The 57,671-nt window shown below is 52.4% G+C and carries 55 protein-coding genes, 2 tRNA genes and 1 pseudogene (2 of these 58 cut by a window edge); 28 read left to right on the forward strand and 30 right to left on the reverse strand.

All coding sequences use genetic code 11. The features are described 5' to 3' along the window. The 3 genes and pseudogenes from tnpA to K0H81_RS14255 form a co-directional block, all read right to left on the reverse strand. Positions 1 to 202, reverse strand: a pseudogene (tnpA, locus tag K0H81_RS14245) (IS200/IS605 family transposase) (it extends 234 nt beyond the left edge of the window). A 158-nt stretch (positions 203 to 360) separates the two neighbouring features. Next, a complete protein-coding gene (locus tag K0H81_RS14250) occupies positions 361 to 3,483 on the reverse strand; it encodes an efflux RND transporter permease subunit (RefSeq protein ID WP_220058751.1) in 3,123 nt (1,040 codons plus the stop codon). A 12-nt stretch (positions 3,484 to 3,495) separates the two neighbouring features. Next, positions 3,496 to 4,653, reverse strand: a complete 1,158-nt coding sequence (locus K0H81_RS14255; RefSeq protein ID WP_220058752.1) for an efflux RND transporter periplasmic adaptor subunit — start codon at positions 4,651 to 4,653, stop codon at positions 3,496 to 3,498. A gap of 466 nt (positions 4,654 to 5,119) precedes the next feature. Here K0H81_RS14255 and K0H81_RS14260 point away from each other — a divergent pair, with 466 nt between their 5' ends. The 4 genes from K0H81_RS14260 to K0H81_RS14275 all read left to right on the forward strand — a co-directional run bounded on the left by K0H81_RS14260 (position 5,120) and on the right by K0H81_RS14275 (position 8,793). Then, positions 5,120 to 5,494 (forward strand): cytoplasmic protein, encoded by a 375-nt coding sequence (locus K0H81_RS14260; protein WP_144203260.1) that lies wholly within the window; start codon positions 5,120 to 5,122, stop codon positions 5,492 to 5,494. 312 nt (positions 5,495 to 5,806) lie between these two features. Further along, complete coding sequence (locus K0H81_RS14265; RefSeq protein WP_220058753.1) at positions 5,807 to 7,108, forward strand: NAD(P)/FAD-dependent oxidoreductase; 1,302 nt, start codon at positions 5,807 to 5,809, stop codon at positions 7,106 to 7,108. Positions 7,109 to 7,254: 146 nt separating this feature from the next. Further along, complete coding sequence (locus tag K0H81_RS14270) at positions 7,255 to 7,461, forward strand: hypothetical protein (protein WP_144203256.1); 207 nt, start codon at positions 7,255 to 7,257, stop codon at positions 7,459 to 7,461. Positions 7,462 to 7,590: 129 nt separating this feature from the next. Continuing rightward, the gene (locus K0H81_RS14275) at positions 7,591 to 8,793 is read left to right on the forward strand and encodes an IS4 family transposase (RefSeq protein ID WP_220058389.1); all 1,203 of its coding nucleotides are present in this window, start codon (positions 7,591 to 7,593) and stop codon (positions 8,791 to 8,793) included. A 99-nt stretch (positions 8,794 to 8,892) separates the two neighbouring features. Here the strand turns inward: K0H81_RS14275 and K0H81_RS14280 are convergent, their stop codons facing one another. Continuing rightward, positions 8,893 to 9,261: an acyl-CoA thioesterase gene (locus K0H81_RS14280; RefSeq protein ID WP_011864961.1), complete on the reverse strand. Its 369-nt coding sequence runs from the start codon at positions 9,259 to 9,261 to the stop codon at positions 8,893 to 8,895. Between the two features lie 283 nt (positions 9,262 to 9,544). On the opposite strand from K0H81_RS14280, the gene K0H81_RS14285 reads away from it, so the two are divergent. The 3 genes from K0H81_RS14285 to K0H81_RS14295 all read left to right on the forward strand — a co-directional run bounded on the left by K0H81_RS14285 (position 9,545) and on the right by K0H81_RS14295 (position 13,613). Continuing rightward, positions 9,545 to 11,041: an alkaline phosphatase family protein gene (locus K0H81_RS14285; RefSeq protein WP_220058754.1), complete on the forward strand. Its 1,497-nt coding sequence runs from the start codon at positions 9,545 to 9,547 to the stop codon at positions 11,039 to 11,041. 14 nt (positions 11,042 to 11,055) lie between these two features. Further along, complete coding sequence (locus K0H81_RS14290) at positions 11,056 to 12,693, forward strand: alkaline phosphatase family protein (RefSeq protein ID WP_220058755.1); 1,638 nt, start codon at positions 11,056 to 11,058, stop codon at positions 12,691 to 12,693. Between the two features lie 86 nt (positions 12,694 to 12,779). After that, entirely contained in the window at positions 12,780 to 13,613 is an 834-nt protein-coding gene (locus tag K0H81_RS14295; protein ID WP_220058756.1) for a hypothetical protein, read from the forward strand. 137 nt (positions 13,614 to 13,750) lie between these two features. On the opposite strand, the gene ltaE is transcribed toward K0H81_RS14295, so the two are convergent. Further along, positions 13,751 to 14,758, reverse strand: a complete 1,008-nt coding sequence (ltaE, locus tag K0H81_RS14300) for a low-specificity L-threonine aldolase (RefSeq protein ID WP_220058757.1) — start codon at positions 14,756 to 14,758, stop codon at positions 13,751 to 13,753. 316 nt (positions 14,759 to 15,074) lie between these two features. Here ltaE and K0H81_RS14305 point away from each other — a divergent pair, with 316 nt between their 5' ends. After that, entirely contained in the window at positions 15,075 to 15,728 is a 654-nt protein-coding gene (locus K0H81_RS14305) for a trimeric intracellular cation channel family protein (protein ID WP_220058758.1), read from the forward strand. Positions 15,729 to 15,757: 29 nt separating this feature from the next. After that, positions 15,758 to 15,898 (forward strand): hypothetical protein, encoded by a 141-nt coding sequence (locus K0H81_RS14310; RefSeq protein ID WP_434086868.1) that lies wholly within the window; start codon positions 15,758 to 15,760, stop codon positions 15,896 to 15,898. A gap of 82 nt (positions 15,899 to 15,980) precedes the next feature. Here K0H81_RS14310 and K0H81_RS14315 read toward each other — a convergent pair whose 3' ends face one another. The 3 genes from K0H81_RS14315 to K0H81_RS14325 all read right to left on the reverse strand — a co-directional run bounded on the left by K0H81_RS14315 (position 15,981) and on the right by K0H81_RS14325 (position 18,182). Further along, positions 15,981 to 16,805, reverse strand: coding sequence for a mechanosensitive ion channel family protein (locus K0H81_RS14315; RefSeq protein ID WP_220058759.1), 825 nt, complete (start codon positions 16,803 to 16,805; stop codon positions 15,981 to 15,983). Positions 16,806 to 16,834: 29 nt separating this feature from the next. Continuing rightward, the gene (locus tag K0H81_RS14320; protein ID WP_220058760.1) at positions 16,835 to 17,545 is read right to left on the reverse strand and encodes an OmpA family protein; all 711 of its coding nucleotides are present in this window, start codon (positions 17,543 to 17,545) and stop codon (positions 16,835 to 16,837) included. A 214-nt stretch (positions 17,546 to 17,759) separates the two neighbouring features. Beyond that, entirely contained in the window at positions 17,760 to 18,182 is a 423-nt protein-coding gene (locus tag K0H81_RS14325; protein WP_144203242.1) for a PACE efflux transporter, read from the reverse strand. Between the two features lie 85 nt (positions 18,183 to 18,267). Here K0H81_RS14325 and K0H81_RS14330 point away from each other — a divergent pair, with 85 nt between their 5' ends. After that, positions 18,268 to 19,143: a LysR family transcriptional regulator gene (locus tag K0H81_RS14330; RefSeq protein WP_220058761.1), complete on the forward strand. Its 876-nt coding sequence runs from the start codon at positions 18,268 to 18,270 to the stop codon at positions 19,141 to 19,143. A gap of 166 nt (positions 19,144 to 19,309) precedes the next feature. Here the strand turns inward: K0H81_RS14330 and K0H81_RS14335 are convergent, their stop codons facing one another. Beyond that, complete coding sequence (locus K0H81_RS14335) at positions 19,310 to 19,759, reverse strand: DUF924 family protein (protein ID WP_144203238.1); 450 nt, start codon at positions 19,757 to 19,759, stop codon at positions 19,310 to 19,312. 300 nt (positions 19,760 to 20,059) lie between these two features. Then, complete coding sequence (locus K0H81_RS14340; RefSeq protein WP_220058762.1) at positions 20,060 to 20,623, reverse strand: DUF4136 domain-containing protein; 564 nt, start codon at positions 20,621 to 20,623, stop codon at positions 20,060 to 20,062. A 173-nt stretch (positions 20,624 to 20,796) separates the two neighbouring features. On the opposite strand from K0H81_RS14340, the gene K0H81_RS14345 reads away from it, so the two are divergent. The 6 genes from K0H81_RS14345 (at position 20,797) to K0H81_RS14370 (ending at position 26,930) form a co-directional block, all read left to right on the forward strand. Beyond that, positions 20,797 to 21,111, forward strand: a complete 315-nt coding sequence (locus tag K0H81_RS14345) for a hypothetical protein (protein ID WP_144203234.1) — start codon at positions 20,797 to 20,799, stop codon at positions 21,109 to 21,111. 291 nt (positions 21,112 to 21,402) lie between these two features. Then, a complete protein-coding gene (locus K0H81_RS14350) occupies positions 21,403 to 22,605 on the forward strand; it encodes an IS4 family transposase (RefSeq protein ID WP_220058389.1) in 1,203 nt (400 codons plus the stop codon). A gap of 323 nt (positions 22,606 to 22,928) precedes the next feature. After that, entirely contained in the window at positions 22,929 to 23,258 is a 330-nt protein-coding gene (gene yciH, locus K0H81_RS14355) for a stress response translation initiation inhibitor YciH (protein ID WP_011864948.1), read from the forward strand. A gap of 16 nt (positions 23,259 to 23,274) precedes the next feature. Continuing rightward, positions 23,275 to 23,832: a YqgE/AlgH family protein gene (locus tag K0H81_RS14360; protein ID WP_220058763.1), complete on the forward strand. Its 558-nt coding sequence runs from the start codon at positions 23,275 to 23,277 to the stop codon at positions 23,830 to 23,832. A 21-nt stretch (positions 23,833 to 23,853) separates the two neighbouring features. Then, the gene (ruvX, locus tag K0H81_RS14365; RefSeq protein WP_220058764.1) at positions 23,854 to 24,273 is read left to right on the forward strand and encodes a Holliday junction resolvase RuvX; all 420 of its coding nucleotides are present in this window, start codon (positions 23,854 to 23,856) and stop codon (positions 24,271 to 24,273) included. 1,454 nt (positions 24,274 to 25,727) lie between these two features. Beyond that, positions 25,728 to 26,930 (forward strand): IS4 family transposase, encoded by a 1,203-nt coding sequence (locus K0H81_RS14370; RefSeq protein WP_220058389.1) that lies wholly within the window; start codon positions 25,728 to 25,730, stop codon positions 26,928 to 26,930. Between the two features lie 195 nt (positions 26,931 to 27,125). Here the strand turns inward: K0H81_RS14370 and K0H81_RS14375 are convergent, their stop codons facing one another. From K0H81_RS14375 to K0H81_RS14405, 7 genes are all read right to left on the reverse strand, one after another. After that, a complete protein-coding gene (locus K0H81_RS14375; RefSeq protein ID WP_220058765.1) occupies positions 27,126 to 27,566 on the reverse strand; it encodes an Imm44 family immunity protein in 441 nt (146 codons plus the stop codon). A 102-nt stretch (positions 27,567 to 27,668) separates the two neighbouring features. Further along, positions 27,669 to 28,142, reverse strand: coding sequence for a hypothetical protein (locus tag K0H81_RS14380; RefSeq protein ID WP_220058766.1), 474 nt, complete (start codon positions 28,140 to 28,142; stop codon positions 27,669 to 27,671). Between the two features lie 403 nt (positions 28,143 to 28,545). Then, on the reverse strand, positions 28,546 to 29,748 hold the full coding sequence (locus tag K0H81_RS14385; RefSeq protein ID WP_220058389.1) for an IS4 family transposase: 1,203 nt from the start codon (positions 29,746 to 29,748) through the stop codon (positions 28,546 to 28,548). A gap of 43 nt (positions 29,749 to 29,791) precedes the next feature. Further along, positions 29,792 to 30,199, reverse strand: a complete 408-nt coding sequence (locus tag K0H81_RS14390) for a hypothetical protein (RefSeq protein WP_220058767.1) — start codon at positions 30,197 to 30,199, stop codon at positions 29,792 to 29,794. A 655-nt stretch (positions 30,200 to 30,854) separates the two neighbouring features. Next, entirely contained in the window at positions 30,855 to 31,868 is a 1,014-nt protein-coding gene (hemH, locus tag K0H81_RS14395) for a ferrochelatase (RefSeq protein WP_220058768.1), read from the reverse strand. Positions 31,869 to 32,048: 180 nt separating this feature from the next. Further along, a complete protein-coding gene (locus K0H81_RS14400; RefSeq protein WP_011864943.1) occupies positions 32,049 to 33,161 on the reverse strand; it encodes a PilT/PilU family type 4a pilus ATPase in 1,113 nt (370 codons plus the stop codon). A gap of 12 nt (positions 33,162 to 33,173) precedes the next feature. Continuing rightward, complete coding sequence (locus K0H81_RS14405; RefSeq protein ID WP_011864942.1) at positions 33,174 to 34,211, reverse strand: type IV pilus twitching motility protein PilT; 1,038 nt, start codon at positions 34,209 to 34,211, stop codon at positions 33,174 to 33,176. A 35-nt stretch (positions 34,212 to 34,246) separates the two neighbouring features. Between K0H81_RS14405 and K0H81_RS14410 the strand changes: the two genes are divergently transcribed. The 8 genes from K0H81_RS14410 (at position 34,247) to K0H81_RS14445 (ending at position 41,128) form a co-directional block, all read left to right on the forward strand. Then, positions 34,247 to 34,948 carry a YggS family pyridoxal phosphate-dependent enzyme gene (locus K0H81_RS14410; RefSeq protein ID WP_220058769.1) on the forward strand — a complete coding sequence of 234 codons (702 nt, stop codon included), beginning with the start codon at positions 34,247 to 34,249 and terminating at the stop codon, positions 34,946 to 34,948. Between the two features lie 84 nt (positions 34,949 to 35,032). Next, positions 35,033 to 35,851, forward strand: a complete 819-nt coding sequence (gene proC, locus K0H81_RS14415) for a pyrroline-5-carboxylate reductase (RefSeq protein WP_220058770.1) — start codon at positions 35,033 to 35,035, stop codon at positions 35,849 to 35,851. 59 nt (positions 35,852 to 35,910) lie between these two features. After that, the gene (locus K0H81_RS14420; protein ID WP_144201230.1) at positions 35,911 to 36,459 is read left to right on the forward strand and encodes a YggT family protein; all 549 of its coding nucleotides are present in this window, start codon (positions 35,911 to 35,913) and stop codon (positions 36,457 to 36,459) included. Next, the gene (gene yggU / locus K0H81_RS14425) at positions 36,460 to 36,750 is read left to right on the forward strand and encodes a DUF167 family protein YggU (protein ID WP_220044600.1); all 291 of its coding nucleotides are present in this window, start codon (positions 36,460 to 36,462) and stop codon (positions 36,748 to 36,750) included. It abuts the gene before it with no gap. A gap of 86 nt (positions 36,751 to 36,836) precedes the next feature. After that, on the forward strand, positions 36,837 to 37,271 hold the full coding sequence (locus tag K0H81_RS14430) for a DUF4426 domain-containing protein (protein WP_011864937.1): 435 nt from the start codon (positions 36,837 to 36,839) through the stop codon (positions 37,269 to 37,271). A gap of 141 nt (positions 37,272 to 37,412) precedes the next feature. Continuing rightward, positions 37,413 to 38,012 carry an RdgB/HAM1 family non-canonical purine NTP pyrophosphatase gene (gene rdgB / locus K0H81_RS14435; RefSeq protein WP_220058771.1) on the forward strand — a complete coding sequence of 200 codons (600 nt, stop codon included), beginning with the start codon at positions 37,413 to 37,415 and terminating at the stop codon, positions 38,010 to 38,012. After that, the gene (hemW, locus tag K0H81_RS14440; protein ID WP_220058772.1) at positions 38,012 to 39,151 is read left to right on the forward strand and encodes a radical SAM family heme chaperone HemW; all 1,140 of its coding nucleotides are present in this window, start codon (positions 38,012 to 38,014) and stop codon (positions 39,149 to 39,151) included. Before rdgB ends, hemW begins: the two co-directional genes overlap by 1 nt. A 135-nt stretch (positions 39,152 to 39,286) precedes the next feature. Continuing rightward, the gene (locus K0H81_RS14445) at positions 39,287 to 41,128 is read left to right on the forward strand and encodes a DUF885 domain-containing protein (RefSeq protein WP_220058773.1); all 1,842 of its coding nucleotides are present in this window, start codon (positions 39,287 to 39,289) and stop codon (positions 41,126 to 41,128) included. Between the two features lie 146 nt (positions 41,129 to 41,274). Here K0H81_RS14445 and K0H81_RS14450 read toward each other — a convergent pair whose 3' ends face one another. The 6 genes from K0H81_RS14450 to trmB all read right to left on the reverse strand — a co-directional run bounded on the left by K0H81_RS14450 (position 41,275) and on the right by trmB (position 47,121). Beyond that, entirely contained in the window at positions 41,275 to 41,979 is a 705-nt protein-coding gene (locus K0H81_RS14450) for a hypothetical protein (RefSeq protein ID WP_220058774.1), read from the reverse strand. Positions 41,980 to 42,677: 698 nt separating this feature from the next. Then, positions 42,678 to 43,619, reverse strand: coding sequence for a LysR family transcriptional regulator (locus tag K0H81_RS14455; RefSeq protein WP_011864932.1), 942 nt, complete (start codon positions 43,617 to 43,619; stop codon positions 42,678 to 42,680). Positions 43,620 to 43,964: 345 nt separating this feature from the next. Next, positions 43,965 to 44,795, reverse strand: a complete 831-nt coding sequence (locus K0H81_RS14460; RefSeq protein WP_220058775.1) for a YggN family protein — start codon at positions 44,793 to 44,795, stop codon at positions 43,965 to 43,967. Between the two features lie 310 nt (positions 44,796 to 45,105). Continuing rightward, positions 45,106 to 46,020, reverse strand: coding sequence for a glutaminase B (glsB, locus tag K0H81_RS14465; protein WP_011864930.1), 915 nt, complete (start codon positions 46,018 to 46,020; stop codon positions 45,106 to 45,108). After that, positions 46,020 to 46,343 (reverse strand): YggL family protein, encoded by a 324-nt coding sequence (locus tag K0H81_RS14470; protein WP_011864929.1) that lies wholly within the window; start codon positions 46,341 to 46,343, stop codon positions 46,020 to 46,022. The genes glsB and K0H81_RS14470 overlap by 1 nt, the downstream gene beginning before the upstream one ends. Positions 46,344 to 46,404: 61 nt before the next feature. Next, positions 46,405 to 47,121, reverse strand: a complete 717-nt coding sequence (gene trmB / locus K0H81_RS14475) for a tRNA (guanosine(46)-N7)-methyltransferase TrmB (protein ID WP_220058776.1) — start codon at positions 47,119 to 47,121, stop codon at positions 46,405 to 46,407. 283 nt (positions 47,122 to 47,404) lie between these two features. Between trmB and mutY the strand changes: the two genes are divergently transcribed. Next, positions 47,405 to 48,463, forward strand: coding sequence for an A/G-specific adenine glycosylase (gene mutY / locus K0H81_RS14480; RefSeq protein ID WP_220058777.1), 1,059 nt, complete (start codon positions 47,405 to 47,407; stop codon positions 48,461 to 48,463). A gap of 2 nt (positions 48,464 to 48,465) precedes the next feature. Next, positions 48,466 to 48,744: an oxidative damage protection protein gene (locus tag K0H81_RS14485; RefSeq protein ID WP_011864926.1), complete on the forward strand. Its 279-nt coding sequence runs from the start codon at positions 48,466 to 48,468 to the stop codon at positions 48,742 to 48,744. Between the two features lie 75 nt (positions 48,745 to 48,819). On the opposite strand, the gene K0H81_RS14490 is transcribed toward K0H81_RS14485, so the two are convergent. Both K0H81_RS14490 and K0H81_RS14495 read right to left on the reverse strand, forming a co-directional pair. Next, positions 48,820 to 49,410 (reverse strand): YceI family protein, encoded by a 591-nt coding sequence (locus tag K0H81_RS14490; RefSeq protein ID WP_220058778.1) that lies wholly within the window; start codon positions 49,408 to 49,410, stop codon positions 48,820 to 48,822. Next, on the reverse strand, positions 49,407 to 49,961 hold the full coding sequence (locus K0H81_RS14495; protein WP_220058779.1) for a cytochrome b: 555 nt from the start codon (positions 49,959 to 49,961) through the stop codon (positions 49,407 to 49,409). Before K0H81_RS14495 ends, K0H81_RS14490 begins: the two co-directional genes overlap by 4 nt. Before the next feature lie 386 nt (positions 49,962 to 50,347). Between K0H81_RS14495 and K0H81_RS14500 the strand changes: the two genes are divergently transcribed. Next, positions 50,348 to 50,423: transfer RNA gene (locus K0H81_RS14500), tRNA-Phe, on the forward strand. A 7-nt stretch (positions 50,424 to 50,430) separates the two neighbouring features. Then, positions 50,431 to 50,506: transfer RNA gene (locus K0H81_RS14505), tRNA-Thr, on the forward strand. Positions 50,507 to 50,697: 191 nt separating this feature from the next. Here K0H81_RS14505 and nagP read toward each other — a convergent pair. The 5 genes from nagP to K0H81_RS14530 form a co-directional block, all read right to left on the reverse strand. After that, a complete protein-coding gene (gene nagP, locus K0H81_RS14510) occupies positions 50,698 to 52,002 on the reverse strand; it encodes an N-acetylglucosamine MFS transporter NagP (RefSeq protein WP_434086869.1) in 1,305 nt (434 codons plus the stop codon). Between the two features lie 212 nt (positions 52,003 to 52,214). Further along, positions 52,215 to 53,378, reverse strand: coding sequence for a transmembrane glucosamine N-acetyltransferase NagX (gene nagX / locus K0H81_RS14515; RefSeq protein WP_220058781.1), 1,164 nt, complete (start codon positions 53,376 to 53,378; stop codon positions 52,215 to 52,217). A 169-nt stretch (positions 53,379 to 53,547) separates the two neighbouring features. Then, positions 53,548 to 54,678 carry an N-acetylglucosamine-6-phosphate deacetylase gene (gene nagA / locus K0H81_RS14520; RefSeq protein ID WP_220058782.1) on the reverse strand — a complete coding sequence of 377 codons (1,131 nt, stop codon included), beginning with the start codon at positions 54,676 to 54,678 and terminating at the stop codon, positions 53,548 to 53,550. Positions 54,679 to 54,786: 108 nt separating this feature from the next. Then, positions 54,787 to 55,686: an N-acetylglucosamine kinase gene (gene nagK, locus K0H81_RS14525; RefSeq protein WP_220058783.1), complete on the reverse strand. Its 900-nt coding sequence runs from the start codon at positions 55,684 to 55,686 to the stop codon at positions 54,787 to 54,789. A 335-nt stretch (positions 55,687 to 56,021) separates the two neighbouring features. After that, on the reverse strand, positions 56,022 to 57,671 hold the 3' portion of the coding sequence (locus K0H81_RS14530; protein WP_220058784.1) for a beta-N-acetylhexosaminidase. 1,017 nt of this gene lie beyond the right edge of the window; only the last 1,650 of its 2,667 coding nucleotides appear in the window; its start codon lies off the right edge, out of view — the gene reads right to left on this strand; it ends in the stop codon at positions 56,022 to 56,024.

Raw genomic sequence — 57,671 nt, forward strand, 5'->3', positions numbered from 1 at the left:
TTTAATTACTAGATGTACATGATCTATTTGAACATTGAGCTCAACAACAGTGCAGCCTAGCTGTTCACTGTAAACTTGAATACAGCGGTATACATCCTTACCCAATTTGTTTTTTAGAAGCCTAAATCTATATTTAGGCGTCCACACTATGTGATATTGACCATCGCCAATACACATGCGATGCTTTCTCATATCTACTCATGTTTTTTGTCCTCTGTTACTTCGCTAAAAGTCAGAGTCCAATTAACATGAGTAGATATTCAGGCAAAGCCTAAATTATGATAACCACCTACTGAAGTAGGTGGTTTAGGGCTGAAAATGAAAAAGGCGGCCTAAGCCGCCTTTTTAATGGTATGAGTGCTACACGCCCTGTGTTTTCTCTCCCTTCATGCGCTCACGCAACTTCTGCATGATGACGTAAAACACAGGCACTAACAGTGTGCCTACCAGGGTCGCCGCCATCATACCGCCAAAGACCGAATAACCCAGGGCACGACGACTACCGGCGCCGGCACCTGTGGCAATCACCAAGGGCAATACCCCCAGCAGGAAAGAGAAGGCGGTCATGAGTACGGCGCGAAAACGCAACCTAGCAGCGGTTTCTGCCGCATCTAGAATACTCTTGCCCTCTTCCCTGAGCTGTTTGGCAAACTCGACGATCAGGATGGCGTTCTTACAGGCCAAACCTATCAAGAGCACCAGGCCTATCTGGGCGTAGAGGTTGAGCTCGCTTCCCACCAACAAGATGTTGAGGAAGGCCCCCAAGATGGCGATCGGCACCGCCAGCATGACGGCAAAGGGAATGCTCCAACTCTCGTATTGGGCCACCAGGAACAGATAGGTAAACACCAGTGCCAGGGCGAAGATCAGCGGTGCCAGGTTACCCGCCTTGATCTCTTGGTAGGTCTGTCCCGTCCACTCAAACTTGTAGCCCGCCGGCAAGGTTTCAGCTGCCGCCCTTTCCATGGCGGCGATGGCATCGCCCGAGCTAAAACCTGGGGCCGGGAAGCCGTTGATGGTAGTCGAGCTGAACATGTTATAGGCGTTCATCACGTCCGGCCCCAAGATAGGTGTCACCTTCACCAATGTGCTCAGGGGCACCATCTCGCCACTTGCCGAGCGGACATAGAAGCTGGCGATGTCTTTGTCGGAATTTCTAAACTCGCCTTCGGCCTGGAGTATCACCCGGAACACCTTACCAAAGCGGTTGAAATCATTGACATACATTGAGCCGAGCATAGTCTGCATGGTGGAGAAGATCTCATTTAAGGAGATCCCCAGCGCCTTGGCCTTGTCTCTGTCCACATCCACATACATCTGCGGCACGTCGGCGCGGAAATTACTAAAAGCCATGGCGATTTCACTCTGCTCATTGGCCTTCATGATAAGCGCCCGCATCACAGAGGCTAATTCCTGGGGCGAACGCCCTTGGGTGTCCTGCAACACAAACTCGAAACCGCCGACACTCCCCACACCCGGGATAGGTGGCAGCGAGAAGGCCATCGCCTTCACCGACGGATTGGCGGCGTACTTGGCCTGTAACCTGGCGACGATCGCCTCCTCCACCATGTCGGGCGAGTCTCGCTCCTCCCAGCTCGACAGGGTCACGATCATCAGGCCGCCGTTAGAGGAAACAGAACCGGTCAGGATGCTAAAGCCACTGGCATGGATAACGTTCTCCACCCCAGGCTCAGCCAGCGTCAGCGTCACCAGCTCACGCATCACCTCTTCGGTGCGATTGAGTGAGGCACCATCGGGCAACTGAATATCCACCATGAAGGCCTTCTTATCTTCCATGGGCACGAAACCCGATGGCAATACCTTGGCGATACCGCCGGTGACGCCGATCAGACAGGCGTAGGCAACCCCCACCAGCACCAGCTTACGTACCAGTGAGGAGACCAGCTTCATATAGCCGCCGGTAAATCGCTCAAAATAGGTGTTAAACAGGTAGTGGAAGCCATGGGTATGTTTCTTGGGCGGCTTCAACAGGGAGGCGCACAGTGCCGGACTCAGGGTCAGGGCGTTGACCGAGGAGATGAGCACAGAGATACAAATAGTCACAGAGAACTGGGCATACATCTGCCCTGTGATCCCCGGCATCACAGCCGTGGGGGCAAACACCGCCAGCAGCACTAAGGTGGTGGCGATAACGGGGCCCGTCACCTCCTTCATCGCCTTGGAGGTCGCCTCGGTGGGCGACAACCCCTCATCCTCCATCAGGCGGGTGACGTTCTCTACCACCACAATGGCATCATCTACCACGATACCGATCGCCAAGATAAGCGCGAACAGAGAGACAGTGTTGATACTCATGCCGAAGGCCAACAGGAAGGCGAAGGTACCTATCAAAGAGACGGGAATGGCGATCCCAGGCACTAGGGTCGAGCGCGCATCCTGCAGGAAGATATAGACCACAAACACCACCAGGGCGACCGAGATAAACAGGGTCTGCACCACCTCGGTTATCGAGGTCTCGACAAATTCTGTGGTGTCATAGAGCACCTTGTACTCGAGGTCGTCCGGAAAGCGGCTGGCGAGGGTCTCCATCTCGGCTTTGATCGCATCGGCGACCTCCAGGGCGTTGGCGTCCGGCGCCTGATAGATGGCGATGATGGCAGAGGGTTTGTTGTTCAGCTTACCCTGGGCATCATAGGTCTGAGAGCCCAGCTCGACCCGGGCGACATCTGAGACGATCACCTTAGAGCCATCGGGATTAGCGCGTATCATCACCCGGCCAAACTCCTCGGGATCTTTCAAGCGTCCCTTGGTCTGCAGGGTATATTGAAACTGCTGCTGGGGATCCACAGGCGCGGCGCCGATACGACCGGCGGCCACCTGAATATTTTGCTCTCTCAGGGCGGCAATCACATCGCTGGCGGTCACGCCGAAGCTGGCCATCTGGTTGGGATCGAGCCAGATACGTATGGCGTAGTCCAGGGCACCTATCACCTGCACCTTAGAGACCCCCTTCTGCCGCGCCAGGGCGTCTTTGACGTTCAGGCCAGCGTAGTTGGTGATAAACAGGGAATCGAAGGTCTCGTTGGGGCTAACCAGGTTTACCACCATGAGGATGTTGGGGCTCTGCTTCTCAACCTTAACCCCCTGACGTTTCACCTCCTCGGGCAGTCTGGGCATCGCCTGCTGCACCCGGTTTTGCACCTTCACCTGGGCCATGTCGGCATCTGTGCCCACATCGAAGGTGACGTTGAGGGAGTAGCTACCGTCGTTGGCGCTCTTGGACTGCATGTAGAGCATCCCCTCGACGCCGTTGACTTCCGCCTCTATGGGCTGGGCTATGGTGTCTTTGACTATGTCGGCGCTGGCCCCGGAATAGCTGGTGCTGACGCTCACCTGTGGCGGCGCAATTTCGGGGAACTCGGCCACCGACAAGATGGGGATGGAGATCAAGCCCACCAGGGTCAGCACGGTTGAGATCACGAAGGCAAATTTCGGCCTATGAATAAAAAACTCACTGATCATAATGACCCCCGATTAGGCATCGTTAGCTTCTTGGAAAGGCACCGCCTGCTGCTCGACGGCCTTCACCTCGATACCCGGACGGATCTTCTGCAGACCATCCACCACGATACGTTCGCCCTCGTTGAGGCCACTGAGCACACGCCAGTCGACACCGAACCTGTCACCTAGCTCGACCACCCGCTTCTGCACCTTGTTGTCACCATCCAGCACCATGACGAAACGTCCCTGCTGATCTTCCTGCACCGCCGCCTGTGGAATTAAGATGGCCTGCTCGCTAATGGGCGACTCGATAACCAGAGTCACAAACAGCCCGGGCAGCATCAGCTTACTCTCATTGTCGAAGGTGGCCCTCAGTTCCAGGGTGCCGGTGGCGGCGTCGACTCGGTTGCTAACAAAGTCGATATGCCCAGTCTCGTCAAACATGGTGCCGTTGGGCAGGCGCAGACGGATCACGATATCCGAGAGCTTCACCTCATGTTTGGCGGCCTTGGAAAAGTTCTGTTTGGCGGAGATGATGGTCTTCTCGGCGACTTGGAAGTTGACCCACATGGGCTGCAACTGCACCAGGCTGGCCAGCTCAGACTGAGGCGTGATGATATCCCCCTGGCTCACCTTGGCGCCGCTGATACGGCCAGAGATGGGCGCGTAAACCTTGGTATAGCTCAGCTGCAACTCGGCGGCCTTCACTGCCGCTTCGGCCTGCACCACACCCGCCGCCGTAGTCAGCTTACGACTGGTAAGTTCATCCATATCCTGGGCGCTGATCATGCCATCGGGTAGCAGGCGACGGCCACGCTCCCAGTTCATCACTGCCACATCGCGCGAGGCGATCGCCTGCTTGAGCACCGCCTGTTGCTGCGCCAGCTCGGCCTCGAAGGTGGAGGGGTCTATCTCAAACAGCAGCTCGCCCGCATCTATGTCATCCCCCTCGACAAAGGTGCGCTTAAGCAGCTGTCCCTGGATCTGCGACTTGATCACCACATCTTCCGATGCCCGGGTGCGACCGACGATCTCCGTCTTGGCGCGGATCTCCTTCACCTGGGCGGTGTTGACCACCACGCTGGGCATAACCGCAGGCCCGGGGGCCGGCGCCTTGCCACAGGCCGCGAGCAGCAGCGCCGAGCTAAACAGGGTGAATATAGAGAGAGGTGAAGCGTTTCTACCAAGCATTAGGGCCTCCAGAGCGCCAAGCGACAATTCATGGATAACTTTCATCAGACGGCAGACAGATGAGAATGACGGGCAGCGTCATTTACAACTGCTTATCATATTAGTAACAAGCTAATGCTTTCACCAGGAATAGCAAGGCCAATTAACTGACTCATTTGGCATTTTTTAAATTTTTCATCTTGGATTAGCGGCGCGGGTCAGTGGATTTTTCTGAGCGTGAGTTTGAACAAAATAGGCCGATTCGGGTTAAAAACGTCTATTAGCTGATGCTTTATTAAGCAGATGGCAAAATGGGCTTAAAAATGAGACACAGCACAAGGTTATGGCCAATCCTATCGTGCTACAACAGGTCAAGGGTCTTCTCCCATGGCCGGGTAAATCGGCATATACAGGATGAATAGTTGTTGACCCTAAAGAAATGCAGTGCCTATGATGGCCCTTGTATCCATAATCAGGAAGGTAATTTATGACAGCCATTTCTCATGTCTATAACTATACAGTCAGATGCCCGCACATTAAGGATCCCGCTCACCCAACTACATGGCAAAACCATATTGAATTCAATCAGTCATGCGAAATCGGTCTGAATCGCATCACCAAGTGGCACGACAGATCCGGCCACCGTATCTTCGAACAAGATGGCTTTATCGTCAGAGAAGCCGATGGTGAGAGTGCCTACTTCTCGATGCAGAGTGATCGCCTGAAAAATGATGGTCACATCTTAGTGACCTTTAAGATCTTCATGGACGATGCCACCAAAGACAGCTCGGTGCAGGAAATCATGGCGCATCTGATCAAAGACTATCACCAGAGATTATCTAAGCTCGACTCTGCCGCGTAGCCATCCCCCTGAGCCAGATCACACACAAGATCTGGCTCACATTTTTCTGCTCACAAAACAATCTAGATCACATTTACGCCGCACCAAAATGTGACAAACACTAGATAAAATCTCAAAAAATAGAAACAACATCACTTGAAAAACAATTTGTTATATACAAAACCGCTATTTTTACCCGCTTAATCACGCCAATTTAGGCTAATTGCCAAAACATCACCTCAAGCTTACACTTTTCTCGATTCAAGACAATTCTGCTGGCAGAACAATGCCGGTCAATCATCAACTTAAGCTGAATATAGGAGCAATAGCCTCATGGGTGCAGTGGCCAATATCGTCATCGTTGGCGGTGGTGCGGGTGGAATGGAGATAGCGACCAAGCTGGGTCGTAAACTGGGACGTAAGGGCAAGGCCAAGATCACCCTTATCGACTGCGCCGACAGCCATATCTGGAAACCCCTGCTGCACGAGGTCGCCACCGGGGCGCTGGATATCGGCATAGACGCCATCAGCTACCGAGGTCATGCCACCGCCCACGGCTACCATTTTCAGCAGGGGGCGATGACAGATATCGACCGCGAGCACAAGCAAGTGATACTGGCGCCCATCCTGGACGAAAAGGACAATGAACTCCTGCCCGCCAGGCGCATAGATTACGACTATCTGGTGCTGGCCATCGGCAGCATCGCCAACGACTTTAAGATCCCTGGGGTCAGGGAGCACTGCGTCTTCCTGGACAATACCCAACAGGCGATGCAGATCCGCACCATGCTGCTCAACAAATTTATGCGTTATGCCAGCCACCACCAGCTGGACGACAAGATCAAAATCGCCGTGGTCGGCGCTGGAGCGACCGGGGTCGAGATGTCGGCCGAGATGCACCATGCGGTGGAGCAGCTCAGTGGCTTCGGCTACAAGATAGATACCAGCCTATTAGAGGTCACGCTGATCGAGGCTGACTCGCGCATCCTGCCCAAGGTGGAGAAGCAGGAGATCTCCCAGGCGGTAACGGACCAGCTCAATCAGATAGGCGTTCGAGTCATGACCAATACTCGCATCGACCGGGTGGATGAGACTGCGCTGCATACCTGCGACGGCCAGACCATCGCCAGCGACATGACTATCTGGTCCACCGGGGTGAAGTCCCCCGACTTCATGCGTGAAATTGGCGGCCTGGAAAGCAATCAGATCAATCAGGTGATGGTTAAGCCCAATATGCAGACCACCCGGGATCCCCACATCTTCGCCATCGGCGACTGCGCCGCCTGCCCGCAGCCAGACGGCTCCTGGGTGCCGCCGAGAGGCCAGTCGGCGCGGCAGATGGCGCTGATGACGGCCGACAACATCAGCCTGATGCTAGCCGGGCAGCCTCCCAGAAAGGAGTACCTCTATAAAGATCTCGGCTCCCTGGTAAACCTGTCCAAGTTCCATACCGTGGGCAACCTGATGTCCTTCATCGGCGGTGGCGTATTGGTGGAAGGCAAGATAGCCAGGTTCGTCTATACCTCACTCTATCGGCGCCATCTAATTGAACTACATGGGATATTTAAAGGCACCCTGCTGATGTTTGCCAAGGGGATAAGCCGTATCATCCACCCTCACCTCAAGCTGCACTAAGACGTTAACCAAGTGACAATCGAGGCGCACATCGAGCGCGATTCGAATGCCGAGGCCTGCTTATTACTAGCCTCCCTTTTGGGGAGGCTTTCGCTCGATGGGCTAACAGGTTAAAATGTGACAACTTTCGTCAATTTGAGATCATTATGAAAAAAATTATTAGCGCGGTTATGATCCTTGGCGCCCTCAGCGCCTGCGCCGACCTTAAGCATGCTGGTCGCTCAATAGGTCACACCACCAAAGAAGTGACCACAGATATCGGTCACGCCACCCGTGACACCACCAAGGCGATAGGTCATGCCTCGCGCGATGCGGTCAAATCGGTCAAAGAAGACCTGAGCAAAGAAAATTAAATCGGCTTAGGCCTTAGTGGCTTTAAGCTAGGGAATCCCCAGATAATTCCCTTTTTATTCAATTCAGTAGACACGCATGGTGTTGATTGATCTAATTGATTTCGCCAAAAAACTACCAGATCCAACACCATGCGTGATGTCCATATCTTACACGATTTACTCAAAAAGCAATGCCCGCAAATACATCAAAAACGGCTTAATTCTCTGATGGTTGCTACAGAAGCGTTACTTGATGGCAATCAGTTGTCACTCACTCAGCTTGGTCGCAATATCTCTGGTGCGGTGGCGCCAAAGCACAACATCAAACGGATAGACAGGCTACTCGGCAACCCGCATCTACACTCTGATAAATTCGCTATTTATCAATGGCATGCCAAGTTACTCTGTGTTGCTAATCCCATGCCGGTAATCCTCATTGATTGGTCTGATGTCCGTGAACAATTGCGGATGATGACATTGCGAGCCTCTGTCAGTGTGCAAGGGCGCTCGGTTACCCTGTATGAGCGTACTTTCAAGCTTGCCGACTACAATGCTCCACGCAGTCATAACGCCTTCTTGGCGGAGTTGGCACAGGTGCTGCCGTCCCATGTGTGTCCACTGATTGTCACCGATGCGGGTTACCGCAATACCTGGTTTCGGGAGGTGGAACGATATGGTTGGTTTTGGCTTGGCCGTGTCCGTGGGGATGTCGGCTTTCTCCAGGCCAATCATGCCCAATGGCAGTCGAATAAGTCGCTTTATCCCTCCGCCACGGCGAAAGCCCGGCATATTGGTTACGTAAAACTGGGACGAAAATCGCCTATGCGCTGTCATTTACATCTGTACAAGGCTGCGCCGAAATATCGAGCCGACAAGCGGTCATCCAAAGCAGGACGCAATCATACGGCACAACAAAGTTACCGTCTTGGCAGTAAAGAGCCTTGGTTACTGGCAACCAACTTGCCTACGGAGGCGTTCTCGTCAACGCAGGTGGTCAAACTTTATGCCAGACGGATGCAGATAGAAGAAACCTTTCGCGACCTCAAAAGTCCCCAATACGGCATGGGACTCAGACAAAGCCGCAGTCGTTGTCCACGCCGTTATGATGTGTTGTTGCTGATAGCTTTGTTGGCAGAAATCCTGCTTTGGTGCATCGGTCTGGCAGCCAGGCATCTGGGATGGCAGCGGAGGTTTCAAGCCAATACGATACGTGACAGAAACGTGCTATCTGTGCTCCGGCTCGGCAAAGAAGTGAGACGACGTCCGGAATACTCAATCAAAGAATCGCATTTTCGCTGGGCTTGGGGTGAATTTCTTAAACTGGTTAACACCTCTGGGAGGCCCGAATTATGAGGGGATCCTCCAGGGCTTTAAGTTAAAGATAAAGAGGGCATATCTGCCCTCTTTTTTATTGGCTATTTCTAACTCAGCTTTAGACTCTATTTAGCTCTATTAGGCAGCATTAGCCCGCATGCCATGGGGCTTGGGCAGGCCGTTCTCATCCACGTTAACGAAGATCATCTTATCTATTGTCACCACAGGCAACCGAGTCGCCTTGTTACGCACCTCGCAGCAGACGGTAATGGAACTGACCCCGGCGCTGATGAGCGCTAAGCCGAACTCAATCACATCCCCCTGGCGCGCCGGCGTCATAAAGTTGATCTCTGAGATGATCTTGGTGACTATGCTCTGGCTATTCATCTGACAGGCCGCGAAGATGGCCGCCTCCTCATCTATCCAGCTTAATAACTGTCCGCCGAACAATGCATTAGCCGGATTTAAATGTTCGGGTTTAATAAAGCGTCGACTGTAATATTTCATTTGGGCTCTCCCTGATAGACTCAGACGAAAGCGTTACAAGAAACAGACCAAGAATTAAAAACACATAAAAACAATAGGTTAAATTTACATCTTCGACACTTATCTCACCGTTTTAGTGCCCTTTGCACCAAGTTAACTCAGGCATAAAAAGGGTTTCGACATCTTAGCTTCATATAACTGCAATCTTAATTCATCAATTCTGTCATCTGGATACCTGACAATCAGGCCGCTTTATCTCAAATAGCGAACAATTTACTTCAACCCAATACGGATGATGAAAGTGATGATGATAAAAAGATTAGCTGCGTTGATCTCTTGCAGCCTAGTAACCATGGCCGCCAACAGCGCCGTGTTACCCAGTGTTCAGACAGACAGCCATTGGTATAAGGAAAGTGCCGAGCGGGTGTCAGACAAGGCCACACTAGAAACCAAAGCAAAGGCCAAAAACGTCATTCTATTTGTGGGCGATGGTATGGGGATCTCTACTCTGACCGCTGCGCGTATCTACCAAGGCCAACAGATGGCCGGTAACCAAGGCGGTGAAGAGAACTTCCTAAGCTTCGAGAAGTTCGACCATACCGCCCTGATCAAGACCTACAACACCAACCAACAGACTCCTGACAGCGCCGGCACCATGACTGCCATCGCCACAGGTGTTAAGTCTAAGGCGGGGGTTATCTCTGTCTCAGACCAGTCACTGCGCGGCAACTGCCTGTCATCTAAAGGCAACGAGCTGGTCACCCTGGTTGACCTGGCCAACGCTAAGGGCCTGTCTACCGGCGTAGTGTCTACCGCCCGTATCACCCACGCCACGCCAGCGGCTACCTATGCCAACAGCCCTGAGCGTAACTGGGAATCAGACGCTAACCTGCCTGCCGAGGCTGTGGCTAACGAGTGTAAAGATATCGCCTACCAGATGGTAATGCGCGATAAAGACAATGCCCTGACAGTCGCCCTGGGTGGCGGTCGCCGCGCCTTCATCCCTAACACTGTTACCGACGGTGAAAACAAAAAGGGTCAGCGTAAGGATGGCATGGATCTGACCAAGGCTTGGGTCGAGAACTTCGATAACGCCGCCTATGTGTGGAACAGCGAAGAGTTCGACGCCATCGATGTTGCCAACACAGACCACTTGCTGGGCCTGTTCAACTCGTCTCACATGGAATATGAAGCCGATCGCGCCGACGATGTAGGTGGCGAGCCTTCACTGACCGAGATGACTGAGAAGTCTATCGAGATGTTAAAGAAGAACGACAACGGCTACCTGCTGATCGTCGAATCGGGTCGTATCGACCACGGTCACCACGCGGGCAACGCCAAACGCGCCCTGGCTGACGCCGTCGAACTCTCTAACGCCGTTAAGGCCGCAGTAGAAAACACCGACCCGGATGAGACACTGATCCTGGTTACCGCCGACCACAGCCACGTGTTCACCATCGCGGGTTATCCAAAGCGCGGTAACCCTATCCTTGGCCTGGTACATGGCGTAGACGGCACTGTTTCAACCGCCCTGGATGGCAAGCCATATACCACCCTAGGTTACACCAATGGTCCTGGCGCCGTTGTGGGTAATCGTGACGACCTATCTTCAGTCGATACGCAAGACAAAGACTTTATGCAGCAGTCACTTATCCCTATGGGTAGCGAGACACATGCCGGTGAAGATATCAGCCTGCACGCCACTGGCCCAGGCTCAAACCTGGTACAGGGCGTGATGGAACAGAACGTCATTTTCCACATCATCAACCAAGCCCAAGCGCTTGGCGGTACTAAGTATTAATTGGGAGCAACAAAATGAATAAGAAACTACTAGTACTGTCTCTAGCAGCCATTCTAGGCCTAGCGGCTTGTGGAAGCGACGGTGATAACGGTAAAGATGGCACCGCAGGTACGCCAGGTACCGACGGTAGCAATGGCACTAACGGCAAAGACTGGACCGGCGTTAACCAGTGGTATATCGATGGCCAAAACCGCGTCACTAAGGCGTCGGGCATGAGCAAGAACAACGAAGCGGGCGCCGCCAAGAATATCATTCTGTTTGTGGGCGACGGCATGGGCGTGTCTACCGTGACGGCGGCGCGCATCCTCGACGGTCAGCTAAAAGGTCAGACAGGTGAAGAGAACTCACTCTCTTTCGAAACCCTGCCTCACCTAGGCCTGGCTAAGACCTATAACGTCGATGGCCAAACGCCTGACTCTGCCGGCACCATGACCGCCATGGTCACAGGTGTGAAGACAGACGTAGGTGTGATCTCTCAGGCTGAAGGCGTCGAGCGCGGTGTCTGTTCATCGACCTCGGGCCAAGACCTGGTCACCTCACTTGAGCTGGCCGCCATGGCGGGCATGTCTACCGGTGTGGTCTCTACCGCCCGTATCACTCACGCTACCCCTGCGGCGACCTATGCCCATGTGCCAGAGCGTAACTGGGAAGCTGACAGCAACCTGCCGGCCGAAGCCGTTACCAATGGCTGTAAAGATATTGCCGCCCAGATGCTGGACTTCAACGACGGCAAGGGGATCAACGTGGTTATGGGTGGTGGTCGACGCGCCTTCATCCCTAACACCACTGTCGATCCAGAAGGCAAGACGGGTAAGCGTAACGATGGTCGCGACCTGACCGCCGAGTGGATGGCGCAGTACCCTAACGCCGCCTATGTGACCGACCGTGACAGCTTCCTGGCCATGGACACAAGCACCACAGAGCACGCCCTGGGTCTGTTCAACTCGTCTCACATGGAATATGACTATGACAGAGTCGAAGATGGCGTCAAAGGCGAGCCTTCACTGGCCGAGATGACGGCTAAGAGTATCGACATTCTGAGCAAGAACGACAAAGGCTTCGTGCTGATCGTCGAAGCCGGTCGTATCGACCATGCTCACCATGCCGGTAACGCGGCCCGTGCCCTGCACGACACCATCGCCCTGTCTGAGGCAGTACGTGTTGCCATGGAGAAGACCTCGGCTAACGACACCCTGTTGATGGTGACCGCCGACCACAGCCACGTGTTCACCATCGCAGGTTATCCAACCCGTGGTAACCCTATCCTGGGTCTGGTTAAGAGCAACGACTCAAACGGTCAACCGTCTGTGACTAACTCTACCGATGCCAACGGCATGCCATACACCACTGTCGGCTATGCCAACGGTCTGGGCTTTGGCTCACTGGAAACTGGTGGCGACGAGCGTTACAACTACGCCGCCGAGCCTGGTCGTGTGGATCTGAACTACATCGACACCCAGAGTGCCGGTTTCCACCAGGAAGCCCTGGTACCGCTGGAAAGCGAAACCCATGCCGGTGAAGATGTGGCCATCTTCGCTCGTGGCCCAGGTGCAAGCCTGGTTGAGGGTACCGTAGAGCAGAATCACATCTTCCATGTGATGAACTATGCCGGTGACCTGGTCAAGAAGGCAGAAGCCGCCGCGGCGCAATAAGGCGCAGCGACTCGCAGCCTGACGCCTATGAAACTAGGCTATCAGGCTGCTTATTTGGTTAATAGAGAAATATCAGTAGGTCTATTATGTCTCGCTCAACATTCAAGTCAGTCTCACTCTTCTTAGGCGTCACCGGCAGCCTACTAATGGGCAACCTGCTCGTTGGAAAACTAGCCATGGCTCACGCTCAGTCAGACAGCCAGGGGCATCAGCATGCCGCCGGTACGCTGATCTGCGACAGCGCCGCTCAGCCAACACGCTTTCAAGCCAGCTATCAGATAACCGCTGGAAATGATGATAAGGCGCAAGCCCACCAGCTGATCCTGACCCGCTTCGACGACACCATCATCTATCAGCGCGGCCCGGTAAGCTATGAGGCCTGGCAGAAGAATGGCGAGTATGTACGCTACTTCCCCGAGCAGAAACGCTCTATCAGCTATCGCCGCAGCGATCTGCTGGCCCTAAATATTCATACGGATATCGACAAGCAGTTTCATCTGATCGCCCCCGCCGCCTTGAACCAATTCGATAAGGGCGAGCAGCATCAGGATGCCTGCTTTACCCAGCAAAGCTACACTCACAACAGCGACTCCAATAAGGGCAAAGCACAAAACCAAGGCAAGCAGCAGTCTCTGGAACTTGACTGGATAAACGAACTCCAGCTCCCCGCCAGCCTGACCATTACCCAGGGCAAGCAACAGCTTCACTACCAACTCACCAAGCTGACCCCTATCAATCAGCAAGGTTTCGAGCTGCTGACCTCGGGTTACCAAGATCTCGACTTTGCCGATGTGGGCGACAGCGAGTCTGACCCTTTCATCGCTAAGATGATCACCCAGGGCTTCATTCAGCACGGTAGCTCAGGCTTCTACTCGGCCGATGGCAAGCTACTTGAAGGCGGCCACGACCATCATCACTAGTGATGCCAAGCACTTAGAGAGCTAACTTTTCCTTCAAGAGCGTTTTCTTGAAATAGTGCAAACGTAAAAAAGCCATCCTGAGGATGGCTTTTTGCTTAATAGCTTCTGGCTTAGTGTTTAGCTGCGCACCGCTAGCCTTAGAGCAGCGACTTGAGCTTATCGATAAAGAGCTCGATATCTTCGCGGCGGATATCGGCGTGAGTGACCAGCCGCAGCGTCTTGCCCGGGCTGATGAGGATACCAGATGCCTTCAGTGACGCGGCCAACTTGTCGATGGCGACACCTTCTGCCACCCGGGCAAACAGCATGTTGGTCTGCACCTCAGCGAGATCCACCTCGAACTCATCCAGGCTGCTTAACTGCTCGGCCAGATAGCGGGCGTTTTCATGATCTACAGCCAGGCGAGATACCTGCTCGTTCAGGGCGATTTCACCGGCGACCGCCAAAATCCCCGCCTGACGCATGCCGCCACCTAGCATCTTTCGCCAGCGGCGGGCCTTGTTGATAAGCCGTTCATCACCGAGCAGCAACGAGCCCACGGGGGCGCACAGTCCCTTAGAGAGACAGATAGAGACAGAGTCGAAATACTGGGTGATATCGGCGATATCCAGATTCTGGGCCACCGCCGCATTGGCGATGCGGGCGCCATCTAAATGGATCTTGAGTCGTTTGTTGAAGGCCAGCGCCTGAGCCTCGGCCAGATAGGACTGAGGCAGCACCTTGCCGCCTATGGTGTTTTCCAGACTCAAGAGGCGAGTGCGGGCAAAATGGAAATCATCCGGTTTGATGGCCGCCTCAATATCAGACAGCAAGATGCTGCCATCAGGCTGGTTGGTGAGCGGCTGAGGTTGAATGCTGCCCAGCACAGCCGCTCCGCCCCCTTCAAACTTATAGTTGTGGGCCTGCTGACCACAGAGATACTCATCGCCACGCTCACAATGGGACATCAGCGCCAGCAGGTTGGCCTGAGTGCCCGAGGAGGTAAACAGGGCACCGTCGAATCCAAAACGCTCTGCCGCCATCGCCTCCAGTCGGTTAACACTGGGATCGTCTCCATACACATCGTCGCCAACTTGGGCATCTGCCATGGCGCGGCGCATCGCCGCCGTGGGCTGAGTTACTGTGTCACTGCGAAAATCAATCATCTTCCCCATCCTACTCATCTTAAAATGATACACCGAGCGCAAATAGTACTCCTCGTCGCCCGCCCTCGCTAGAGCCTGCCCTAACGCCAGCCGAGAAAATTATCATCAGGCGTCACTTACTCTTAGCTTTAACCTGAATAAACTAATAGGATAAAAACCCCAATTAGCGATTATTAAGGCAACAAACTACTAACAAGCCAAGATTTCCCAAAAGATAGAATTAAAAAATCTAATCCGAATTTTTCAAAAAATCTCGCTGTCATTTCCAGTGAGAGACTGGCAATATGCGCACTCTTTTTTCCCGACTGAATCGACAATGCAAGAAGCTGAATTTATCACCCTCCTCTGGCTCATCGGCATACTGGCCGAGGCCATGACAGGTGCGCTATGCGCCGGCAGAAAACAGATGGATCTGTTTGGCGTGGTCATCATAGGCTGTGCCACCGCCATCGGCGGCGGTACCCTACGCGACATCCTCCTGGGCAACTATCCCCTCATCTGGGTAGAGAATATCCACTACCTGCTGGCCATCGCCTTCGCCTCGCTGCTGACGGTCATCATCTCGCCCGTGATGCGCTATCTCTCCAAGCTGTTTCTGGCCATAGACGCATTGGGCCTGGCGGTATTTTCCATTGTCGGCGCCCAGAAGACCCTGCTGCTGGGCTTCAGCCCGACGCTTGCCATCGTCATGGGGGTGGTGACCGGCGTCTTCGGCGGGGTGATCCGCGACATCCTCTGTAATCAGGTGCCGTTGATCTTCAAGAAGGAGCTCTACGCCCTGGTCTCGCTGACCACCGCCAGCCTCTACATGCTGCTGCGCAGCTTTGAGGTGACCGAGTGGGTCAACCTGGCCATCAGCCTGAGTGTTGGCTTTAGCTTCCGCATGCTGGCCATTCGCTATCACTGGGGCATGCCCAAGTTCGACTATCAGCATGGCGATCACGGCAACCAGGACAGCCAGGCCCACTAAGAAAGTTGGCCCTCAGCCCTGAATTCAAGGTGACCGAATGGGTTAACCTGGCCATCAGCCTGAATGTTGGCTTTAGCTTCCGCATGCTGGCCATTCGCTACCACTGGAGCATGCCCAAGTTCGACTATCAGCATGGCGAACACGGCAACCAAGACAGTCAGGCCCACTAAGAAAGTTGGCGCTGCCCCCTGAATTCAGGCACAAAAAAAGGTCGGAAAATGCCGACCTTTTTACTGTCAATCGAGCCAAGGCTTAAGCCGCTGGCGTCTCTTTGACATAGATATCCATCTGTGGATATGGGATACCGATATTGTTCTCGTCCAGCGCCAGCTTGATCTGCTCTAGGATCTCGAAACGGGCCGGCCAGTAGTCGCTACCCTTAACCCAAGGACGTACCACGAAGTTAACCGAAGAATCCGCCAGCTCGGTCAGTGCCACTGTGTAAGCAGGATCTTTCAGAATGTAGGCGTTGTTGTCCAATACCTGCTTAAGCACTTCCTTGGTCTGCTTAAGGTCGGCATCGTAAGACACGCCGATAACCAAGTCGATACGACGGGTTTCCATGGCCGAATAGTTAGTGATGGTGCCGTTCATGATTGATGAGTTAGGCGCCACAATCACCTTGTTATCTGGGGTGCGCAGCTTAGTCGAGAAGATGGTGATCTCATCGACCGTACCCGCGATACCTGCCGCCTCGATGTAGTCGCCTACGCGGCAAGGACGGAAGAGCACCATGAGCACGCCAGAGGCGAAATTAGACAGCGAGCCCTGCAGCGCCAAACCAACAGCCAAACCGGCGGCACCGATAACGGCAACCAGAGAAGCCGTCTGAACACCGATCTGCCCAAGCGTGGCGATCACTGTGAAGACAAACACCAAAGCCCAGGCCATGTTAGCTACGAAAGAGACCACAGTCTTGTCGATCTTACGCTTATTCATCAACTTAGTAGTAAGCTTCTTAGCCACATTAGCCAGGTACTTACCAATAATAAAGATGATAATGGCGAAGACCACCTGCAGACCATAGGTCACGATCAGCTCAGGCGCTTGCTCGACATATTTATCCAAATTTTCCATGTAACGCTCCCTAATAAAATGGACCAGTATTACCTGGCCTCAACCATAAACTCGACTCTACGATTCAATGCCCGCTCGCCTGGACCCAAGTTATCGGTCACGGGCTGACTGGCGCCTTTGGCGACTATCGACAGTCGCTCCGCCTTAACACCGTAATCTTGTACAAAAATCTGTTTCACCCGCTCTGCGCGCTGGCGTGACAAACTAAGATTCACCGCCTCGCTGCCTATATTATCCGTGTGCCCGACCAGGGTGAGCCTTGCATTTGCATCACTCGCGCTAAGAAAGTCGCGCACCTTGGCCAGCTGTGGCCACTGGTCGATACTCACCTCGGCACTGGCGAAGGCAAAGTAGACGCGCACGACATTGGACTCGCCTATCGACCTCTTAACCTGCTCGTCTTGCTTATTCTGTCTGGCTTGCCCATTTTTGGCTGTCTGAGCGGCCGGTTCACAAAAGCTCAGCAGCTCTCCCTCGGGCGCGATGCAAGCTATTTCATCTCGCCTTATCTCGCAGCCCTTGGCATCGACCACGGCATTGGGGCGAGAGTGCGGGCAGGCATCTTTACTGTCTGGCACGCCATCTAAATCGCTATCGACCCAGCCAAGAGCCAGCGCGGCACCACTGATGCAGAGGCCGCAGACAACACAAATTAAGCCTAGGCTCAGCTTAGTGGCAAACGAACCGCTTCTAACCGGCATTTTGCGGGCATAGACCCTTGGGTCACTCATATCTGTCATATAAAGCACTCATGCAACTCACTCAAACAACTAACTCAAGCAGAGCTATCTCAAGCAGAGCTATCTCAAAACGCATGAAAAACAATCAAATATAAAGATGCAGACAGGGATACATTTTATATCCTTCTGCCTGCATCTCCAATATAAGAATATCTATCTAGTGAAATTAATTCTCATTTTGGCCATCACCTAGCCGCCGCGTGCACTCACCTCGTTAAGCCTTCGCACGCTGCCCATAAAACTTAGATCTTGCCCAGTCAAAAAGCCAGTTAAAGATAATGGCATAGAAGAAAAACACCACTAAGAAAACCGCCTCCAGCATCAAAGATTGCCAGATGGTGATCCCCAGAAACCAGGCCACCACAGGCACGGTCACGAAGACTAATCCACCTTCGAAGCCCAGGGCATGCACCACCCGCAGTTTAAGCGAGCGCTTGGTACGATCTTCACCGAAATAGTTGTCGAATCCCAGGTTGTAGAAGTAGTTCCAGGTGACGGTATAGAGGCTAAGACCAATACCGACGGCGGCCATCTCACCCACACCATGGCCGGTGAACCAGATGGCGATGGGCACCACTAAAGCCAGGGCAAAGATCTCAAAAAGCACCGAATGTAGGATTCTCTCTATAGTAGACATGGTCGTCGCTCCGCAAATTTAACTTGCGACCATTTTTATCCATATTTATGATACATAAAAGTTAGATACCATCTCATTTTACGATATGCCGACACTCGAGCAACTACAACTCTTTCTGGCGACCGTGGAAACCGGTTCCTTTTCGGCGGCCGCCCGGCGCCTCAACAAGGTGCAATCTGCGGTGAGCCAGCAGATCATCAACATGGAGATAGATTGCGACAAGCAGCTGTTCGACCGCAGCGGCCGCTATCCAGTGTTGACCCAGGCCGGTCAGACCCTGCTGCCCCAGGCCAAGGCGGTGATCGCCCAGCACCTAAGGCTGCAATCCCTCATAAACTCGCTGGACGCCGGACTGCCGCAACAGTTTCGCCTGGCGATCGATGAAGGGGTGCCCTTCTCCGAGCTCAGTCAGCACCTCAACCTGTTTGCCGACAAATACCCCCTGATGCAGCTCGAACTGCGCATGCTGCCCAGCAAGGAGATCATCGAGCAGGTAAGGCAGCAGAACCTCGACATGGGGGTGATCTTCAGCGAAGAGATCTATCCCCAGCAGATAGACTTCGAATCTTTGGGGTCGGTGAAGTTTGAGCCTGTGGTCAGCCCTAATCACCCACTGGCCAAGGCAGAGACCAACAACCTCGACCAATTGAAGCTTCACCGTCAGCTCACCATAGGCAGCAAGCAGACGCAGCAATCGAGCTTTCAGGCGGAGCACTCGCCTCAGCTCTGGCTGGCCGACAGCTACTATGCCCTGCTGGATCTGGCCAAGTCAGGCTTCGGCTGGACACTACTGCCGGAGCACCTGGTGCTGGACGCCCTGGCCCAGGGGCAGCTGTGCCCGATTCCGCTGAATATGGAGCAGATGGGCTGGATTGCCAACGTGGATCTGATCCAGCACAGCAGCGTCAACCAGGAGGTGAGTCAGGTGTTCCGTCAAATCTTAAGTGCCGCCATCGCCTAGTCGGACTATGGCGACCTATTAGCGATGCAGCTGAGGTAGGAGAGCGAGATTGAAGAAAGTAGATAAGAGAGCTGAGATAAGAGAGCCGAGATAAGAGATAGTCGTGGCGAGCCGGATGACTCGCCAGCGATGGGCTAGCTATTTGCAGCTGCTCTCGAGTAGCAATCTAGTTAGCGAGCGAGGCCTGCTGATACCAGTGGCTCCAGGCAGGTCTGGCATGGATTGCCAGCTGAGACTGCATCCCCTCTAACAGGCGGATCAGCAGCGCCCTGTCTTCACTCTTGCTGGAATAGAACAGGGGATCGTAGAAGCAGCGACGCTGCAGGGGTTCAAGCTGAGTATCGAAGCCGCGATCCACACCGGAGACACAGAGATCCCGCGCCTTGAGTTGCAGCGCCAGGGCCGCCTCGTCTTCCAACAGATGCGCCACCGGTCCCATGAGAAGAATAAGTGCCAGACGCCCCGGCGGATTCTTCTGCCAGTGCTCCAGCTCACCCGACTTGGCACCCACCAGCAGCTGCTGCCAATGACTCAAGGTCTCCTGGCTAAGCTCCTTGGCCTCGACGCCTTCGCCCTTCTCATAGTGGTGAAACCACTGCTGTAAAAACTGTTCCACGCTGCCCCCTAGATACGATTAAATCATGAGTTTAAAAAATCCTGGTCGAGGCAGCATAACACCAGGCCAGCGGTGGAATAACTAGGACTTTGGTCGAAGGAAGGTGCAAATGCGCCCCTCGCCGCGCCACCCGGGTCACACTTCTTACCGATGGGACAAATATCAGGCAAGAAACATTAGCCTCGAAATGCCGGCAAGAAACTACAGAGACTGACTGTAGAGAGAAATGACAGAAAACAGGAGATTAAAAAAGCGGCCCCTTGGCCGCTTTCATATTAACTTTCAGCTCATAGAGAGAGGCTATTTCGCCTCTTTCTGTGGTGGGTAGTTGAGCATCATGGCCGCTACCGCCTTGTTGACCACCTCGACGCGCTCCTCTGGGGTGCTCTTGTCACGAATGGTATCAGCCACAGAGCCGCGCCAGATAAGCTTACCCGTCTCTTTGTTGATCATGTCCAGCACCAGGGTGCCCACCTCATACTCACGTACCGTGGTCTGGGTGTGAACGCTACCACCCCAGCCCCAACCTGGGCCATAGTAGTAAGGGTCATAACCGAAGTTGGTATTAAAGGTATCGACATTGATCTTCTTGTCGACCTTAGTGAAGTAGTTCACCAGCACGTCGGCATTAGCCGCCTCCACCTTGCTGATCCCCTTCATCTGCAGCTCACGGTCTACCGCCTCGCGAACGCGTTGATCCATCAAGCCATCTAAGTTGTAGGTGGTATCGTCAGTCTTCTTCACCACCCATGCATAGCTCTTCACATCATCGAAGTTGACCTTGGGATCATAATCAGAGCTGGTTTTCAGTGTGCTACAGGCCGACAGGGCAAGTGCAGCGGCTAAGATAATCACCTTTTTCATAGACTCTCCAGCATGTTTCAGGCATGACTTAAACAGGAATTTATCTTAAAGCTTACATAGCAAACCTCTGTTCTACAACTCTTCTTTATTGTAAATAGCGTTTCGTTCAGCTTGACTTCAGCAAAAACCTAAATGATAATTATTATCAATTAGTGTTATATGAGATCTGTCCCATGACTTGGTTTATCACAGCATTTGTTATCGCCAGCGCCATCTTCATGTTCGCCCCTAAATCTTTGGCCACGCCCATGGCGGAGAGCCCCAAGGTAAAGACCTCCCAGTGGGTGCTCTTTACCTTGCCCTTGCTGGCCTTGGTCATCATGATGATCGCCATGGCGAAGGGCTATAGCTCGAGTCATGCCAGCATCGCCATCGGCTTCGCCCTCACCGCCTGCAGCGTGGCCATCAGCCGTTTTCACCGATTCATCCTCCCCTGCGCGGCCTACACAGGCCTGTCGCTGCTGATGTTGGCGCTGCAGTACCTCTAGTCTCTAGGTTTCGCTAAAAGAGTTTTGCTCACTGATTGCGCCAGCTCGCCCGGCGCCTTGGGATGTTAGGGTCTGTTGACCTTTCCTGTTTGTTTTTGCAGCATTTTGTAGGGCATTTATACCAGGCAGAGGCCTGTGTAGTGGTTCTTAATATACCAAAGTTACATAAACGGACGATAACGCCGTTGACTAGGGAATCCCCAGATAATTCCCTTTTTATTCAATTCAGTAGACACGCATGGTGTTGATTGATCTAATTGATTTCGCCAAAAAACTACCAGATCCAACACCATGCGTGATGTCCATATCTTACACGATTTACTCAAAAAGCAATGCCCGCAAATACATCAAAAACGGCTTAATTCTCTGATGGTTGCTACAGAAGCGTTACTTGATGGCAATCAGTTGTCACTCACTCAGCTTGGTCGCAATATCTCTGGTGCGGTGGCGCCAAAGCACAACATCAAACGGATAGACAGGCTACTCGGCAACCCGCATCTACACTCTGATAAATTCGCTATTTATCAATGGCATGCCAAGTTACTCTGTGTTGCTAATCCCATGCCGGTAATCCTCATTGATTGGTCTGATGTCCGTGAACAATTGCGGATGATGACATTGCGAGCCTCTGTCAGTGTGCAAGGGCGCTCGGTTACCCTGTATGAGCGTACTTTCAAGCTTGCCGACTACAATGCTCCACGCAGTCATAACGCCTTCTTGGCGGAGTTGGCACAGGTGCTGCCGTCCCATGTGTGTCCACTGATTGTCACCGATGCGGGTTACCGCAATACCTGGTTTCGGGAGGTGGAACGATATGGTTGGTTTTGGCTTGGCCGTGTCCGTGGGGATGTCGGCTTTCTCCAGGCCAATCATGCCCAATGGCAGTCGAATAAGTCGCTTTATCCCTCCGCCACGGCGAAAGCCCGGCATATTGGTTACGTAAAACTGGGACGAAAATCGCCTATGCGCTGTCATTTACATCTGTACAAGGCTGCGCCGAAATATCGAGCCGACAAGCGGTCATCCAAAGCAGGACGCAATCATACGGCACAACAAAGTTACCGTCTTGGCAGTAAAGAGCCTTGGTTACTGGCAACCAACTTGCCTACGGAGGCGTTCTCGTCAACGCAGGTGGTCAAACTTTATGCCAGACGGATGCAGATAGAAGAAACCTTTCGCGACCTCAAAAGTCCCCAATACGGCATGGGACTCAGACAAAGCCGCAGTCGTTGTCCACGCCGTTATGATGTGTTGTTGCTGATAGCTTTGTTGGCAGAAATCCTGCTTTGGTGCATCGGTCTGGCAGCCAGGCATCTGGGATGGCAGCGGAGGTTTCAAGCCAATACGATACGTGACAGAAACGTGCTATCTGTGCTCCGGCTCGGCAAAGAAGTGAGACGACGTCCGGAATACTCAATCAAAGAATCGCATTTTCGCTGGGCTTGGGGTGAATTTCTTAAACTGGTTAACACCTCTGGGAGGCCCGAATTATGAGGGGATCCTCCAGCGCCGTTGAAATGGCCAACAAAAGCTGCCCGAAGGGTTCATCTAAACGCGCCTTGCCCTGTGTTGCGTGCTATTTGCATAGAATACTATGCGGCACAGCGCGCGCCTTGAGCAAAACGCGTTTAGATTGAACAAAAATTAAACCTGAAAGATAAACAGCCCCTAGTACCGATACCTCCCTGCATTTGGTATCTATGCTTATCCATGACCACCCTAGGGTGGTCTTTTTTTCGTATCTAAGAATTACTCCTCCCACAAGGGAGTTTCAATTTGATAAACTCAGGGTATCTTAGTTAAGCATGTGACAGATGATGAGAATCGATCCCAATATTGCCCTGGTGTACAGCACTGATGGCGGCAAAATCGACCAGCCCAAGGAAACCAAGGCCATCCCAGAAGGCGACGGCATAGTGCGCATTCATAAAGACAGCAAGGGCCGCAAAGGCAAAGGCGTCTCTGTGATCAAGGGCCTTGGCCTGGACGAGAAAGAACTCAAAGCCCTGGCGCAGAAGCTGAAGAAACAGTGCGGCTGCGGCGGCACGGTTAAAGAGTTCAACATAGAGATCCAAACAGACAACAGAGAGCAGCTAAAGACACTGCTGGAAAAACTGAATTATCAGGTGAAACTGGCGGGTGGTTAACCCATTGGAGCGCTAGATGGATAGTTTGCAAAATCATTTACTCATAGCCATGCCCTCGCTTAAGGACACATTCTTCGAGCGCAGCGTGATCTACCTGTGTGAGCACAACGAACAAGGCGCCATGGGGCTGATGATCAATCGCCCCATAGGGGTCGATGTCAATGAGCTGCTCAGACAGATGGAGCTGGATGATTTTCACACCATAGAGAGCATCAACAGCAAAGTCTTGGTAGGTGGCCCCGTGGGGCAAGAGAAAGGCTTCGTGCTGCATACGCCGCAGCCACAGTGGAGCAACAGCCAGCAGATCAGCGACGATCTCATGCTCACCACCTCAAGAGACGTGCTCACCTCCCTGGGCAGCAAAGAGGCGCCCGAGCAGTTTATCGTCGCCCTCGGCTACGCTGGCTGGGGCCGTCATCAGCTGGAACAGGAGCTGGCCGACAACACCTGGCTCTCCATCCCCGCTAATACCGACCTCATGTTCAACACGGCTCATGAGAGCCGCTGGCAGAAGGCCACAGAATCATTGGGCTTCGACATCTGGCAACTCTCCTCCCAGGCCGGTCACGCCTAACAGTAAAGGATAAAATTCACTATGAGTTCAGCAAGCGTCTTGGGCTTCGACTTCGGCACCAAGAGCATAGGCGTCGCCATCGGCCAGCAGATCACCGGCAGCGCCACTCCCCTCGCCTCCCTCAAGGCAAACGACGGCATCCCCAGGTGGGAAGAGATAGAGGCGCTTATCAAGGAGTGGAAACCCGACCTTATCGTCGTCGGCCTGCCCCTCAACATGGATGGCACAGAGCAGGAGATGACCCAGAGAGCCCGCAAGTTTGCCAACCGCATCAGCGGCCGCTTCGGCGTCAAGACAGCCACCCAGGATGAACGCCTCACCACAGCCGACGCCAAGGCTAGACTGTTCGAGATGGGCGGCTACAAGGCCCTCTCCAAGGGCCAGGTCGATTCCATGTCGGCGGTGCTCATCATCGAGAGTTATTTCGAAAATCTCTACTAACATTTGAACGTTTGAAGGCGGCCAAACAAGGCCGCTTTTTTTCTGCGCGGAAACTCGCTCTCTGAGTTTTTCTCTGATTGTAACCCTTACCTTTCTGACAGTTTCGATGTCATTTGATGGCCAACAGTTACTGTTTTGCATTGCTTGCAGCAGGTGCAGTGCATGGACGCACCAATGTCGCGAACACAGGGATGTGTAAGAGCGACCTTTTTGTGTATTCGACAGGACGCAACCAAAGCTTGGCTTGTTCCTTAGCAAGACTAGTTACAGCGTTAACCGTCACTGTTTTGAATTGCTTGGTAGCAGGTGCAGTGCAAGGATGCACCAATGTCGCGAACACAGGGATGTGTAAGAGCGACCTCTTTGTGCAGATACGCCTGTGAGACGCCGACTCTTTATTTATAGAGAGTAATCCCTTTAGGCTCTGCCTAAACATCTGATGTGAATGGACTCACGAATGCCGCAATGACATGGATGTCAAAGAGCGCCCCTGTTTCAAAAGCTCACCGGCGTATCTACACCCAGTTATCCATCTCTTCGATTAGACGGTATGGGAAAGTTCTTGGCATTTACGAGTTAGATTTTTGTTCGAATTCATTTGGGACTGCTTAATATTTGCGCAGCTTAACGCCTTGTTAAAAAAGAATTTTGCTTACTACAATGTGAAGCGAAACCCACCAAGTAAATTTTGTCCACTTTAAAACAGTTTGTTATACATATTTACCTTTTTAACCACCATTCATTTTCTATATCTTTCTTTGTTATCCAGCGATATAGTTTGCGGAATGTTGGTACTGCATACTCTGTTTTGAGTTTTAAATTACATGCAGTGCATGTAGATATTACAAACATAGCTCTAATCAATGGCCTCTGCCGAGACTCAAAATATACGAATGGATCCTCACTAAATTTGACTCTATGAGATGTATTCCCACATGCACTACATTTAGGCTCTCCATTATTATTTTTGAGGAAGTTCATAATGAATTCATGCGCTTCTAACTCCCAAGCTGTAGCGACTGCGCTTGCTCCACAATACTCACAATATTTTTTTTGAGCCGAGTTACCTCGTTCGCAAGCTAGGCAACTCCATCTATAACCTGACATTTTCACCAAAAAGTATAACGCCGCCATATGGGGCGCATAAAAGCTTGGCTAAAATTAGCGACGAAGGAGCGCAAGCCAAGCGTTTTGCGTCCAATTGCCATGATGGCCTTGTTATATACCGCTTACTCATGCAATTAAAATACTAGTTACCACTGCACCGACAAACCAAATAAACATACACAAAAAACAACGACCATATATACGCCTGCCTTCAGCATCTTTAGGACCTATATAAAAGCCATTACCTAGGGAATCCCCAGATAATTCCCTTTTTATTCAATTCAGTAGACACGCATGGTGTTGATTGATCTAATTGATTTCGCCAAAAAACTACCAGATCCAACACCATGCGTGATGTCCATATCTTACACGATTTACTCAAAAAGCAATGCCCGCAAATACATCAAAAACGGCTTAATTCTCTGATGGTTGCTACAGAAGCGTTACTTGATGGCAATCAGTTGTCACTCACTCAGCTTGGTCGCAATATCTCTGGTGCGGTGGCGCCAAAGCACAACATCAAACGGATAGACAGGCTACTCGGCAACCCGCATCTACACTCTGATAAATTCGCTATTTATCAATGGCATGCCAAGTTACTCTGTGTTGCTAATCCCATGCCGGTAATCCTCATTGATTGGTCTGATGTCCGTGAACAATTGCGGATGATGACATTGCGAGCCTCTGTCAGTGTGCAAGGGCGCTCGGTTACCCTGTATGAGCGTACTTTCAAGCTTGCCGACTACAATGCTCCACGCAGTCATAACGCCTTCTTGGCGGAGTTGGCACAGGTGCTGCCGTCCCATGTGTGTCCACTGATTGTCACCGATGCGGGTTACCGCAATACCTGGTTTCGGGAGGTGGAACGATATGGTTGGTTTTGGCTTGGCCGTGTCCGTGGGGATGTCGGCTTTCTCCAGGCCAATCATGCCCAATGGCAGTCGAATAAGTCGCTTTATCCCTCCGCCACGGCGAAAGCCCGGCATATTGGTTACGTAAAACTGGGACGAAAATCGCCTATGCGCTGTCATTTACATCTGTACAAGGCTGCGCCGAAATATCGAGCCGACAAGCGGTCATCCAAAGCAGGACGCAATCATACGGCACAACAAAGTTACCGTCTTGGCAGTAAAGAGCCTTGGTTACTGGCAACCAACTTGCCTACGGAGGCGTTCTCGTCAACGCAGGTGGTCAAACTTTATGCCAGACGGATGCAGATAGAAGAAACCTTTCGCGACCTCAAAAGTCCCCAATACGGCATGGGACTCAGACAAAGCCGCAGTCGTTGTCCACGCCGTTATGATGTGTTGTTGCTGATAGCTTTGTTGGCAGAAATCCTGCTTTGGTGCATCGGTCTGGCAGCCAGGCATCTGGGATGGCAGCGGAGGTTTCAAGCCAATACGATACGTGACAGAAACGTGCTATCTGTGCTCCGGCTCGGCAAAGAAGTGAGACGACGTCCGGAATACTCAATCAAAGAATCGCATTTTCGCTGGGCTTGGGGTGAATTTCTTAAACTGGTTAACACCTCTGGGAGGCCCGAATTATGAGGGGATCCTCCAGCACCCAAGAAAATGGCAGTGACAGTGATTCAATTAGCATTCCGCTAATTACAATAATTCCGCCGGCTATAAATGATGATTTCTTCGATGCTTTCATAGGTATATAACGCCTGCATAAGGGGCTGATAATGCTTGGTTATACTGTGAAGCGAAGCGGAACCGAGCCAAGCGTTAGCAGTCCCTTCACTTTATGCGCTTGTTAGGTACGGATACGCCAAAGCAATTTCGAATATCAGACTCTAGCCGCTGACCGTCAAAACTCTTGTTTGCGCGCTGACTTAGTATACGCACAGATTCGATAATGTTATCGATTAGTAATTTGATCCTTTGTTCGTCACTACCGTTGCAAAATTCACCATAATCAATACGCAAACGGAAGTCGGTTGAGTGTGATTTTCTTTTAAAAATTTTCCGTTCTTTATGCCAACCAGCAGCCTCCATTTCATCGGATAGTTTTACGATTATTGGAATAATATTTAGCTCAGCCACTTCATTTCCGTAGCTTTCTACCTCAAGAATTGGAGTCAACTTTTCAGTAACGTAGTCGCTAGCAACTTGAAACTTTTTATCGATTTGGTCTTGCGGCTTTGTTCCATCAAGTTCACCACTTAAGAAGAATTTCACGACAATTCCTTTTGAGTTACCTAACGCCCCGCTAAACGGCGAGCGATAGCGAGTCCGGTGGAGGCCACGCTTTTTGTGGCCGGAACGTATTTGAGCGGTTTGTTAGGCTTCATTAGGTAGAAGGTCATGACAAATCTGTACAAATAATTCATTGAGATGAAACCTGTCAGCATCTTCTAATTTATCTACAGACTCTAGCTCCGCTAAACCTTGCTCGATACCATCCGTCATGTCACAAAAAGCTGCTTTTGCACTTCGCCAGATATCTAACCACTCAGATAACTGAGGAGTGTAGTCAAGTTCATGGGCATACCTATTGCGTATGCCGTTGATTTTCTCTAGAACATTCTTCTGATCTTTATTTACTACGTCGTGCTTCTCAGCTTCAAGAAGGACTTTGTAAAAACCACTTTTTTCGAGCTTTTTTGAAGCTGAACCAGTTATGTCAACTAACCTCTTTCTCAACATGTACTCGACTACAATATGCCCCTGAAGAAACCAGCCAATATCCGGACGCTCATCCAGCGTTCGATAATAAACTTCCATTTCATCAAATAGTGTATCGGTGCAGGACATAAGTTTCTCTGAGAGCCTAACGCCCTCATAAGTGGCGCAATAAAGCTTGGCTATACTAACCGAAGAATGAGCGCAGCCAAGCTTTTTGCGTCCACCCTTAATGCGTTCGTTAACAGCCTTGTTCTAGAATCACTAGAGGTACAGCTAGCCACTCTTTAAACGAACTCTTAGCTGGTAGAACTCGAAGTAAAGCTTTAACTTTAAACTCAAGTTCACCCACAACTGACTCTCGCAGAGCAAGTAATGGCTCGATACCAGAAGAAAAATAATCACTAGTAGTAATAAGTGCAAATTTATTGTTATTTTGATCTTCTATAGAAAAATATGATTCCTCTGCAACGATTTTCTCCTGATCTTCTGGATTGGGTGCAGAAGGCTTACCAATAAGCGCTGGAGGATCCCCTCATAATTCGGGCCTCCCAGAGGTGTTAACCAGTTTAAGAAATTCACCCCAAGCCCAGCGAAAATGCGATTCTTTGATTGAGTATTCCGGACGTCGTCTCACTTCTTTGCCGAGCCGGAGCACAGATAGCACGTTTCTGTCACGTATCGTATTGGCTTGAAACCTCCGCTGCCATCCCAGATGCCTGGCTGCCAGACCGATGCACCAAAGCAGGATTTCTGCCAACAAAGCTATCAGCAACAACACATCATAACGGCGTGGACAACGACTGCGGCTTTGTCTGAGTCCCATGCCGTATTGGGGACTTTTGAGGTCGCGAAAGGTTTCTTCTATCTGCATCCGTCTGGCATAAAGTTTGACCACCTGCGTTGACGAGAACGCCTCCGTAGGCAAGTTGGTTGCCAGTAACCAAGGCTCTTTACTGCCAAGACGGTAACTTTGTTGTGCCGTATGATTGCGTCCTGCTTTGGATGACCGCTTGTCGGCTCGATATTTCGGCGCAGCCTTGTACAGATGTAAATGACAGCGCATAGGCGATTTTCGTCCCAGTTTTACGTAACCAATATGCCGGGCTTTCGCCGTGGCGGAGGGATAAAGCGACTTATTCGACTGCCATTGGGCATGATTGGCCTGGAGAAAGCCGACATCCCCACGGACACGGCCAAGCCAAAACCAACCATATCGTTCCACCTCCCGAAACCAGGTATTGCGGTAACCCGCATCGGTGACAATCAGTGGACACACATGGGACGGCAGCACCTGTGCCAACTCCGCCAAGAAGGCGTTATGACTGCGTGGAGCATTGTAGTCGGCAAGCTTGAAAGTACGCTCATACAGGGTAACCGAGCGCCCTTGCACACTGACAGAGGCTCGCAATGTCATCATCCGCAATTGTTCACGGACATCAGACCAATCAATGAGGATTACCGGCATGGGATTAGCAACACAGAGTAACTTGGCATGCCATTGATAAATAGCGAATTTATCAGAGTGTAGATGCGGGTTGCCGAGTAGCCTGTCTATCCGTTTGATGTTGTGCTTTGGCGCCACCGCACCAGAGATATTGCGACCAAGCTGAGTGAGTGACAACTGATTGCCATCAAGTAACGCTTCTGTAGCAACCATCAGAGAATTAAGCCGTTTTTGATGTATTTGCGGGCATTGCTTTTTGAGTAAATCGTGTAAGATATGGACATCACGCATGGTGTTGGATCTGGTAGTTTTTTGGCGAAATCAATTAGATCAATCAACACCATGCGTGTCTACTGAATTGAATAAAAAGGGAATTATCTGGGGATTCCCTAGCAATAAGCGTTATTGTGCTTTTCTTACGTTTTACGGTTACAGCACTGGCAAACATACAACCTTCAACCCAAGCATATTGTGAAGTTGAACCGACACTATGTAATTCACAATTAAAAGTCTGATAATCACCAAGTTCATCACTTAATTCATGTAACATTTGGCTTGTTGACCGTTCAAAAGTCTTACTCTCTGTTGAACTTGCACCTGCACTCAGGAACAAGGCTTTCAAACCTGCATTTACATTTTCAGATTTTGTGATTTTAGTTTGTGGGCAAACGCCTTTCGAATGCTCAAATTGCTCTGAAATGAACTCTTTATCTAAATAGATAATTGATCTGAAATCTCGCACGTAGCCTCCTTGGCAGTTAACAGCTTATTAGTGCGCATGCGTGTTTATCATGTTAGACCAGTAAAAACGCGCATTGTTAACTGGTTGTATTGCAACGAAGTTATCACCTTTACTTCAAATACACCATCTGGAAAAACGCGCATGCGCGTTTCCCAAACCTACTATCTACGTTACGAATTTCGTAAGTGATAGATTTGAAAGATATTTATTCAAACCGAAATGGGAAAACGCGCACGGATTTCGACTTGAAATCACCCAAAAGTCACATCATTTAAATACGACTGTATGCCTGTCCAGTTTCAACTACTCGTTATGAGTTGCTTCAAATAAGCAAAGATGTGCTAAGTCTCCATCTATCAGCAACAAATGAAGTTAAATCGAAGAGACGTTTAGATACGGGTGTAAGCACGCTTTTGGCTCTCGGCGGCATGGACGCCGCCGTGAAGCCCACACGGACGTGCTTGCGGCGTGCCAAAAGAGTGCTTGCACATACGTCGTTCCTTCACATCCATGTGATCACGACATTGGTACATCCATGTACAGCACCCGCCGGGCAGGCGCTAGGTTGCCATGAAGGTACGACCTTCAATACGCTAAACAGATAACAATCAAGCCTGCTGCAAAGCAGATGTTCTCCCCCTTTAACCTAACTCAGTTAAAGATAAGGCCTCACCAGATTCACCATCATATCGATATGGCCATCCTGGTCATTTAGACAGGGAATATAACGATACTTGCTGCCACCGGCCTGGGTGAACACATCCCGGTTCTCATGCTCAATCTCCTCCAAAGTCTCGAGGCAGTCGGCGCTGAAGGCCGGGCAAACGATGGCCACATCATCCTCGCCCTCTTTAGCTAACGCCTCCAGGCTGGCATCCGTATAGGGGCCGAGCCACTTGGCCTTGCCAAAGCGCGACTGGAAGGTGGTGATATAGTCGCCATCACTGAGTCCCAGACGTTCCACCACCAGGCGGGTGGTCTTCTGACACAGACAGTAGTAGGGGTCGCCAAGGTGCAGGTTACGTTCGGGCATGCCATGGTAAGAGAGCACTAACTTCTTCGGCTTGCCATGTTGCTCGAAGTCCTTGGCGATAGAGTCAGAGAGCGCCGCGATATAATCGGGATGATCATGATAGCTGTTGATAAAGTGCAGCGACGGCAGGTAGCGCCAGGACATCAGCTCCTTGGTCAGGGCGTCGAAGGCCGAGGCCGTGGTGGGCGCGGCGTACTGAGGATAGAGGGGCAAGACGATAAGTTTGTCGGTTCCCTCGCTATGAAGCCTTCTCAGCGTCTCCTTGACGCTCGGCTTGCCGTAACGCATGCAAATATCCACATTGACGTCACTGCCATTTTCACTCAGCCTTTGTGCTAGCTTGTCCCGCTGCGCCTGAGTGATCGCCATCAGGGGTGAGCCCTGCTCCGTCCAGATAGACTGATACAGGGCGGCAGATTTTGCTGGGCGGACCCGCAAAATGATGCCGTGCAGTATCAGCATCCACACCAGCTTAGGGATCTCCACCACGCGGGGGTCAGAGAGAAACTCCGCCAGATAACGACGCACCGCGCCCGTTGTTGGCGCATCCGGGGTGCCCAGATTCATCAGCAGTACCGTCGTCTTCGCGCGGCCGCCATGGCCCTGCTGTTTATTCAATCCAAAGTATTTTGCCAAAATGATTCCTTGTTTTTATCTGTGTTGCCCAAGCCGCTTTCTTTTTCTTTACGCCAAGGCACTTGGCCGAGGCTAATGATGCATGGGCATCAGTACGCGATTCGGCCCATTAGAGATCAATCGCCACACATAAAAAAACCGATAAAAGGATTATCGGTTTTTTCAAAGTGCAATAAGAGGCTAATCGAGATCCAGCGTCACACCTTCCATGAAACCTGAGCTTGCCGATTCTGAGCTTTGCAGCTTGATCATCAAGCGCAGATCGTTTGGCGAGTCGGCGTGGTGCAGCGCATCCGAGTAGCTGATCTCACCTTCCACATAGAGCTTAAGCAGCGCCTGGTCGAAGGTCTGCATCCCCTGCTCGTTGGATTTGGCCATGGTTTCCTTAAGCAGATGCAGCTCGTTCTTCTGGATAATGCTGGCAACCCTTGGGGTGTTGATCAACACCTCGATGGCCGCTCGGCGACCCGTGCCATCTGCCTTAGGCACAAGTTGCTGCGCCACGATGCCGCGAAGGTTCAGCGACAAGTCAAACAGCAGCTGCTGGTGCTTACTCTCGGGCACCAAGTGCATGATGCGGTCCAGCGCCTGGTTAGCGTTGTTGGCGTGCAGGGTAGCCATACAGAGGTGACCGGTTTCGGCGAACGACAGAGCAAACTCCATGGTCTCCTGGGTACGGATCTCACCGATCAGGATCACGTCCGGCGCCTGACGCAGCGAACTCTTGAGCGCGGCATCGAAAGAGTCGGTATCTATACCCACCTCACGCTGGGTGATGATGCTCTTGCGATGGTCGTGGACAAATTCCACCGGATCTTCGATGGTGAGGATATGGCCGCGGGCGTGGGAGTTGCGGTAACCCACCAGCGCCGCCAGCGAGGTCGACTTACCCGTACCCGTACCACCCACCATGATGATAAGGCCACGCTTACTCATTACCAGGTCTTTCAGGATTGGTGGCAGCTTAAGATCTTCCACCAGCGGGATCTTGGTCTCGATACGACGCATCACGCAGCCCGGTGACTCGCGCTGCCAGAAGGCGCTGACACGAAAACGTCCCAGGCCCTTCTCGCCATAGGCGAAGTTACATTCGCGGGTCTCGTGAAACTCTTTACGCTGGGCCTCTGTCATCAGGGCCTCGACAAACTCCAGCGACTGAGCCGGGGTAAAAGGGTTCTCGGCTAAGGGGCGCACCTCGCCATCAACCTTAGCGCTGGGGGGAAAGCCGGCGGTGATGAAGAGATCCGACGCCTTGCGCTCTACCATCACCTTTAAAAATGGACGAACTTCCATACTCAAACCTTACTAGAAACTAGCGTTTTTATTAGAACTCTTGGCCATCGCATCTTCACGGGTGATCAGGCCACGGTTGACCAGATTCTGCAGACACTGATCTAGGGTCTGCATGCCGTGGGCCATACCCGTTTGAATGGCCGAGTACATCTGTGCCACCTTATCTTCGCGAATAAGGTTACGAATCGCCGGGGTACCCATCATGATCTCGTGGGCCGCCACACGACCGCCGCCGACCTTCTTGATCAGGGTCTGGGAGATTACCGCCTGCAGGGACTCAGACAACATGGTACGCACCATACTCTTCTCGCCCTCGGGGAATACGTCGACCACACGGTCGATGGTTTTCGCCGCCGAGGTGGTGTGCAGGGTACCAAATACTAAGTGACCGGTTTCCGCCGCCGTCATCGCCAGACGTATGGTTTCGAGGTCACGCATCTCACCCACCAGGATCACGTCCGGGTCTTCACGCAGTGCGCTACGCAGCGCGGCGTTGAAGCTGTGGGTGTGTCTGTGCACCTCACGTTGGTTGATCAGACACTGCTTGTTCTGGTGCACGAATTCGATAGGGTCTTCGATGGTCAGGATATGGTCGTGACGGTTCTCGTTTACATAATCTATCATGCCCGCCAGGGTGGTACTCTTACCCGAACCTGTCGGGCCGGTTACCAACACCAGACCACGGGGAAAGCTGGCAATCTTCTTGAAAATCTCAGGGGCGCCCAGTTTCTCCAGGCTTAAGATCTCGCTGGGAATGGTTCGGAACACCGCCGCGGCGCCGCGGGACTGGTTAAAGGCGTTCACACGGAAACGGGCTAAGTTGGGCACTTCAAACGAGAAATCTATCTCTAAATGCTCTTCATAATCTTTACGCTGTTTGTCGTTCATGATGTCATAAACGAGGCTGTGTACGCCTTGATGATCCAGGGCCGGCAGATTAATCTTTCTGACCTCACCATCAACACGTATCATGGGAGAGACTCCCGCAGAAAGGTGTAGATCCGACGCGTTGTGTTTTACACTAAAGGCAAGTAACTCTGTGATTTCCATAGTATGGGATATCCATTCAACCAAAAACTTACAACATGACAACAATAGCAGACAGACTGGCCGACGCCCACCAAAGAATCGCTCAAGCGGCGCAAAATTCATCACGTGATAGCAGGGATATACAGCTGCTGGCGGTCAGTAAAACCAAGCCGATAGATCAGATAGTAGCGGCATATGATGCTGGGCAGCGGCTTTTTGGTGAAAACTATGTTCAGGAAGGTGAAGAGAAGATAAATGCCCTGCGCGAAAGCCATGGCGACATCGAATGGCACTTCATCGGCCCGCTACAGTCGAACAAAACCAAGAGCATCGCCGAGCACTTCGACTGGATGCACACACTGAGCCGAGAGAAGATCGCCAAACGCCTGAGCGAGCAGCGCCCCAGCCATCTACCACCGCTGCAGGTCTGCATCCAGGTGAATGTCAGCCAGGAGGAGAGCAAGTCGGGCGTTAATCCAGATGAGGTCGCTCACCTGGCCGAAATCATCGCCTCCCTGCCCAAGCTGACCCTGAGAGGGCTTATGGCCATTCCCACCGCCACAGACGATGTTGCGCTGCAGCAGGCCGAGTTTAGCCAGATGCAGGCCCTGTTCGAGGCGCTGAAACAGCAACACCCGAGCCTGGATACCCTCTCCATGGGAATGAGCCAAGATCTTGAGCAGGCGATCGCCGCAGGCTCGACCATGGTGCGTATCGGCAGTGCCATCTTCGGCGCCCGGGATTACGCTAAAGCTTAAAGGCTTAAGTGCTAAGAGCCTAAGGCCTTGTAATTGCCCTGAATGCCCAAATATAGATAGTTAGACGAATAAATAGAGACCCTTATGACACAAAAGAAGATTTGCTTTATCGGCGCGGGCAACATGACCCGCAGTATCACCAGCGGCCTGGTCAAGGGCGGCTATGCACCAGAGCTTATTCACGCCACCAATCCCAGCGAGGCCAAGCTGGTCGCCCTGAAAAATGATTTAGGCATCCAAGTCTCCCACGACAACCTGCAGGCCGCCGATGAGGCCGACGTTATCGTGCTGGCGGTGAAACCTCAGCTGATGCAGCAGGTGTGCGAAGCGATGAGCGGACTCAACCTGAAAGACAAGCTTATCGTTACCATCGCCGCTGGGGTCACGGCCGAGCGCTACCACGCCTTCTTCAAGCAGCCGATTCAGCTTATCCGCACCATGCCCAATACCCCGACGCAGATAGGCCTTGGCATGACCGGGCTCTACGCCGAGCAGGGCGTGAGCGCGCAAGACCGCGAGCTGTGTGAGCAGCTGATGCAAACCGGCGGCGAAACCGTATGGGTCGAAAAGGAAGAGGATCTCAACCAGGTGATCGCCCTAGCGGGCAGCTCTCCAGCCTATTTTTTCCTTATGATGGAGGCTATGATTGACAGTGCCAAACAAGATGGCGTCGACGAGCAGACCGCCCGAGAGATGGTGCAGCAGGCAGCATTAGGCGCGGCCTCTATGGTGAAGCAGAACCCACAACTTTCGCCAGCGCAATTAAGGGAAAATGTCACCTCTAAGGGCGGCACCACGGCTCAGGCCCTAGCGGCGTTCGAGCGCGCCGGCCTGAGGGAGATAGTGCGCACCGCCATGCACGACTGCATGGACAGGGCTCAGGAGATGGCGAAGCAGTTTTAGGGCTGGCCTATATAGGTTTAACCCTAGTTTTATTCGATACAGCACAGTAGAGAAACACAATGGATGCATTAAGTTTTTTAGTGAACACCCTGTTTGACCTGTACCTCATGGTGGTCATCATTCGTATCTGGTTGCAGCTGGCCCGCGCCGATTTTTACAACCCATTCAGCCAGTTTGTGGTCAAGGCGACCCATCCCGTGGTCGGCCCCATGCGCCGCTTCCTGCCGCCACTGGGCGGCTTAGATACTGCCTCAGTGGTACTCGCCCTGGCGGTGGTGGTGATCAAGTTTGTGATCCTCAGCCTGATGGCGGGCGCCGCCATTAACCTGCCTATCATACTCCTGGTGGCGCTGGTCTCTGTGGTGAAACAGGCGGGCGTGTTGCTGTTCTGGATGCTTATCCTGCGCGCCATCCTCAGCTGGGTCAGCCAGGGCCACAATCCCATCGAGATGGTGATGGCGCAGCTGACCGAGCCGCTGGTCGCCCCGATTCGCCGGATCATCCCTCCCATGGGTGGCCTGGATTTCTCTGTGATGATCTTCATGTTCGGCCTGATCTTCATCAACAAGCTCTTATCTCAGTACGTTCCCTTCTGGGCCAACGTCTAGATGGCGGTTGTCACCAAAGAAGAGGACGACCTCGTCATCAGGCTCTATATCCAGCCTAAAGCCAGCCGGGACCAGATTGTTGGTCCCCACGGCGACGAGCTTAAGGTGGCCATTACCGCCCCGCCCATCGACGGCAAGGCCAATGCCCACCTGTGTAAGTTTCTGGCGAAGCAATTTAAGACGGCCAAGGGCAATATCCTTATCGAGAAGGGGGAACTTGGGCGCCACAAGCAGATCCGCGTGGTGATGCCAAAGGAGATCCCCGAGGCTATATCTGTCTTAATCCCATGAAATGTGTAAGCAAATAAACTAAGGCGCCGCAGCCTAAGACTTTAATAGCTATACTAGAATCAATTATCCCGTGACAGGAGTTCACCATGATACGTACCCTTTTTTGTGCCTTGGCGCTTACCCTGCTTAGCATGGGCAATGCCGCGGCGGAGCAGAAGCAGAGCGTCGGCAATTTCGATATCCACTATGTTGCCCTGGGCAGCACCTTTATTACCCCCTCTATCGCCAAGACCTATGGCATCAAGCGCAGCAGCTATACCGGCCTTATCAATATTTCTGTGCTCGATACCAGCGCCGAAGGCACGCCCGCCATTCCGGTAGAGATCTCGGGGATCGCCAACAACCTGCTCGATGCCAGGGTAGAGCTGACCTTCAAGGAGATCCGCGAAGGCGAGGCCATCTATTACATCGCCGAGGTGCCCTACCGGGACGATCAGGAGATCAACTTTCAGATAGCCATCAAGTATGGCAACAAGCTCAACACCCAGCTGAAGTTTAAGCAGAAGTTTTACGTCGATTAATCGGCCCCATTAAGCCAATTCAAACCCAGTTGAAGCCGCGCCCAGCGCGGCTTGTTGTTATTTAAGCAGATGCCCTATCGTTTCCCCGCCAGCTTGGGTATGATTGCGGCCATTGAAACCTGCCACCATGAGTCAGCGAAAATGAATCAAATCGTATTAGCCAGCGGCAACAAGGGAAAACTGAAAGAGTTTGCCGAGATCCTTGCCGAATTTGGCATCGAAGTCCTGCCACAGAGCCAATTTAATGTTCAAGAGGTTCCGGAAACCGGCACCACCTTCGTCGAGAACGCCATCATCAAGGCTCGCCACGCCGCACAGGTAACCGGCCTTGCAGCCATCGCCGACGATTCCGGCCTGGAAGTAGACGCCTTAGAGGGTGCCCCCGGCATCTACTCGGCCCGCTACGGCGGAGAAGGCGCGAGCGATAGCGACAACTACACTAAGCTGCTCGGCGCCCTGACTGACAACGACAAGCGCAGCGCACGTTTTCAGTGCATCCTGGTCTACATGCGCCACGCCAAAGACCCGACCCCCATCATCTGCCAGGCCTCATGGGAGGGCAGCATAGGCTTCGAGCCTAAGGGCGATAACGGTCATGGTTATGATCCAGTCTTTATTCCGGCCGAGCACGAGTGCAGCGCCGCCGAGCTAAGCAGCGATGAGAAGAATGCCCTCAGCCACAGAGGCAAGGCGATGCAACTGCTGCTAAGCGAACTCAAGGCCAAGGGTGTACTCGGCTAATGCTTACGCTTCCTCCGCTCAGTCTCTATATTCACATTCCCTGGTGCGTGCAGAAATGCCCCTACTGCGACTTCAACTCCCATGGCCAACATGGTGAGCTGCCGCAGCAGGAATATGTGGACGACCTGCTCAATGATCTGAAAAACGATGCGGCCTATGTACAGGGGCGCAGCCTGCACTCCATCTTTATCGGTGGCGGCACCCCATCACTGTTCGATGCAGGTCAGATAAAGCGACTGCTCGATGGCGTAAGGGCGCAGATCCCCTTTACGCCGGATATAGAGATCACCATGGAGGCCAACCCTGGCACTCTGGAGCACGATGACTTTAGCGCCTACTGCGCCGCCGGGGTGACTCGCCTCTCCATCGGCGTGCAGAGTTTTTCCAGCGATAAGCTGAATCTGCTAGGGCGAATTCACGACAAGCATGAGGCGGAAGTGGCGGCCACCAAGGCGGCCCAGGCCGGTTACCAGAGTTTTAACCTAGATCTCATGCACGGCCTGCCCAATCAGAGCTTCGAGGAAGCGATGCGGGATATCGACAAAGCAGCGGCCCTCAATCCGCCCCACTTGTCTTGGTATCAGCTCACCATAGAGCCCAATACCCTGTTTCACTCTAAGCCTCCCCAACTGCCGGACGACGAGGCGCTGTGGCAGATCTATGAGCAGGGCCAGCAGCGTCTGGCGGCGCTCGGCTATGAGCAATATGAGATCTCCGCCTACGCCAAGCCCGGCTATCAGTGTCGTCACAACCTCAACTACTGGCAGTTTGGTGACTATCTGGGGATCGGCTGTGGTGCCCACGGCAAGATCACCATGGCAGAAGATCAGCGCATCTACCGCACGGTGAAGATAAAGCATCCCAAGGGTTACCTGGGCGCCGATGACTATCTATTCGATAAGAGCGAGGTGCAGCCGGAAGACAGGGCGCTGGAATACCTGATGAACCGCCTGAGGCTGATGTCGCCCATTCCCAAGCGCGAGTTTGAAAGCCGCACAGGCCTCTCGGCAGAGGTGCTGGATGAAGGCATGGCGCGGGGCGCGGCCAAGGGGTTGGTCATCATAGAAGATGAACATTGGCAGCTCACGGCCAAGGGGCAGATGTTTGTCAACGAGCTACTTGGGCTATTTTGCGAATAATCTTTCCCCTCATTCGAGGGGAACAGAAACATTTTCTAACACTTAGTTTGCATATTTAATCGTCGGCTTTATTAGGATAACAGGCACTAATCAACAAACGCCAAGTTTGGCCAATAGAGTTAAGCCAATAAAGTCATGCCAATAAAAACAAAAACAACTATCCTCGCCATCTCTCTGGCGACACTCCTTTCTGGCGCAGTGCACGCCGCGCCAGTTTCACTCCCCCTACTTAGCGCCAGCGAACCCTTACAGAAGATTAGCGCCCAGGAATCGCAGAAGGCCAATCAACTGTTCGAAACCATCTTCATGGAAAACGTAATGGCCAGCCCCATCAGCCAGACCCATCTTGGGATCAAGACAGACTATGGCAAGTGGGATGAGCGCGGTGAAGCCGCCGATAAGAAGAGCCTGGCGAGAGATAAGCAGCATCTGGCCCAGCTTAAGCAGATAGACAAAAGCAAGTTAGATGCCCAGACCCTGCTTAGCTACGACCTGCTGACTCAGAAACTTGAGCAGAGCATCAGCGACTACAAGTGGCGCCTGTATACTTATCCGGTTAACCAGATGTATGGCGGCCACTCCATGGTGGCATCTTTCCTGATCAACCAACATCAGATAGACAGCGTCTCGGACGCCGAGGCCTATATCAGCCGCCTCAAGGGTGTGCCCCACTACATGCAGCAGTTGGAAGAAGCCCTAGAGGAGCGCGCCAAGGCGGGCATCATAGCGCCTAAGTTTGTGTTTGCCTATGTGCTGTCAGACAGTCGCAACATCATCAGCGGCGCCCCCTTCGATCAAAATGATGACAGTGCCATCTGGGCCGATTTTCAGCGCAAGGTAGCTAAACTTGCGATAGACGATGCCCAGCGCAATAAGCTACTCGATGAGGCCAAACAGGCGCTGACCGATCAGGTCAAGCCTGCCTATGACAAGCTTATCGCCTATGTCGAAACCCTGGAAAAGCGCGCCGACACCAAAGATGGTGTATGGAAGTTCAGAGACGGCGAGGCATTCTACAACAACGCCCTGGCTCGCACCACGACCACCCATATGACAGCCGATGAGATCCACCAGCTGGGGCTCGCAGAGGTGGATCGCATCCATCAGGAGATGCGCGCCATCATGAAGAAGGTCGGCTTCGAGGGCGATCTTAAGGCCTTCTTCAAGTTTATGCGTGAAGATAAGCAGTTCTACTATCCCGACACAGAAGAAGGCCGCACCGCCTATCTTGACGATGCCAAGGCATTGATAGATAACATCTCCTCTCGTCTGGATGAGGTGTTTTTTGTTAAGCCTAAGGCGCCCATGATAGTAAAACGGGTCGAGGCGTTCAGAGAGAAGTCGGCCGGTAAGGCCTTCTATAATCAGCCGACTCCGGATGGCAGCCGCCCAGGCACCTACTACGCCAACCTCTATGACATGGAGGCCATGCCCAAGTATCAGATGGAGGCGCTGGCCTACCACGAGGGTACTCCTGGCCATCATATGCAGATCGCCATCGCCCAGGAGCTACAGGGGATCCCTAAGTTCAGAAAGTTTGGCGGCTACACCGCCTACATAGAAGGCTGGGGCCTGTACAGCGAGTTCTTCCCTAAGGAGATGGGCCTGTATAAAGACCCCTACTCAGATTTTGGCCGCCTGGCCATGGAGCTATGGCGCTCATGTCGTCTGGTAGTAGATACTGGCATCCACGCCAAGCGTTGGACCCGCGAGCAAGGGATACAATACTATGTCAACAACACCCCTAATGCCGAGTCGGACGCCATCAAGATGGTGGAGCGTCATATCGTGATGCCATCACAGGCAACCGCCTACAAGATAGGCATGCTCAAGATTGTCGATATTCGCGAGAAGGCCAAGGCCATCATGGGCGATAAGTTCGATATTCGCGAGTTCCACACTCTGGTACTGAAGAACGGACCGCTGCCGCTGGATGTGCTGGAATCTAAGGTGATGAACTGGGCTCATAAGGCCTAATTTCTAAACCTCATCACTAGAGCCAGTATTCAAGGCATAGTTAGCCATAAGAAAGGCCGCTCTCAACCAGAACGGCCTTTTTAGTTTTATCGGCTAATTCTTCTGTTCTCAATCAAGGCTAACGCCTCTTAGCTGAGGATTAAGGCTTACTCGCTAAAACCCTTTCGGGTCACCTTGATAAGCTTGGTCAACTTGTTGGTGGGCGCCTCGGCCATCGCCTGCTGATCGCCATGGGTGAGATAGCTCAGCGACACACTCGAGGTCAGATCAAACGGCTCCGCGGTCTGCAAAGCGCTTATCTCGACCCTGTCTCCGATGAAGTAGCTGTCTAACTGCTCGATATCGCCAAGCTTATGATTGATGCTAAACAGCCCCAGATAGGCGAATACACCGCTGCCCTGATTGGAGACGAAGAAGGGCGCCACAAACAGCATCTCGTCGCTGTTTGTATCGGACACGCGCTCTTCTTCCCCATCGGCGACATGGTTCAGCGTCACTATCTTCATATAGTCCAGGTGCACACTGCCCCGCTCAGGGCCATCCTGGTAATCGCCGCTGGCAAAGCGTCTGTCGCCGCTCAGACTGATACTGGTGAGTCTCGCCTCGGCCTGAGACTCAGGCAGCTGGATAGACCAAGCCTTATGGGTCTTGATGCTAAAGAGGGTAAGCATCACCTTATCGACATCCTCATCTAAGGGGATGACACTGCCATCTTCCTTAACCACATAGAGATCGTCATTTGTAAAATTAAAACGATAGACACCCGCCAGCACCACTAGAACCAGCAAACCCACAATCAACAATAAGATCTTACGCGCCATAGACTTCCCTTTATCTCGCTTCACACTCATCGCGCCATGCCCTTTATGCAATGCCTCATACACGAAACGAGCTGAATTAAACAATATCAGCACGATACCCTGAGTAATACTCAGATACCATGCACAGCGCATTAAACTATCTTTATTTTTCAGTAATAAGACGCTAATTCGGCAAGATGAAGATGCTTGGTCAAAGCCAGAGCACTATGACAGAAGGCGGAAGCGACAGGAAAAGATTGGGCGGAGATCTGGACGCTTAATAATCCAAGGCCCTAAAAGAAAAATACCCCAGCAATCTTTGCTGGGGTAAACCAAAACTAGGATGATGGTTTTAAGGCTAGCATTGTTTTAGTTCTTAAACCGCTGCCAGCATTGATTCAAGATTGCAGTAACGCCGACCTGTGTAACCAAACGAGAGAGGGGTCATTCTCTGGCTCGGCTAACTGATTCAGGTCATCCCGATATCAACTGCCACCATTGTATTAAATTAAGAACAGACTGCAACGTGAATTCCTCTCAAGCTTTAGCTCAAGCTAAATAAGCCATCGCAAAACAGAGAGGTAATACCAGTGCAACTATATGATTATAAAAAGATAACCCCCGACATCAAAAATACCGGGGGTTATCGTCTTGTTATCAGAACAATGTTTTTAAGTTATTGATAACTGAAAATCGTAAAGACCTTAACAGCAACATGGATAAAATGCTGTTTTTTCAGCCAAATCCTGCTATTTACGCTGGGCATACAGGGCGGCGTATGGCTCGTCCCAATATGGTGGTGAACCGATATGATCCTTAATGAAGTCGATAAAGGCGCTCACCTTAGGTGCCAGGTGTTTACGTCTTGGGTAAACAGCCTGCAATGGCAGATGGTGAGTCAACTGCCATTCTGGCAATAAGGGAACCAGGGTGCCCTTCTCTATCTCATTCTCAAGCAGGTAACTGGCGAGATACACCACGCCCAGGCCGCTCACCGCGGCGGACTTAAGCGCAGGCGCGTTGTCGACCCTGAAGTTACCCGATACGCCAATTTCACAGTAATCGTCACCCTTCTTAAACTGCCACACGCTGTGCTCATGCCACTCGCCGTGATACACAAGGCAGTTATGGTCCACCAGCTGCTCTGGACGCTCAGGATAACCATGCTTGGCCACATACTCGGGAGATGCCGCCAACAGGAACTGACACTTCATCAGGGGTCTGGCCACCATGCCAAGCGGCAGCTGCTCAGACATGGTCAACAGGAGATCTAAGCCCTCACTGACCACATCCACCTTATGGTCCAACAGGCTAACCTGTAGCTCCAACTCAGGGTGTCTGGCCATAAAATCTGGTAAGGCTGGAATGATGTGCATGGTACCGAAGGATTGGGAGATCCCCACCTTGAGTACGCCGCGCGTGGCATCGTTGAGATTGTGTACGCTGGCGACTGCCTGATCGGCATCGCGAAGCAACTCTTCACCCTGGGCATAAAGCAGCTGTCCGGCCTCGGTTAAACTCAGACTCCGAGTGGTACGCTGTATCAGCTGAACACCTAATTTATGCTCAAGGTCGGCAACCTGAGTACTGACCTTTGATTTAGAAATCCCCAATTTTCGCGCGGCAGAGCTAAAGCTCCCGGCGCGAGCAACATGAGTAAAAATTGCAATAGGTTCTAAAAGTTCTAACATTTAAATAGCCTTAAGGTGTTTGCGACCCTATAAATACCAATTATAAATCATAGAGATACCTCCTAAGTGCGAAGTTATCCCCTTGACTATGCAGATTATTTTAAGAGTAGAGTCAGACTGTTAGCCATTTCGTTATCGAAATTTCGCCAGCATTGTTATTATTTTTTACAAGTATACCAAAGATTTGCTCTTTGATTCTAATACCTATTTTCTAGCCACTATACACCCAGTTAGGAGTAGAGGAAAAGTCATAACAATTGCAGGCCCAGAATAAAAAAAGCCCTGCACCCAAGGTAAGTGCAGGGAAATGTGGATGTTGCTATGCCAGAGGAAATCGTTTGCGGGCTATTCCCGCAGGGTTTGTTGCTTAGCGCTCACCAGTGGATAGTCACGTAGGACCGGGACTTCGCTGCGCATCTGAGACTCTAGAGCCGCCAGCTGCTGGAAGTTGTCACACAGCTTATCGGCGCGCGCCTCGAGATCTGTGGCCTGCTGTTCAATCTGGGCTTCGATATCGTCGCCCACCTTGTCCATCTTGGCCGAGAAGGCGTTCATCTTCTCCTCGAAACTCTCGCCGTCGCCCTTCATCATCTCGCTACCCAGGGTCATCATCATGCTGCCGATAGAGCTCTGCACCAGCTGCTCCATCTCTTGCTCGAACTCTTTGCCAAAGGTGTCTTCGATAGAAGATTCGGTGGCGCCCAGGTAGAACTTATCGCCATTTTGGTAAGCAACCTTGTCGATGCGCTTCGACATGCCGTCCATCATCTCATCTATCTTGGCTCCGGCGGCGTCACCCAGCAGCGGCGTGAGCGCCATGCTCACGGCGGTAGAGGCTATATCGACGGTGTCATGCACCACGTCGATCACCTCGGGAAGCTGCTTAGACACCTCACCGGCATATTGATTAACCAACGCCTGCTGCTTGTCGTTTAGCTCAACCTTGTCACCGTTAACGTAGAGACGGCCAAGCTCGATGCGATACACTTCTTTCTTCGCCTCACTGACCACCAACTTGCTAGGTTCGACGGAAACATCGTAATTGAGGCTCACCTCGCACTGTTTGTCATCCCGTCCAAAGGAGATGTGGTTATCTTTATCTTCACCGGCCCAGGCGGCGCTGGTGGTGGCAAGTACGAAAGCTGTCAGTCCAAGAGATGCGGTCAATTTCTTCATATTCTTATTCCTTAAGTCATCGAAAATCACATGATGAGAAGCTTAAGGTGCACCATGTGTCGTTGATGACTAACAATACAGGTATCGTGCCAATTTTAACTAATTAAATATAATCAATGGATTAGATAGAAGTGACGATGTAGGCCAAGGCTATAAGTCGGCTAGAGGCTAACAAAAGTAAAGCCTTCAACCAGTTTTTAGTAAATTTCACCATCGACGCGAATGCAGCTAAGACATGAAAAGTAGAATGCAGAGAAAGATAAAAACAAAGCAAAGAGTTAAATGAAAGAGCGCCTAATCAGGCGCTCTGTTAGAAGATAGAACGGCCCAAGGCTTGGGAGAGTTTCTCGAGTGCGGCGGTGCCCGCCAGGGAGTTACCGTTCTTATCTAGCTCGGGTGACCAAACACAGATGCTCATATCGCCCGGGATCACGGCGATGATGCCGCCACCCACGCCGCTCTTACCCGGCATGCCGACCCGATAGGCAAACTCCCCCGCACCGTCGTACAGACCAGATGTCGCCAGCAGCGCGTTTAGCTTACGTGTCTGTATGGGCGAGACCACCTGCTCTGCCGAGAGACTCTGGCCTCGGTTGGCCAGATAGAGCATGGCTTTAGATAGATCGGCGCAGCTCATCTTCAGCGCGCAGTAGTGGAAGTAGTTTCTCAGTACCCTATCGACATCGTTATTAAAGTTGCCGAAGGACTTCATCAGGTAAGCGATGGCCGCGTTGCGGGCGCTGTGCTCATATTCAGAGGCCGCGACACGCTTGTCATAAATCACATGGGGATTGGCGCTCAGCTTTCTGACCACCTCGAGCATACGATGCTTAGGCGCGCCGAGGCGACTCTGCAACAGATCGGCGATGATGAGTGCGCCGGCGTTGATGAAGGGATTTCTCGGCACTCCGCGCTCGAGCTCTATCTGCACCAGGGAGTTAAAGGACTGCCCCGAGGGCTCCTTACCGACGCGAGACCAGATCTCAGCCTCCTCGTACAGGGTCAGGGCGACCGTGAGGCTAAAGACCTTAGAGATACTCTGGATCGAAAAGGGCTCGAGATAGTCTCCAGCCCCTATGGTTTGACCATCGATTGTGGTCACGGCGATCCCAAGCTTGGTAGGATCCACCTCGGCCAAGGCGGGAATATAGTCGGCGACCTTGCCCTTTCCCAGCAGAGGACGCACCTGCTCGATAATAGTCTCGAGCAGGTCCTTCTGTGGCATTAGTTCCACCAGATGTCGTACAGCTCGCTGACCACGACGTCTTTTACCGGCTGACTCTTCCAAAAGTCACTCACGGCTTGTCTGTCTTCTTCGGTGCACTTGCCGATAGTTTGAGTGGCGATGATGCCTTCCCACTCTTTATGGCCGCCACCGTGGAAACCCAGCTTTCTCACCTCGATCACCTGGTCGATAAACTGATCGACGATAGCATCGATCTGCTCTTCGCTTACCGAATCATCGAAGGTCCAATTCACATCGAAGCCGAACTCTTGAAACTCATCAATGCGTAATTTTTTACGTAAACGACGACTACGTGTTGCCATGTGTATTCCCTCTTTTTATAGAAATTAAGCTTACTCGGTACGCTCGTTATAGAAATTAAGCTTACTCGGTACGCTCGAACATCAGATCCCAGACGCCATGCCCTAGACGGTGGCCCCTGGCCTCAAACTTGGTCAGCGGACGATGGTCGGGACGTGGCACGAAGTCGCCATCCTGCGCCTGGTTCTTATAGCCAGGCGCCGCATTCATTACCTCTAACATGTGCTCGCTGTAGTTTTCCCAATCGGTCGCCAGGTGGAACACACCACCTATCTTAAGGCAGCGACGAATAAGCTCGGCAAATTCCGGCTGAACGATGCGGCGCTTGTGATGACGCTTCTTGTGCCAAGGATCTGGGAAGAATAGCTGTACTCTCGCCAGGCTGCCGCTTTGGATGCTGTTTTCCAACACCTCGATGGCGTCATGGTGGAACACCCGCAGGTTAGTGACGCCGGCCTCAGCCGCATCAGCAAGACAGGCACCCACGCCAGGCTTGTGAACTTCGATACCGATAAAGTTAAGCTCGGGAGCCGCCTTAGCCATCTCAACCAGTGAGGCGCCCATGCCGAACCCAATTTCCAGCACGGTATCGGCTTCGCGGCCAAACACCTTGACCAGATCCAGTGGCTCGGGCGAGTAGTCCAGTCCCATCACAGGCCATTGCTGCTCCATCGCCTGCGCCTGGCCCTTGGTCAAACGTCCTTCACGTAAAACAAAGCTTCTCACTTTGCGAAGGTATTTACCCTCTTCGTTAAACTCTGCGGTGGTCACTTCGCTCATTATTTTTCAGCCTCAGATCTGCCATTGGTTGGCCATATAGCGCCGAGAAAAAGTCAGCGTCAAGCGACTCTAGGCTCGACTCACAAACTCATATGATCCCACGGGATCCTGACACTTATATGATTGGAAAATTATAAAAAGAAGGGCATTATCCAAAGTTACTGCGCTAAGGCAAGCCCTATGTTGCCAAAGTATACCAATTATCCCACGGCGTGCGAGCCATGCCGCCCTTGAGATGCCATTTTGGTTGAGAAAAACCTTGCCCCTCTATAGACTGAGCGCCATGAAAACAGAGCAATTTCACCAGCGCATCGTCACCTGGTACGACAAACACGGACGCAAGCATCTTCCCTGGCAACAAGATAAGACCCCTTATAAGGTATGGGTGTCCGAGATCATGTTGCAACAGACTCAGGTTGCCACCGTTATCCCCTACTTCGAAGCCTTTATGGCGCGTTTCCCCACTATCTTGGACTTGGCAAATGCCGATCAGGATGAGGTGCTGCACCACTGGACCGGCCTTGGCTATTACGCCAGGGCACGTAACCTACATAAGAGCGCCCAGCTGATCGCCAGCGACTATGATGGTGTATTCCCAACCCAGTTCGAGCAGGTACTCGCTCTGCCGGGCATTGGCCGCTCGACCGCAGGGGCGGTACTCTCACTCTCCCTTGGACAGCATCACCCCATATTAGATGGCAACGTCAAGCGAGTGCTTGCCAGACACGGTGCCATAGCCGGCTGGCCTGGTAAGCGCGAGGTGGAGGAGCAGCTATGGCAACTCACCAACAGCCTGACCCCCAAGACAGGCGTGACCCAATACAATCAGGCGATGATGGATATTGGCGCCAGCATCTGCACCCGCTCTAAACCCAAGTGCGAGCTGTGCCCCGTCGCCATCGACTGTAAGGCGCAGCTGATGGGCCGCCAGACTGAGTTTCCCGGCAAGAAACCGAAGAAGACGATTCCGGAAAAGCTCGGCTATATGCTAGTGATTAAAGATGACGATAGAGTGCTGATGAGCAAACGCCCACCGGCGGGGATCTGGGGCGGCCTATGGTGCTTCCCGCAGTTTGACAGCCAGGAGGCGCTCGAGGAGTTTGCCAAAACAAACGGGCTGACACTCGAAAGTCAGGAGCCGATAGACAGTTTTCGTCACACCTTCAGCCATTTCCATCTGGATATCAGCGCCTTTGTGGCACACCAGGCCACAAGCGCACATGAGATCATGGAAGAGAGCGGCTCTCTCTGGTATAACATAGCCAAGCCACCCAAGGTTGGTCTGGCCGCCGCCACCGAGCGGATCCTCACCAACTTAGGTTCAGTATCAAATAAGGAGTAATCATGGCGCGTACAGTGAACTGCCAGTATCTTAAGAAAGAGGCAGACGGCCTAGCCTTTCAGCTCTACCCGGGTGAACTCGGTAAGCGAATTTTTGACAACATCAGCCAGGAAGCCTGGTCGCTCTGGCAAGCCAAGCAGACCATGCTGATCAATGAGAAGAAACTCAACATGATGAATGTTGACGATCGCAAATTCCTCGAAGAGCAGATGGTTAACTTCCTGTTTGAGGGCAAAGAGGTCGAGATCGAAGGCTATGTGCCGCAAAAAGATGACGAGTAATAGATAGCTCGCTCTATAAAAGTAAAAAGCGCCAATGGGCGCTTTTTCTATAATGGGGACTTGCTTAAGCAGTCACTACTGACGAATGCCTTCTACCACGAGATCTAGGGTCACATGGCTGGACGCGGGGCCCAGATCCATCTTGATATCATAGTCCTTCAAGGCAAATTCAGTCTGGCCGACGAAACCGGCGCGGTAGCCACCCCAAGGGTCTTGTCCCTCACCAATAAACTTTGCATCGATTGCCACAGGCTTAGTCACCCCGTTAAGGGTCAGCATGCCATTGAGCACAAACTTGCCGTCACCCAGCTCTTTGACCGAGGTCGATTTAAAGCTAGCCTCTGGATACTTAGCCACATTAAGGAAGTCTTCGCTTCTCAGGTGCTTGTCACGCTCGGCGTGGTTAGAGTCGAGGCTCGCCGTGTTGATCGTTACATTTACCTTGGCATCACCTATATGCTTGCTATCGAAACTAAAGTCGCCAGCAAACTCGTTAAATCGCCCCACCACGAAGCTATAACCTAAGTGACTCACCTTAAACTGCACCGAGGCGTGGGCACCTTGGGTATCTATCACATAATCGGCGGCGTTGGCCGTAGCCGGTAACATGAATGCACCCGCGCCTAGTGTGCTAATAAGTGCGGCGCTCAATATAGCCTTCTTCATTGTGTCTCCTTAATGTTTAACATGCGTTTCAAGCTTGCGTCTTTGTCGATGAAATGGTGTTTAAGTGCCCCAAGGGCATGCAGAGTTACCAGGGCGATAAAACCATAGGCCAGATATTGATGTACCTTGCCGGCAATATCCGCCTGCCCCTCAAACAATAGCCCCAGGCTCGGCAGCTCGATGAGTGAGAAAACGCCAATGGCCCTGCCGTCGGCGGTCGAGATAAGATAGCCAGAAATCAAGATACCAAGCAGCATCAGATACAGCAGGCGATGCACCAGGCCCGCGGCCAGCTTCTCCCACCTTTGATGACCGGGGAGCGCCTTAGGCGCCGGGTTTAACCAACGCCACAGCAGACGGCACAGGGTTAACACCATCAGCAGCACGCCTATGCTCTTATGCAGATCCGGCGCTCGCTTATACCAGGCGCTGTAATAGGTCAGCTCGACCATCCACACGCCCAGGGCGAACAGCGTTAATACGGCAATCGCCGTCAGCCAATGCAGGCCTATGCTCACCAAGCCGTAGCGGCTCTGGGTATTCTTAAACACGATTCATCCTCATTTATCACTTAACACCATATTAACTTCGATTTATGTCGACGAATATCGCGTAATTTCGCCAATAAGCTTCTAATTTTTAGAAAGATGGTGTTAAGACAAACGTTACAAGTGGGGAGTTGGGAAATAAGACGCCTGAAAACGCGCCTTTAAGAACAAATAGTGGCTTAAATCTGGGTTTTAACCACAGCCACTGTGCTAAAAAACGGCATAAATGCCAAAAAGCCAGCACTTTGCACATTAACTAGCCATGCAGTTAAATTTCTCCAAAAAAGCGCTTGCAGGATAAATATCAGCGCTATATTATACGCGCACTCCAAACGGCAAGGGTCACAGAGACCTGGTTTGAAGTAGTTAACTAGACACTTAGTTTAGTTGCCCGAATAGCTCAGTCGGTAGAGCAGAGGATTGAAAATCCTCGTGTCCCTGGTTCGATTCCGGGTTCGGGCACCACAATTTAGCCGGCATAGCTCAGTTGGTAGAGCAACTGACTTGTAATCAGTAGGTCCCGAGTTCGACTCTTGGTGCCGGCACCATATAAAACAGCCTCGACAATGTCGGGGCTTTTTTATATCTGGAATTTACCACCCCTTGATGGGATTCATGGCACTCCTGATACAAACATCCCTTATCTTAATAAAGCCGTCATTAGCGAGTTGCCCCTTTTGATACTAGGCAACAAAAAAGGAGCACTAGGCTCCTTTTTTGATTAAGTATATTTTTAATATTACTTCCAGCTACGCATCTTATAGCCTTTAACCGCATAGAAGAGGATAAACAGGTAACAAGGCAACATCACCATATAGCCGCCCTGCTGACCAAGCGATGTGGCAGAGCTGGTTAATCCCCAGAACAGTGGACCGAATGCGCCGCCTGCTATGCCCATCACCAATAGCGCCGAGCCTGTGCTGGTCAGTTTGCCCATGCCAGATAGCGCCAGCGGCCATACCGCAGGCCAGACGATGGCGTTAGCCAAACCCAGGAAGGCGATCATCAACAGGGTATCTGGCAGCATGGCACCGCCGAAGGGAACCAGCAACACGTTGGCGATAGCATAGGACTCATTGTCACCAAATAAGATCCCCAGCGTCAGCAACAGGCCTAGTATCGCAGAGAGCATCAACGCCTTAGGCTGAGAGATGAAACGGGGAATGGTCAGGATACCCAGCGAGTAACCTATGACCATGCAGATCATGGTATAGGAGGTCATCACACCATAGTTCTCGACCCCGAGAGAGAGGGCGAAGGTGCCTATGGTATCGCCGGCGATCACTTCTACCGCCACATAGAAAAACAGTGCTACTACACCTAATGCCAGATTAGGATGAGACAGCGCCTCACGGGTATGGCCCTTGGTACCCTGCCCTTGCTCGTCTTCATTTTCAAGCTCTGGCAGAGGCGATTTCTTCACCAGCAGCGCCAGTACACCGATAAAGATAGCCATGCCCAGATATGGGAACACCAGGCCATTGGCCATCTCGTCGATCTGCGCCTGGGTCAGCTCAACGCCGACTCTGTCCTTAAAGCTGTCGAGGATCAGGGCGGTAAACACCAGCGGCGCGATCACCCCAGCGCCCTTGTTGAGGATCCCCATGACACTCACGCGAGCGGCGGCCGACTCCTCGGGACCAATTCTGACCACATAGGGATTCACCGCCGTCTGTAGCAGGGTCTGGCCCGTGCCCATCACCAGCTGAGCAAACAGAAATAGCACAAATACCTGCGTCTTGGCCGCGGGGATGAATAGCAGGCCAGCAATCATCATGATCCCCATGCCCATCGCCATCCCTGTCTTGTAACCCACCTTACGGATCACCCATGCCGAGGGCAATGCGGTAAAGGTCACGGCGATATAGAAGGAGAAGAGAATGAGGGAAGCTTGAAGCGGGGTGAGTTGCAGGATCTGCTTGAGGTAAGGCATCAAGGACCCGTTTAGCCAGGTCGCAAAACCCAGAATAAAGAAGAGTCCGGCAACGATCGCCATGGGGATCACGCTGCTGCGCTTACTTTCACTATTTAATGTCATTTCCATAAGCCTGTTTTCTTATAGTAATTAATCTTTGGATATCAGCTCAGTGATATCGGCTTGGTACATTACAGCTTGGGCGCAAGTTGCCCCCTTGTTTCATCGATGTTAAAACATAAACAGAAAAAAGACAACGCTGTCATTTTGGCTTTTTAGCCTTTACAGGCTAACACAGCGTTTTCCTTATTAAATTGCCCGAACATTATCCTCTACAAGACTTAAACCTTGATGAAGATGCCGCGCTTATACATCCAGTAGAGCAGCAGCCATTGCACCAAGAGCAAGGCGCAGGCTGACGCCAGAGGCTGCATCTCAATCGGCAGCGCATGTATCGCGCCGCCAAATAGGCTGCTGGCAAGGTAGTCCCATTTAACCAGGCTTGATGCCAAATAGATGATGATGGCATTGCAGCCTATGACCACGAAGGCAAATGCCAATCTGTGCAGCTTTACCACATCCACCAGCGCATAGAAGATGGCCAGTAAGATAAGGCTCCAGCCCAGGGTGACCATGACAAAACTACTGGTCCAGAGATCTTTGTTCACCGGAATATAAGGATTCATCAACCAGCCGAGCCCCAGGCTGAGCAAGCCAGCTAGTAACAGGATGCCAACCTTGGCCCACTCTCCCTTTGCTCCTCCCCACTTGAGATGAGGCTTAACGATGAAGCGACCGGTAAAGACACCGGCTAAGGCATTGACTATGGCTGGAAGCGTCGAGAGGATCCCCTCAGGGTCTGTCGCCCTGCCCTGATAGCTAATACCGGGCAGAAACTTGCCGTCCACATAGGCGTTGATCGAACCAGACATAGAGAAGTCCCCCGCCACGCCGCCAGGAACCGGCAGCCACAGCTGCACCGCGGCGTATCCGAGGAGTATACCGATGGCGACCAAGATCTGCGTCTTCAGCCCGGTATGCCACACCAGTAAGGCGGCGAAGAACCAGGCAAAGGCGATGCGTCCCAGCACGCTGGCATATCTCACCTCATCCGCCGCCATCGGCATGCCAGTGCCCCAGCCATGGTTATAGAGCACGCCAAACAGGAGAAGCAGCATCAGACGTTTTATCGCGTGGCGATAGAGGGGAAGGCGCTCGGGCCAGGGCATTGAATCCAGGCGTTTGGGCGATAGGCCTAAGGCGACGCCGGAGAGGAAGATAAATAGAGGAAAGATAAGATCATAGAAGGTAAAGCCGTGCCACTGACTGTGGTGCATCTGGGCATCGGCGATACGCCAGCCCTGCCAGCCAGTCCAGACGAGCAGCGCCGCAAACAATGCCTCGCCCCCCAGGATCCAGAACATATCGAAGCCCCTTAGGGCATCGAGCGACATCAGCCTATGTTTCGCGGCCGGTTTTGGATGGGTATCTGTTTTAGGTTCCATCAGGAGCCTCTCTCTTATCGTTATTATTATAAATCAAACACTAGGCTTAACCCGATCGGCACGAGCACTGAGCCGAATTAGCACCTTAATTACGAGCACAAATAGAGCGCTTGTTTCAGCGCCTTTTCCAATTCTCTAGCCCACGACGACTAGGCATCTAATGGGGGCGCTATGCCTGATAAACCAGCTGACCATCTATGTAAGTGCGCGCGACTTGATTATCGCTGCCCAGCAACACCATATCCGCCCTGGCGCCTATGGTAAACACGCCGCGCTGACGATGACCGATAAACTCGGCGGGATATCTAGCCGCCATCCGCAGCGCCTCTTCCTGGGTCACGCCTAGCATGCTAACGCTGTTGTTGACCGCGCCAATCATATCCAGCACGCAACCGGCAAGCTCGCCGGTTACGGCATTTAACCTGTCACCGCGGCGCACCACCTGGGTGCCAAACAGCTCGAAGCTGACGTTATCGTCCATGCCCACGGGCGGCATGGCGTCTGTCACCAGCATCACCTTGCCCCTTGGCTTGGCGGCAATAGCTACCTTAGCCGAGGCCGGATGCACATGGTGACCATCGACAATCAGGCCGCACCAGGCATCCTGACTTTCGAGCGCCGCGCCTACCATGCCCGGCGCCCTGGAATCCATGGGTGACATGGCGTTAAACAGGTGGGTGAAACCGGTAGCTCCCGCCTCAAGCGCCTTAATAACAGTGTCGTAGTCGGCATTAGAGTGACCGAGACAAACCCTGACGCCACATTCGACCAGGGCATGAATCACCTCTGGTGCGACGTTCTCCGGCGCCAGTGTTACTACCTTAGTCCCCAGATCATCACGGGCAAAAACCGCCAGCTCTTCATCTGAGATACGTCGAATATAATTAGCCGGATGGACGCCCTTCTTGGGCACACTGAGGTGCGGCCCCTCGAAATGGATCCCCAGCACGCCTGGCGTATTCAGCGCCAGCGCCTCGGCCACTGCATCGGCGGCGGCGCGCATTACCTCGATATCGTCGGTGATCAGGGTCGGCAAGAAGCCCGTGGTGCCAAATCTGGCATGGGCCTGGCCTATGGTCTTTATCTTCTCGACGCTGGGTGCGTCGTTAAACAGGGCACCGCCGCCGCCATTGACCTGAACATCGATAAAGCCAGGTACCAGGGTGCCGGCCAGCAAAATAGGCTCGACATCGCTCGCCCTATCGAAAGAGACGATACGCCCGTCCTCTATGGTGATGGCCTGGTTAAGGTGGAAGTGTTCGCCGTCAAATACCCGTTCGGCAATCAGTGTCTGTTTCATCGATTCGATTCCTGGCAAAACATCATCTACAACTCGTTAGCTTGGCTCACGCCTGACTGCTAAATCTTAACTGCTAAAACTTAAGTGCAAGAGCTTAACTGCAATAGCCTAACTACTAGAGCCTAGCTGCTGGCGCGCAAAATAGGCGGCGCCTAATTCGGGCGGGGCAAGGATTGGCGAGATCTTGTCGACCACCCGCCTATCCAACCAGGGAGCCAGAGGCTCGGCGAGGCCACCTATCATGGAGAAACGCGGCGGGTGGATCTCAAATAACTTGTGGGCCAAGGCACTGATATACGCGGCGCCCTCGACCACTATCGCCTTAGCCACCTCATCCTGGGCCTGTGCACAAGATAACACCGTGCGCGCCAGGGTGGCATAACAACCGGATGATTTGCCCGCCAGGTGCTCGACTATGCCCATTGCATCGTTCACCTTGAAGTGCTCCAACAAACGCTCGGTTAGCTGGGTAGCCGGGCCGAAGCCATCGAGATCTAACAATACCTGCTGCGCGGCCTGTATGCCAAGCCAGGCGCCACTGCCCTTATCGCCCAGGGCAAAGCCGTGTCCGCCTAGGCTCAAGGACTGCTCGCCCACGTGGGCATAGCCGCAGGAGCCGGTGCCTGTGATGATCACAGCGCCATCGCCACCTTTATGGGCACCGATGCAGGCGGTGTGCAGATCTGTGGTGACATGCATCTCAGCAAAGGGATGCTGCCATGCTTTGATCGCCTGATAGAGATGCGCGACATTGACTCCGGCCAGGCCTACGCCCGCCACCAGTTTCTTGCTGTCGCTCGCTTTTAGCCCGGCGTCTTGTAGGGCAAGCTCGGTCGCGCGCGAGATAGAGTCGAAGGTATGTGTCAGGCCGTAAAGCGGATTCGCACGCCCGGCCACACCAGTGCCGATCACACTGTCATCGGCGGCGTAGATAGTCGCGCGGCACTTGCTGCCACCACCATCTATGCCTATGACGAGGGCCTGTTCCTCTGTCTGGTTAAATCCCATTACCAACCTCTTTCACAGTTTTATTATCCAGGGCATCTAGCTTCGCCCGCCCTGCCCACTGACTAAGTTAATGTCATGTTACAACAAAAATGACAACGCTGTCATTTAAAATGTTCGCTAAATTTGTGACAGCAAACTTCTCGGTCACTGCCCGGCTAACGCCTCTAAGGCGCCCAGATTTTTATTTGCTATTTAACAGGGAGGAAAGCGGTTATCGGCTCTCGGATAACCGCGCTAGCTTATATTGCATTTTCATTAGCTGGCTTAAGTCGCTTTTTCATTAGCTAGCTAAAATGAGCTATTTAGGCCAGTAGACTAATGCTGTCAGCGAAATGCTAATTGACCTTGAGTATGCGCCCCTTGCGGATACCATCGGCGGCGACGCCTCTGACCTCGACTCTACCTGAGACTCTAACCGCCTCTGTATATTGCTGCCACTGGCCGCCATCGACTCGATACTCTATTCCAAGCCCAGGGTAGATGCTGTTTGCCTGCAGGTAACCCTCCTTGATCTTGGCGCCTAGGGTTGGCACACGATAGGCTATTCCAGCCCTATCCAGCTTAGCCAGCTCCTTATAGCCTAAGGTGTTGGCAAAGGTCTGCCACTGCATGCGCTGCCTCTCGCGCATCTCGGCCGTGAAGTAGTTTGTCTCAGGGCCATATTTAGCCCCCTGATATTGATATGGCACCTCCCAATCGGCCTTGTGCCATGCCCTTTCAGCCAGCACTAACAGGCGAGGAAACACCATATATTCCACCACTTGATCTGAGCGTATGGTCTCGCTCCAGAGCTGGCCCTGGATCCCTTTGAATCTAACGCCTTGATTTAACGGCCCGCTGAGGCGTTTGCCCTCTTCATCCAGCTTAAGGGTATCGTCGGCCTCAAATGACTTACCTTCGATATCCGTCCACTGCTCGGCGTTGGCTGGCAGGTTGTCGGGCATGAAGCTAAATAGCTTGCGCTCGTTAGTGCTGCGACTCGCCCAATAGTATCCATGCTCTTTAGGATCGGCCTCGTAGGGGAAATCGAAATAGAGTACTTCGGGATTACTCAGCACAGTATCCCAGCCCAGGTTGGTCTGTGCATGGGCGCGCTTATGGCCGCCATGGGCAACCACATCCCAGATGTTAGTTTGATTCTTTGCTGGCATACGCTCGGGTCGGGTATGGCTCATGCCATCGCTCCAGCCCGCAGTTTCGATCCCTTTATCGGCCAACATCTTGGCTACCCGCTCGATAAAGTAAGCCCCAAAATGTGCCTCGCTATCCAGGCCGCTGTCTTTGTCTGCAAGCAGTGCCTGACAGACGGGTGACTCGACCCAGGCACCGGCGGTCTCATCGGCGCCGATATGGTAAAGCTCCAGGCTCTGATCCGCAGCCTGATGCAGCTTGGCTATCTCGCTCACCACCTTGTCGACAAAGTGATAGCTGGAATCCATACAGACGTTGAGCGTGTTGTCGTCGTAATATTGGATCGAGGCGTAGCGAGTCTTGTCCAGCGGGTCGATGAGGCGATACTCGTTAGCCGCGGCTTCATTGCCTTCAGCCATCAGACGGCGATACCTGGCCTCCATCGACTTGATGGCGGCGCGCGAGTGACCCGGCATATCCATAGATGGGATCACCTGAATTTGGCGCGCGCCGGCATACTTAAGGATCTCGATATAATCGGCCTTAGAGTAGAAGCCATTAACCTTGCTGTCGCCATCGGGGCCGCTGCCCAGCTGTGGCAATAAGCAGGTATCCTCCTGCAAGTCGTGACAGCGACGACTGCCCACCTGGGTCAGTTCGGGCAGGCCATCTATCTCCAGGCGCCAGCCCTCATCATCGGCCATATGCAGATGCAGCTTGTTTAGCTTGTAGGCCGCCATCTGGTCTAGAAGATCTAAGATAAACTGCTTGCTGTGAAAATTACGCGCCACATCGACATGCATGCCGCGAAAGTCATATCTAGGCTCATCTTCAATCTCCATGGCATTGAGCGA

The sequence above is a fragment of the Shewanella halotolerans genome (genome assembly GCF_019457535.1).
GTDB lineage: Bacteria > Pseudomonadota > Gammaproteobacteria > Enterobacterales > Shewanellaceae > Shewanella > Shewanella halotolerans.

Coding starts and splice junctions, on each gene's coding strand:
- K0H81_RS14255 (WP_220058752.1), bottom strand. CDS start 4,653: ATGCTTGGTAGAAACGCTTCACCTCTCTCTATATTCACCCTGTTTAGC.
- K0H81_RS14490 (WP_220058778.1), bottom strand. CDS start 49,410: ATGAAGAAGGCTATATTGAGCGCCGCACTTATTAGCACACTAGGCGCG.
- yggU (WP_220044600.1), top strand. CDS start 36,460: ATGGCGGTTGTCACCAAAGAAGAGGACGACCTCGTCATCAGGCTCTAT.
- K0H81_RS14445 (WP_220058773.1), top strand. CDS start 39,287: ATGCCAATAAAAACAAAAACAACTATCCTCGCCATCTCTCTGGCGACA.
- K0H81_RS14345 (WP_144203234.1), top strand. CDS start 20,797: ATGACTTGGTTTATCACAGCATTTGTTATCGCCAGCGCCATCTTCATG.
- K0H81_RS14275 (WP_220058389.1), top strand. CDS start 7,591: ATGCGTGATGTCCATATCTTACACGATTTACTCAAAAAGCAATGCCCG.
- K0H81_RS14315 (WP_220058759.1), bottom strand. CDS start 16,805: ATGGAAAATTTGGATAAATATGTCGAGCAAGCGCCTGAGCTGATCGTG.
- K0H81_RS14370 (WP_220058389.1), top strand. CDS start 25,728: ATGCGTGATGTCCATATCTTACACGATTTACTCAAAAAGCAATGCCCG.
- nagX (WP_220058781.1), bottom strand. CDS start 53,378: ATGGAACCTAAAACAGATACCCATCCAAAACCGGCCGCGAAACATAGG.
- nagA (WP_220058782.1), bottom strand. CDS start 54,678: ATGAAACAGACACTGATTGCCGAACGGGTATTTGACGGCGAACACTTC.
- mutY (WP_220058777.1), top strand. CDS start 47,405: ATGAAAACAGAGCAATTTCACCAGCGCATCGTCACCTGGTACGACAAA.
- K0H81_RS14350 (WP_220058389.1), top strand. CDS start 21,403: ATGCGTGATGTCCATATCTTACACGATTTACTCAAAAAGCAATGCCCG.
- K0H81_RS14340 (WP_220058762.1), bottom strand. CDS start 20,623: ATGAAAAAGGTGATTATCTTAGCCGCTGCACTTGCCCTGTCGGCCTGT.
- yciH (WP_011864948.1), top strand. CDS start 22,929: ATGAGAATCGATCCCAATATTGCCCTGGTGTACAGCACTGATGGCGGC.
- K0H81_RS14485 (WP_011864926.1), top strand. CDS start 48,466: ATGGCGCGTACAGTGAACTGCCAGTATCTTAAGAAAGAGGCAGACGGC.
- K0H81_RS14400 (WP_011864943.1), bottom strand. CDS start 33,161: ATGGAAGTTCGTCCATTTTTAAAGGTGATGGTAGAGCGCAAGGCGTCG.
- nagK (WP_220058783.1), bottom strand. CDS start 55,686: ATGGGATTTAACCAGACAGAGGAACAGGCCCTCGTCATAGGCATAGAT.
- K0H81_RS14325 (WP_144203242.1), bottom strand. CDS start 18,182: ATGTCTACTATAGAGAGAATCCTACATTCGGTGCTTTTTGAGATCTTT.
- K0H81_RS14430 (WP_011864937.1), top strand. CDS start 36,837: ATGATACGTACCCTTTTTTGTGCCTTGGCGCTTACCCTGCTTAGCATG.
- ltaE (WP_220058757.1), bottom strand. CDS start 14,758: ATGATTGATTTTCGCAGTGACACAGTAACTCAGCCCACGGCGGCGATG.
- K0H81_RS14470 (WP_011864929.1), bottom strand. CDS start 46,343: ATGGCAACACGTAGTCGTCGTTTACGTAAAAAATTACGCATTGATGAG.
- hemW (WP_220058772.1), top strand. CDS start 38,012: ATGCTTACGCTTCCTCCGCTCAGTCTCTATATTCACATTCCCTGGTGC.
- K0H81_RS14460 (WP_220058775.1), bottom strand. CDS start 44,795: ATGAAGAAATTGACCGCATCTCTTGGACTGACAGCTTTCGTACTTGCC.
- K0H81_RS14250 (WP_220058751.1), bottom strand. CDS start 3,483: ATGATCAGTGAGTTTTTTATTCATAGGCCGAAATTTGCCTTCGTGATC.
- K0H81_RS14420 (WP_144201230.1), top strand. CDS start 35,911: ATGGATGCATTAAGTTTTTTAGTGAACACCCTGTTTGACCTGTACCTC.
- K0H81_RS14360 (WP_220058763.1), top strand. CDS start 23,275: ATGGATAGTTTGCAAAATCATTTACTCATAGCCATGCCCTCGCTTAAG.
- K0H81_RS14380 (WP_220058766.1), bottom strand. CDS start 28,142: ATGTCCTGCACCGATACACTATTTGATGAAATGGAAGTTTATTATCGA.
- K0H81_RS14405 (WP_011864942.1), bottom strand. CDS start 34,211: ATGGAAATCACAGAGTTACTTGCCTTTAGTGTAAAACACAACGCGTCG.
- rdgB (WP_220058771.1), top strand. CDS start 37,413: ATGAATCAAATCGTATTAGCCAGCGGCAACAAGGGAAAACTGAAAGAG.
- K0H81_RS14450 (WP_220058774.1), bottom strand. CDS start 41,979: ATGAGTGTGAAGCGAGATAAAGGGAAGTCTATGGCGCGTAAGATCTTA.
- K0H81_RS14320 (WP_220058760.1), bottom strand. CDS start 17,545: ATGACAGATATGAGTGACCCAAGGGTCTATGCCCGCAAAATGCCGGTT.
- proC (WP_220058770.1), top strand. CDS start 35,033: ATGACACAAAAGAAGATTTGCTTTATCGGCGCGGGCAACATGACCCGC.
- K0H81_RS14455 (WP_011864932.1), bottom strand. CDS start 43,619: ATGTTAGAACTTTTAGAACCTATTGCAATTTTTACTCATGTTGCTCGC.
- trmB (WP_220058776.1), bottom strand. CDS start 47,121: ATGAGCGAAGTGACCACCGCAGAGTTTAACGAAGAGGGTAAATACCTT.
- glsB (WP_011864930.1), bottom strand. CDS start 46,020: ATGCCACAGAAGGACCTGCTCGAGACTATTATCGAGCAGGTGCGTCCT.
- K0H81_RS14410 (WP_220058769.1), top strand. CDS start 34,247: ATGACAACAATAGCAGACAGACTGGCCGACGCCCACCAAAGAATCGCT.
- K0H81_RS14295 (WP_220058756.1), top strand. CDS start 12,780: ATGTCTCGCTCAACATTCAAGTCAGTCTCACTCTTCTTAGGCGTCACC.
- K0H81_RS14305 (WP_220058758.1), top strand. CDS start 15,075: ATGCAAGAAGCTGAATTTATCACCCTCCTCTGGCTCATCGGCATACTG.
- K0H81_RS14330 (WP_220058761.1), top strand. CDS start 18,268: ATGCCGACACTCGAGCAACTACAACTCTTTCTGGCGACCGTGGAAACC.
- nagP (WP_434086869.1), bottom strand. CDS start 52,002: ATGGAAATGACATTAAATAGTGAAAGTAAGCGCAGCAGCGTGATCCCC.
- K0H81_RS14285 (WP_220058754.1), top strand. CDS start 9,545: ATGATGATAAAAAGATTAGCTGCGTTGATCTCTTGCAGCCTAGTAACC.
- K0H81_RS14385 (WP_220058389.1), bottom strand. CDS start 29,748: ATGCGTGATGTCCATATCTTACACGATTTACTCAAAAAGCAATGCCCG.
- K0H81_RS14270 (WP_144203256.1), top strand. CDS start 7,255: ATGAAAAAAATTATTAGCGCGGTTATGATCCTTGGCGCCCTCAGCGCC.
- K0H81_RS14280 (WP_011864961.1), bottom strand. CDS start 9,261: ATGAAATATTACAGTCGACGCTTTATTAAACCCGAACATTTAAATCCG.
- K0H81_RS14290 (WP_220058755.1), top strand. CDS start 11,056: ATGAATAAGAAACTACTAGTACTGTCTCTAGCAGCCATTCTAGGCCTA.
- K0H81_RS14265 (WP_220058753.1), top strand. CDS start 5,807: ATGGGTGCAGTGGCCAATATCGTCATCGTTGGCGGTGGTGCGGGTGGA.
- K0H81_RS14260 (WP_144203260.1), top strand. CDS start 5,120: ATGACAGCCATTTCTCATGTCTATAACTATACAGTCAGATGCCCGCAC.
- ruvX (WP_220058764.1), top strand. CDS start 23,854: ATGAGTTCAGCAAGCGTCTTGGGCTTCGACTTCGGCACCAAGAGCATA.